This is a genomic window from Tessaracoccus sp. OS52, assembly GCF_020687685.1.
Taxonomy (GTDB): Bacteria; Actinomycetota; Actinomycetes; order Propionibacteriales; family Propionibacteriaceae; genus Arachnia.
Genome location: NZ_JAJEWM010000003.1, coordinates 57,543 through 115,213, shown reverse-complemented (window position 1 = coordinate 115,213; position 57,671 = coordinate 57,543). Strand labels below are relative to the sequence as shown.

At 68.6% G+C, this 57,671-nt stretch carries 48 protein-coding genes (2 of these 48 cut by a window edge); 21 read left to right on the top strand and 27 right to left on the bottom strand.

Going from position 1 to position 57,671, the window contains the following annotated elements; all coding sequences use genetic code 11:
* Both eccE and LKO27_RS11670 read left to right on the top strand, forming a co-directional pair.
* Positions 1-703: the 3' portion of a type VII secretion protein EccE gene (gene eccE / locus LKO27_RS11675; protein ID WP_227737684.1), read on the top strand. Its footprint begins 479 nt before the window's first position; only the last 703 of its 1,182 coding nucleotides appear in the window; its start codon lies beyond the left edge, outside the window; the stop codon is at positions 701-703.
* Entirely contained in the window at positions 700-1,347 is a 648-nt protein-coding gene (locus LKO27_RS11670; protein WP_227737683.1) for a hypothetical protein, read from the top strand. Before eccE ends, LKO27_RS11670 begins: the two co-directional genes overlap by 4 nt.
* Before the next feature lie 776 nt (positions 1,348-2,123).
* On the opposite strand, the gene scpA is transcribed toward LKO27_RS11670, so the two are convergent.
* The 5 genes from scpA to LKO27_RS11645 all read right to left on the bottom strand — a co-directional run bounded on the left by scpA (position 2,124) and on the right by LKO27_RS11645 (position 8,577).
* The gene (scpA, locus tag LKO27_RS11665; protein ID WP_227737682.1) at positions 2,124-4,331 is read right to left on the bottom strand and encodes a methylmalonyl-CoA mutase; all 2,208 of its coding nucleotides are present in this window, start codon (positions 4,329-4,331) and stop codon (positions 2,124-2,126) included.
* Positions 4,328-6,214, bottom strand: coding sequence for a methylmalonyl-CoA mutase small subunit (gene mutA / locus LKO27_RS11660; RefSeq protein ID WP_227737681.1), 1,887 nt, complete (start codon positions 6,212-6,214; stop codon positions 4,328-4,330). Before mutA ends, scpA begins: the two co-directional genes overlap by 4 nt.
* A gap of 130 nt (positions 6,215-6,344) precedes the next feature.
* Positions 6,345-7,421, bottom strand: coding sequence for an NADH:flavin oxidoreductase (locus LKO27_RS11655; RefSeq protein ID WP_227737680.1), 1,077 nt, complete (start codon positions 7,419-7,421; stop codon positions 6,345-6,347).
* A 39-nt stretch (positions 7,422-7,460) separates the two neighbouring features.
* Positions 7,461-7,919, bottom strand: a complete 459-nt coding sequence (locus LKO27_RS11650; protein WP_227737679.1) for a hypothetical protein — start codon at positions 7,917-7,919, stop codon at positions 7,461-7,463.
* A 61-nt stretch (positions 7,920-7,980) separates the two neighbouring features.
* On the bottom strand, positions 7,981-8,577 hold the full coding sequence (locus tag LKO27_RS11645; protein WP_227737678.1) for a histidine phosphatase family protein: 597 nt from the start codon (positions 8,575-8,577) through the stop codon (positions 7,981-7,983).
* Between the two features lie 106 nt (positions 8,578-8,683).
* Between LKO27_RS11645 and LKO27_RS11640 the strand changes: the two genes are divergently transcribed.
* Together LKO27_RS11640 and LKO27_RS11635 are read left to right on the top strand one after the other, a co-directional pair.
* Complete coding sequence (locus LKO27_RS11640) at positions 8,684-10,093, top strand: GH1 family beta-glucosidase (RefSeq protein ID WP_227737677.1); 1,410 nt, start codon at positions 8,684-8,686, stop codon at positions 10,091-10,093.
* A gap of 51 nt (positions 10,094-10,144) precedes the next feature.
* Positions 10,145-11,152: a LacI family DNA-binding transcriptional regulator gene (locus tag LKO27_RS11635; protein ID WP_227737676.1), complete on the top strand. Its 1,008-nt coding sequence runs from the start codon at positions 10,145-10,147 to the stop codon at positions 11,150-11,152.
* A 226-nt stretch (positions 11,153-11,378) separates the two neighbouring features.
* On the opposite strand, the gene LKO27_RS11630 is transcribed toward LKO27_RS11635, so the two are convergent.
* Positions 11,379-12,347 (bottom strand): serine hydrolase, encoded by a 969-nt coding sequence (locus tag LKO27_RS11630; protein WP_227737675.1) that lies wholly within the window; start codon positions 12,345-12,347, stop codon positions 11,379-11,381.
* 43 nt (positions 12,348-12,390) lie between these two features.
* On the bottom strand, positions 12,391-12,738 hold the full coding sequence (locus LKO27_RS11625) for an MGMT family protein (protein WP_227737674.1): 348 nt from the start codon (positions 12,736-12,738) through the stop codon (positions 12,391-12,393).
* Positions 12,739-12,845: 107 nt separating this feature from the next.
* On the opposite strand from LKO27_RS11625, the gene LKO27_RS11620 reads away from it, so the two are divergent.
* The 4 genes from LKO27_RS11620 to LKO27_RS11605 all read left to right on the top strand — a co-directional run bounded on the left by LKO27_RS11620 (position 12,846) and on the right by LKO27_RS11605 (position 18,446).
* The gene (locus LKO27_RS11620; protein ID WP_227737673.1) at positions 12,846-13,307 is read left to right on the top strand and encodes an SRPBCC family protein; all 462 of its coding nucleotides are present in this window, start codon (positions 12,846-12,848) and stop codon (positions 13,305-13,307) included.
* Positions 13,304-14,209: an N-acetylmuramic acid 6-phosphate etherase gene (gene murQ, locus LKO27_RS11615; RefSeq protein WP_227737672.1), complete on the top strand. Its 906-nt coding sequence runs from the start codon at positions 13,304-13,306 to the stop codon at positions 14,207-14,209. Before LKO27_RS11620 ends, murQ begins: the two co-directional genes overlap by 4 nt.
* Before the next feature lie 118 nt (positions 14,210-14,327).
* Positions 14,328-16,124 (top strand): beta-glucuronidase, encoded by a 1,797-nt coding sequence (uidA, locus tag LKO27_RS11610; protein WP_227737671.1) that lies wholly within the window; start codon positions 14,328-14,330, stop codon positions 16,122-16,124.
* 555 nt (positions 16,125-16,679) lie between these two features.
* On the top strand, positions 16,680-18,446 hold the full coding sequence (locus LKO27_RS11605; RefSeq protein ID WP_227737670.1) for a beta-galactosidase: 1,767 nt from the start codon (positions 16,680-16,682) through the stop codon (positions 18,444-18,446).
* A 130-nt stretch (positions 18,447-18,576) separates the two neighbouring features.
* Here the strand turns inward: LKO27_RS11605 and LKO27_RS11600 are convergent, their stop codons facing one another.
* Together LKO27_RS11600 and LKO27_RS11595 are read right to left on the bottom strand one after the other, a co-directional pair.
* Positions 18,577-22,266, bottom strand: a complete 3,690-nt coding sequence (locus LKO27_RS11600) for a glycosyl hydrolase 115 family protein (protein ID WP_227737669.1) — start codon at positions 22,264-22,266, stop codon at positions 18,577-18,579.
* Positions 22,267-22,286: 20 nt separating this feature from the next.
* Positions 22,287-23,306 carry a LacI family DNA-binding transcriptional regulator gene (locus LKO27_RS11595; protein WP_227737668.1) on the bottom strand — a complete coding sequence of 340 codons (1,020 nt, stop codon included), beginning with the start codon at positions 23,304-23,306 and terminating at the stop codon, positions 22,287-22,289.
* 107 nt (positions 23,307-23,413) lie between these two features.
* Here LKO27_RS11595 and LKO27_RS11590 point away from each other — a divergent pair, with 107 nt between their 5' ends.
* Positions 23,414-24,871, top strand: a complete 1,458-nt coding sequence (locus LKO27_RS11590; RefSeq protein ID WP_227737667.1) for a Gfo/Idh/MocA family protein — start codon at positions 23,414-23,416, stop codon at positions 24,869-24,871.
* A 26-nt stretch (positions 24,872-24,897) separates the two neighbouring features.
* On the opposite strand, the gene LKO27_RS11585 is transcribed toward LKO27_RS11590, so the two are convergent.
* Positions 24,898-25,887, bottom strand: coding sequence for a hydroxyacid dehydrogenase (locus LKO27_RS11585; protein WP_227737666.1), 990 nt, complete (start codon positions 25,885-25,887; stop codon positions 24,898-24,900).
* Entirely contained in the window at positions 25,884-26,561 is a 678-nt protein-coding gene (locus LKO27_RS11580; protein ID WP_227737665.1) for a rhamnogalacturonan acetylesterase, read from the bottom strand. Before LKO27_RS11580 ends, LKO27_RS11585 begins: the two co-directional genes overlap by 4 nt.
* 126 nt (positions 26,562-26,687) lie before the next feature.
* Between LKO27_RS11580 and LKO27_RS11575 the strand changes: the two genes are divergently transcribed.
* From LKO27_RS11575 to LKO27_RS11550, 6 genes are all read left to right on the top strand, one after another.
* Positions 26,688-27,587: a PmoA family protein gene (locus tag LKO27_RS11575; protein ID WP_227737664.1), complete on the top strand. Its 900-nt coding sequence runs from the start codon at positions 26,688-26,690 to the stop codon at positions 27,585-27,587.
* Positions 27,588-27,615: 28 nt separating this feature from the next.
* Positions 27,616-28,710 (top strand): Gfo/Idh/MocA family protein, encoded by a 1,095-nt coding sequence (locus tag LKO27_RS11570; RefSeq protein ID WP_227737663.1) that lies wholly within the window; start codon positions 27,616-27,618, stop codon positions 28,708-28,710.
* Between the two features lie 177 nt (positions 28,711-28,887).
* Positions 28,888-30,219: an ABC transporter substrate-binding protein gene (locus LKO27_RS11565; protein ID WP_227737662.1), complete on the top strand. Its 1,332-nt coding sequence runs from the start codon at positions 28,888-28,890 to the stop codon at positions 30,217-30,219.
* 68 nt (positions 30,220-30,287) lie between these two features.
* A complete protein-coding gene (locus tag LKO27_RS11560) occupies positions 30,288-31,277 on the top strand; it encodes a carbohydrate ABC transporter permease (protein WP_227737661.1) in 990 nt (329 codons plus the stop codon).
* A complete protein-coding gene (locus LKO27_RS11555) occupies positions 31,274-32,185 on the top strand; it encodes a carbohydrate ABC transporter permease (protein ID WP_227737660.1) in 912 nt (303 codons plus the stop codon). Before LKO27_RS11560 ends, LKO27_RS11555 begins: the two co-directional genes overlap by 4 nt.
* 2 nt (positions 32,186-32,187) lie before the next feature.
* Entirely contained in the window at positions 32,188-32,850 is a 663-nt protein-coding gene (locus LKO27_RS11550; protein ID WP_227737659.1) for a hypothetical protein, read from the top strand.
* A gap of 418 nt (positions 32,851-33,268) precedes the next feature.
* Here the strand turns inward: LKO27_RS11550 and LKO27_RS11545 are convergent, their stop codons facing one another.
* Together LKO27_RS11545 and LKO27_RS11540 are read right to left on the bottom strand one after the other, a co-directional pair.
* Positions 33,269-35,401, bottom strand: coding sequence for an FAD-binding protein (locus LKO27_RS11545; protein ID WP_227737658.1), 2,133 nt, complete (start codon positions 35,399-35,401; stop codon positions 33,269-33,271).
* Between the two features lie 10 nt (positions 35,402-35,411).
* Positions 35,412-36,176, bottom strand: coding sequence for a 3-ketoacyl-ACP reductase (locus LKO27_RS11540; protein ID WP_227737657.1), 765 nt, complete (start codon positions 36,174-36,176; stop codon positions 35,412-35,414).
* A 495-nt stretch (positions 36,177-36,671) separates the two neighbouring features.
* Here LKO27_RS11540 and LKO27_RS11535 point away from each other — a divergent pair, with 495 nt between their 5' ends.
* Both LKO27_RS11535 and LKO27_RS11530 read left to right on the top strand, forming a co-directional pair.
* Entirely contained in the window at positions 36,672-38,978 is a 2,307-nt protein-coding gene (locus LKO27_RS11535; RefSeq protein ID WP_227737656.1) for a putative Ig domain-containing protein, read from the top strand.
* Between the two features lie 344 nt (positions 38,979-39,322).
* A complete protein-coding gene (locus tag LKO27_RS11530) occupies positions 39,323-39,703 on the top strand; it encodes a PH domain-containing protein (protein ID WP_227737655.1) in 381 nt (126 codons plus the stop codon).
* Positions 39,704-39,770: 67 nt separating this feature from the next.
* Here LKO27_RS11530 and LKO27_RS11525 read toward each other — a convergent pair whose 3' ends face one another.
* Positions 39,771-40,784 carry a tocopherol cyclase family protein gene (locus LKO27_RS11525; RefSeq protein ID WP_227737654.1) on the bottom strand — a complete coding sequence of 338 codons (1,014 nt, stop codon included), beginning with the start codon at positions 40,782-40,784 and terminating at the stop codon, positions 39,771-39,773.
* Positions 40,785-41,280: 496 nt separating this feature from the next.
* On the opposite strand from LKO27_RS11525, the gene LKO27_RS11520 reads away from it, so the two are divergent.
* Positions 41,281-42,078 (top strand): DeoR/GlpR family DNA-binding transcription regulator, encoded by a 798-nt coding sequence (locus LKO27_RS11520; RefSeq protein WP_227737653.1) that lies wholly within the window; start codon positions 41,281-41,283, stop codon positions 42,076-42,078.
* Positions 42,079-42,173: 95 nt separating this feature from the next.
* Here LKO27_RS11520 and LKO27_RS11515 read toward each other — a convergent pair whose 3' ends face one another.
* The 6 genes from LKO27_RS11515 to LKO27_RS11490 are packed head-to-tail and all read right to left on the bottom strand — an operon-like array spanning position 42,174 to position 48,288.
* On the bottom strand, positions 42,174-43,136 hold the full coding sequence (locus tag LKO27_RS11515; protein WP_227737652.1) for a ketose-bisphosphate aldolase: 963 nt from the start codon (positions 43,134-43,136) through the stop codon (positions 42,174-42,176).
* 11 nt (positions 43,137-43,147) lie between these two features.
* The gene (locus tag LKO27_RS11510) at positions 43,148-43,786 is read right to left on the bottom strand and encodes a class II aldolase/adducin family protein (protein WP_227737651.1); all 639 of its coding nucleotides are present in this window, start codon (positions 43,784-43,786) and stop codon (positions 43,148-43,150) included.
* The gene (locus tag LKO27_RS11505) at positions 43,783-45,270 is read right to left on the bottom strand and encodes an L-fuculokinase (protein WP_227737650.1); all 1,488 of its coding nucleotides are present in this window, start codon (positions 45,268-45,270) and stop codon (positions 43,783-43,785) included. The genes LKO27_RS11510 and LKO27_RS11505 overlap by 4 nt, the downstream gene beginning before the upstream one ends.
* Positions 45,267-46,097, bottom strand: a complete 831-nt coding sequence (locus tag LKO27_RS11500) for a carbohydrate ABC transporter permease (protein WP_227737649.1) — start codon at positions 46,095-46,097, stop codon at positions 45,267-45,269. Before LKO27_RS11500 ends, LKO27_RS11505 begins: the two co-directional genes overlap by 4 nt.
* A 23-nt stretch (positions 46,098-46,120) precedes the next feature.
* Positions 46,121-47,017 (bottom strand): carbohydrate ABC transporter permease, encoded by an 897-nt coding sequence (locus LKO27_RS11495; protein ID WP_227737648.1) that lies wholly within the window; start codon positions 47,015-47,017, stop codon positions 46,121-46,123.
* A 56-nt stretch (positions 47,018-47,073) separates the two neighbouring features.
* Positions 47,074-48,288, bottom strand: a complete 1,215-nt coding sequence (locus LKO27_RS11490; protein ID WP_227737647.1) for an extracellular solute-binding protein — start codon at positions 48,286-48,288, stop codon at positions 47,074-47,076.
* A 437-nt stretch (positions 48,289-48,725) separates the two neighbouring features.
* On the opposite strand from LKO27_RS11490, the gene LKO27_RS11485 reads away from it, so the two are divergent.
* From LKO27_RS11485 to LKO27_RS11475, 3 genes are read left to right on the top strand one after another with little or no spacing between them, the layout of a single operon-like run.
* Complete coding sequence (locus LKO27_RS11485) at positions 48,726-49,931, top strand: Gfo/Idh/MocA family protein (protein ID WP_227737646.1); 1,206 nt, start codon at positions 48,726-48,728, stop codon at positions 49,929-49,931.
* A complete protein-coding gene (locus LKO27_RS11480; RefSeq protein ID WP_227737645.1) occupies positions 49,931-50,797 on the top strand; it encodes a sugar phosphate isomerase/epimerase in 867 nt (288 codons plus the stop codon). The genes LKO27_RS11485 and LKO27_RS11480 overlap by 1 nt, the downstream gene beginning before the upstream one ends.
* Positions 50,798-50,806: 9 nt before the next feature.
* Complete coding sequence (locus LKO27_RS11475; protein WP_227737644.1) at positions 50,807-51,844, top strand: LacI family DNA-binding transcriptional regulator; 1,038 nt, start codon at positions 50,807-50,809, stop codon at positions 51,842-51,844.
* Positions 51,845-51,889: 45 nt separating this feature from the next.
* Here LKO27_RS11475 and LKO27_RS11470 read toward each other — a convergent pair whose 3' ends face one another.
* The 7 genes from LKO27_RS11470 to LKO27_RS11440 all read right to left on the bottom strand — a co-directional run.
* Positions 51,890-52,543, bottom strand: a complete 654-nt coding sequence (locus tag LKO27_RS11470; protein ID WP_227737643.1) for an SIMPL domain-containing protein — start codon at positions 52,541-52,543, stop codon at positions 51,890-51,892.
* Positions 52,544-52,637: 94 nt separating this feature from the next.
* The gene (locus LKO27_RS11465) at positions 52,638-53,411 is read right to left on the bottom strand and encodes a DUF937 domain-containing protein (RefSeq protein WP_227737844.1); all 774 of its coding nucleotides are present in this window, start codon (positions 53,409-53,411) and stop codon (positions 52,638-52,640) included.
* A 147-nt stretch (positions 53,412-53,558) separates the two neighbouring features.
* Positions 53,559-54,188 (bottom strand): HAD-IA family hydrolase, encoded by a 630-nt coding sequence (locus LKO27_RS11460; protein ID WP_227737642.1) that lies wholly within the window; start codon positions 54,186-54,188, stop codon positions 53,559-53,561.
* Positions 54,185-54,913 (bottom strand): PIG-L family deacetylase, encoded by a 729-nt coding sequence (locus tag LKO27_RS11455; protein ID WP_227737641.1) that lies wholly within the window; start codon positions 54,911-54,913, stop codon positions 54,185-54,187. Before LKO27_RS11455 ends, LKO27_RS11460 begins: the two co-directional genes overlap by 4 nt.
* Before the next feature lie 35 nt (positions 54,914-54,948).
* The gene (locus LKO27_RS11450) at positions 54,949-56,157 is read right to left on the bottom strand and encodes a glycosyltransferase (RefSeq protein WP_227737640.1); all 1,209 of its coding nucleotides are present in this window, start codon (positions 56,155-56,157) and stop codon (positions 54,949-54,951) included.
* A gap of 285 nt (positions 56,158-56,442) precedes the next feature.
* Complete coding sequence (locus tag LKO27_RS11445; protein ID WP_227737639.1) at positions 56,443-57,339, bottom strand: alpha/beta fold hydrolase; 897 nt, start codon at positions 57,337-57,339, stop codon at positions 56,443-56,445.
* Positions 57,336-57,671, bottom strand: the 3' end of a protein-coding gene (locus LKO27_RS11440; RefSeq protein WP_227737638.1) for a 3-hydroxybutyrate dehydrogenase. Its footprint extends 414 nt past the window's final position; 336 of the gene's 750 nt are visible here — the last part of the coding sequence; its start codon lies beyond the right edge, outside the window — the gene reads right to left on this strand; it ends in the stop codon at positions 57,336-57,338. Before LKO27_RS11440 ends, LKO27_RS11445 begins: the two co-directional genes overlap by 4 nt.

The window sequence follows — 57,671 nt, the reverse complement described above, 5'->3', positions numbered from 1 at the left end:
CGACGTCGTGTTCGCGGGCATCCAGGTGGTCACGATGACGGTCCCCGCCCCGACCCTGGCGATGCTCACGCCGGGATCACCAGCCCAGCAGTCCTATCTGGAGATCGTCGGCGAGGACGTCACGCCGCCTGCGGTGCGGCGGACGTGGGTGGCCCTCCGGCTGGATCCGAGGCTCTGCCTGGAGGCGGTCGCACGTCGGGGGAGTGGGCAGGTCGGGGTCTTCGCGACGCTGCGCTTCGGACTCCACCGGGCGCAGGCCCAGTTGAAACGACAGGGCGTCTCGGCCCAGGCGCTGGACCCCAGCGCCATCGCCGAGGTCCTCGGCCTGACCAGCGGCGCGGGCGACGAACTACCCGGCGAGCGCACCAGGGAGACGTGGCAGCAGCTGACCTGCGACGGCCTGGTGCACGAGACCCGGACCATCCGCTCCTTCGGCCCGAACCCGACGGCCAACTACCAGGCCCTCCTGGACTCCTTGGCGCAGTCCCCGGCGATGATGGTCTTCACCTCTTTCACCGTCTCCCCGGGGCAGCCACCAGCTGGCGCCATCCGCCACGTCACCCACAACGAGGAGCAGGCGGCGGCGGCCGACGAGGAACTCGTGGCCGAGATGGGCTCCAGGTTCAGCTTCGGCCCGCTGGGTGGCACTCAGGTGCCGGGCCTGCTGGCCACCATCCCGCTCGGAAGGCAGGTTGAAGGATGACCGGTCTGGCCGTCGACGACGTCAGGGGCGGGCGGGGCCCGGTGATCACCACCGGTCCGGCCGGGCTGCTGCTCGGGAGGGGTTCGGCCGGCCCGGTCACGGTGCGGCTCTTCCGGCCTCGTCCCACCCGGGTCTTCCTCGCCGCTCCCGAGTACGTGAAGTGGTTGCTGGCGTTTCGTGCCATGTGCCTGGGTGCCCACGTTTCGGTGCTGACCAAGGAGCAGCCGTCGTGGCTTCCGCTGGCCGAGGTGATCCGGGCCTGCGGCGGCACCGTCGACATCCTGCACGCCGTCGACAACGTGCCGGGCCAGGGGCGTCCCTACCGGCCGAGCCTGGTGGTCGACGAGATCGGAGCCATGACTCCCCAGACCCCGGTAGGCGCCTGGCAGGCGGTGGTCAGCACGCATGACCCCACAGCCGCCAGGGCGGTGAACGACATGCGCAACAGCGAGATCTCCCTCGTCGCTCCCGTGGAGGGAAAGACCGCAGACCACCTGCGCCGGGCCTACGCGCTCAGCCCGACGCAGATGAAGCTGGCGGCCAACCTGGAGGGATCCGACGTCGTGCTGGCCAGCGTCCGGCGCCTGGTGCGGGTGCCGATGCCGCCGTCGCCCACCGAGTACCGGATGCTGTTCGGCGGCTGACCCGCTCGGCCGGGACCACGCTGTTGCTGTTGGTTACCAGCCGTCTTGCGCGTTTACCAGCGTTGTTGCTCGCCACCAGCGTTAGAAGGCTGGTACCGAGCGATATCGCTGGTGAACCCGGTTACCAGCCGTCTTGCGCGTTCACCAGCGTTGTTGCTCCCGACCAGCGTTAGAAGGCTGGTACCGAGCGATATCGCTGGTGAACCCGGTTGCCAGCCGTCTTGTTCGTTCACCAGCCGTCGTGCGCGTTCACCAGCCGTCATGCGCGTTGACCAGCGTTGTTGCTCGCCACCAGCGCTAGAAGGCTGGTGTCGAGTGATATCGCTGGTGAACCGGCTCACCGGCCGTGTGTTTTGCGTTGACCAGCGGTCTTGTTGTCGACAGTCTTGTGGGTTGACCAGCGTTGTTGCTCGCCACCAGCGTTAGAAGGCTGGTGCCGAGCGGTATCGCTGGTGAACCCGGTTACCAGCCGTCTTGCGCGTTCACCAGCCGTCTTGCGTGTTCGCCAGCGTTGTTGCTCGCCACCAGCGCTAGAAGGCTGGTACCGAGCGGTATCGCTGGTGAACCGGTCATCAGCCTGGTGGCTGCCAGGTACGGGAGGCGGCTACCGGTGAGGTGGGGCTCGGGCGAAGGGACGGCGCGGGGGTGAGGCGCTGAGTCCGAAACCCCAGCCGGAGTTCGGGCGGCGAGGCGCTGGGTCCGAAAACCCCAGCCGCGTTTTCGCGGCCATGCGAAAGGCCCGCCCCGGTTGGGGCGGGCCGTTCGGGTTGGTGCAGTCAGTCGGACTCGTGCAGTCGCTTGTTCAGGATCTCCAGGAGGTCGATGGCGGCCTCGGGGATGATCGTGCCGGGTGGGTAGATGGCGTCGGCACCCATCTCGCGGAGCTCGGCGAAGTCCTGGCTGGGGATCACGCCTCCGACGACGATCATCAGGTCCTCGCGCCCGAGCTTGTCGAGCTCCTGGCGCAACGCCGGCACCAGCGTCAGGTGCCCTGCTGCCAGCGAGGAGACGCCGACGACGTGGACATCGGACTCGACGGCCTGCCGCGCCACCTCCTCGGGGGTCTGGAAGAGGGGGCCGACGTCGACGTCCATGCCGAGGTCGGCGTAGGCGGTTGCGATGACCTTCTGGCCGCGGTCGTGACCGTCCTGGCCCATCTTGGCGATCAGGATTCGGGGGCGGCGCCCCTCCTCGGCCTCGAACTGCTCCACCAGCTTGCGGGCACGGCTGACGGACTCGCTGGAGCCGGTCTCCTTGTTGTACACACCAGAGATCGTACGGATCTGCGCGGTGAAGCGCCCGAACTCCTTCTCCAGGGCGTCGGAGATCTCGCCCACCGACGCCTGCGCGCGCGCCGCGTCGATGGCCAGCTTCAGCAGGTTGCGCTCCGGGTCCGTGGAGTCGGGGTTGGCGGCGGCCCAGGAGAGCTTCTGCAGCGCGGCCTGCGTGGACTCCTCGTCGCGTTCGGCGCGGAGGCGCTCCAGCTTGGCGATCTGCGACTCGCGCACCGCCTTGTTGTCCACTTTGAGGACCTCGAGCTGCTCCTGCTCGGCGAGCCGCTCCTTCTCGTCGAGGAGGAACTTGTTGACTCCGATGACGGGCTGGCGGCCCGAGTCGATCCGGGCCTGGGTGCGGGCGGCGGCCTCCTCGATGCGGAGCTTGGGGATGCCCTGCTCGATGGCCTTGGCCATGCCCCCGGCCTGCTCGACCTCCTGGATCCGCTCCCACGCCTTGCGGGCGAGCTGCTCGGTGAGCTTCTCGACGTAGGCGGATCCGGCCCAGGGGTCAACGGTCTTGGTGGTGCCGGACTCCTGCTGCAGGAACAGCTGCGTGTTGCGGGCGATGCGGGCGGAGAAGTCCGTCGGCAGGGCGATGGCCTCGTCGAGGGCGTTGGTGTGCAGCGACTGGGTGTGGCCCTGGGTCGCTGCCATCGCCTCGATGCAGGTGCGGGCGATGTTGTTGTAGACGTCCTGCGCGGTCAGGGACCAGCCGGAGGTCTGCGAGTGCGTCCGCAGGCTCATCGACTTCGGGTTCTTCGCACCGGAGTCGCGCACCAGGCGGGCCCACAGCATGCGGGCCGCGCGCAGCTTGGCGACCTCCATGTAGAAGTTCATCCCGATGGCCCAGAAGAACGACAGCCGCGGGGCGAACTGGTCGACGTTCAGGCCCACCGACTCGCCGGCGCGGATGTACTCGATGCCGTCGGCCAGCGTGTAGGCCATCTCGATGTCAGCCGTCGCCCCGGCCTCCTGCATGTGGTAGCCGGAGATGGAGATGGAGTTGAACCGCGGCATGTTCGCGCTGGTGAACGCGAAGATGTCGGCGATGATCCGCATCGACGGCAGCGGCGGGTAGATGTAGGTGTTGCGGACCATGAACTCCTTGAGGATGTCGTTCTGGATGGTCCCTGCGAGTTGCTCGGGCTTGACGCCCTGCTCCTCGGCGGCGACGACGTACAGCGCCAGGATGGGCAGCACGGCGCCGTTCATGGTCATCGAGACCGACATCTGGTCCAGTGGGATGCCGTCGAACAGCTGCCGCATGTCAAGGATGGAGTCGACGGCCACGCCGGCCATGCCGACGTCGCCGGCCACGCGCGGGTGGTCGGAGTCGTAGCCGCGGTGGGTGGCGAGGTCGAAGGCGATGGACAGGCCCTTCTGGCCGGCCGCGAGGTTGCGGCGGTAGAAGGCGTTCGACTCCTCAGCCGTCGAGAACCCCGCGTACTGGCGGACGGTCCAGGGCTGGTTGACGTACATCGTCGGGTAGGGCCCGCGCAGGAACGGCGGGACGCCGGGGACGGTCTCGAGGAAGTCGAGGCCCGCCAGGTCGTCGTCGCCGAACAGCGGCGGGACGAGGATGTGCTCGGGGGTCTGCCAGCCGGCGGTGTGGCCGACGGCGTGGGTGATGGCATCGAAGCGCGCCTTGGCGTCGGCCGGGACACCGGCGCCTTCCAGCGGGACCGAGCCGAAACGAGGGATGTTCACTTTGCTTCAGCCTCCAGCTTGTCGAGAGTGGTGGAGAGCAGCTCGACCACGTCCATGCCGTCGAAGACATTGCCGTCGATCAAACCCTCTGTGTCGTCCGCGCCGAGTTCCTTCAGCTGGCCGGCGAGCCGGACCTCCTGGGCCCCGGCCTCGCGCAGCGCCTTGGCCACGGCGTAGCCCTGCGTGGCGTAGACCTTTGCCGAGGAGCACAGCACCGCGATGGTGGTGCCGGACTCCGTGAGCTGCCGTGCGAAGTCCTCAGGTGTCTCGCCCTCGGCGAGCACCGTCTCGATCCCGGCGACGTGGTACAGGTTCGAGGTGAACCCCTCCCGGGCGCCGAAGTCGCGACGCGCGCCCAGGCAGGCGAGCAGGACCTTGGGCGGGTTCCCGGCCTTGGCCGCGGCGACGCTGCGGTCGCGCAGTGCCTCGAAGACGTGGCTGTCGCGGACGGGGACGATCCCGCCCAGCGCGGGGGCCTCCGGGCGTGGCTTGCGCTGCAGTTGTTCCTCGCCGGGGTTCGGGAACATCGATACGCCGGTGAGTGGCAGCTGACGGGTGGCAAGCAGTTTGGCGCGGGCCTGGTTGGTCTCGTGCAGCTGGCCCGCGACGGTGCCGTCGGCGACGGCGGCCGCGAAGCCCTTCTCATCGAGGGTGCCGAACAGCTCCCAGGCCTTCTCGCCGAGTTGCCGGGTCATGGACTCGACGTACCAGGAGCCGCCGGCCGGGTCATTGACGCGGCCGATGTTGGACTCCTCGGCGAGCAGCACCTGCACGTTGCGGGCGATGCGCCGGGTCAGCTCGTTCGGCAGGCCGATGGCGGCGTCGAGGGGGAGGACCGTGATCATCCCCGCCTGGCCGGCGGCCGCCGCGAAGCACGCGAGGGTGGCACGCAGCACGTTGACGTAGGCGTCGTCGCGGGTGGTCTGGCGCAGCGACGTGACCGCGTGCTGCTTGGCCCCGCGCAGCGCCGCCGACACCTCCAGCACCTCGCCGACGCGGGACCACAGGGTGCGGAGCGCGCGGAGGCGGGCGATGGTGATGAACTGCTCGGTGGTGGCCGAGACCCGGAACAGGATGGACTCGAAGGCCTGGTCGACGCTCAGCCCGGCCTCGGTCAGCGCACGGACGTACTCGACGCCCGTAGCCAGCGCGTAGGCCAGCTCCTGCACGTCGGAGGCGCCGGCGTTGTGGTACATCCCGGCGTCGACGACGATGGGCCGCACCCCGGGATAGGGCTTGGCCAGCTCGACGGCCTGGGTGATGACGCCCAGGTCCGGGGTGGTCCCGTGCTGGGCGGCGAAGCCGATGGGGTCGATCCCCAGGCTGCCGCTGAAGGTCTTGTCGTCCTTGTCGGAAGCCTGGAAGGCCGCGACGAGGGCCTTGGCGGCACCCAGCTGGTCGGTCCGGCTCGAGACGTGGACGGGGGCGAGGTCCAGCAGCACGTCGGCCAGGGCTTCGGTCAGGTCCTCGGCGGCGACGGCGTCGGGGTCGACGCGAACCCACAGCGCACTGCCACCGCGCTCCAGGTCGGCCAGGATGGCCGCGCGCGTGACAGCGACGTCGGGATCCTCGTGGAGCTGGCCGATGAGCCAGCCGCCCTCGAGGTCACCGGTGCGGATGGTGGTGCCGCGGGTGAACGGCTCGACGCCGGGGTAACCCAGCTGGTCGGGCCCGTCACTGCGGGTGTACAAGGGCTTGATCTCGAGTCCGTCGACGGTGTGGCTCGTCAGACGCTGGTAGGCCTGCTCGATTCCGAGCTCCTTGCCCTCCGGCCGACGGCGGTTCAGCACCTTCAGCACCTCGCGCTCCCAGTCCTGCCGGGAGGGGGTCTCGAAATCAGCCGCAAGGGTGAGATCAGCAGTTTCGACTGCTTCTTCTTTCATCGTTCTCCGTCCAAGATTTCCATGCGGAACTTGCGATGAAAACAACCCTAACCGAGCGGCTCCTCCCCGTTTTGGGCGGGGTGGAAGTGCTCGGGTGCGCCAGTGTGCTAGGCCCGGCCCTCGACGCGGATCAATCGGCCACCAGTTGGGGCCAGCCCTTGGCGAAGTACTCGATGAACGGCTCTCCGACGTGGTTGTCGCGCAGGTCCTGCCGCGTGACGGGGAACGACGGCCCGGGGTGGTCGGCGTCGGCCAGGATCCGTTCGGCAATGCGATGGTCCGCCACGGCCGTGCGGCCGATGTCGACGAAGTCCGCCCCGGCGGCGACCGCGGCGACGGCGCTGGGGCCGGAGGCGATCTTCCCCGCGACGCCGAGACGGGTGGTGCCCCGGGGGAGTGCGACGAACCGGCTCATGAGCGTCGGTGCGTCGTCGTCGGCACCCTCAGGGCGCACGCTGACGTCCCACAGTGACATGTCCAGGTGGTCGAGCGTGCCCTCAGCCATGAGTTCAGCGGCCAGCTGGACCATCTCCGTCGTCGCGAGTTCGAAGCGCTCGGCCGACAGGCGCAGGCCGACGTGGAAGTCGGTGCCGGTGGCGCGGCGGATGGCCGCGATCGTCTCGCGCAGGACACGGGCACGGCCGTCCAGGTCCCCGCCCCAGCCGTCGTCGCGGGTGTTGCTCCGGCTGAGGAACTGACACAGCAGGTAGCCGTGAGCGCCGTGAAGCTGCACCCCGTCGAATCCGGCCCGCTCGGCCCTTACCGCTGCGGCCGTGAAGTCTTCGATGACGGCCCAGACTTCGTCGGTGGTCAGTGCCCGCGCGCCGGTGGCCTCGTCGTCCCAGGGCGCGACGAGCGGCTCACCGGAGGCGACGGGGTTGGCGCGCAGCCCGCCGTGGTGGAGCTGGACGATGGACGCTGCGCCCGCCTCGCGAAGCCCTGTGGTGAGTGCCTCCAGCCCGGCCAGGTGCGCGTCGGAGCTGACGCCGAGCTGTCCCTGCCAGGCCTTGCCGGCCGGGGCCACATAGGCGGCGGCGGTCATGACCATCCCGAACCCGTGGCGGGCACGGGCGAGCAGCCAGTCGATCTCGAGCTGGGAGAGGCTGCCGTCGGGGTTCGACTGGGTGTTTGTCAGCGGGGCGAGCGCCAGCCGGTTCCGCCAGGAGGGGCCGCGGCTGAAGTCGAGTGGTTCGGAGAGTTGCGTCACGCCGTCGAGATTACTGCGGCCGGCGCAGGGTCCGGGTGCTCACTCCCTGGGGCTGGCCGACTGGGGCGACTCGACCGCGGTTGACCCCGTCGCATCTACGGGGGTGGTGAGGTTCACGAGCCGGTCGTTGACCTTCTCCAGGAGCCCGGTGGCCTCGGCGGTCAGCGCCCGCATGGCCTTCTTGCGGGCGGCGCCCTCGTTGGCGGACCACGCCAGTTCCCCGCGCATCCGCAGCGCCTTCGCCTGGGCCCGCCAGGTGGGCGGTTCGGTGGCGTGGGGGAAGTTCTCCTCGACTGCGTCCGCGCACGCCTCGATGGCGGCGAGCTTGCCGTCGAAGCGGATCTTGGGGTTCTCGGAGTTGGTGGCCGCCTTGAGCTTCTCGATCGTCTTGTTCAGACCGTCGGCGAGCTGCGGGTTCTCGCGGAGGGCGCCGAGGATGGTCACCGTCGTGGCGATGACTCCGGTGGCGGCTTTGATGATCGTCGATGCACTGGCCATGCCCAATAGTATGCGGCACCCCCGAGACCACGGCGCTGGTGCAGCAGTGGCGACGGTGTCCTCAGCCGACGTCGGCGACGTGGTCCCCCCAGCGCTCGATCCGCCAGCCGTCGGCCGTGCTGCCGGTCATCACTATCCACTCGGTGTTGTGCAGTGCGCGGGCGTGCTCCCGGTTCCAGTTGGGGTCCCGCGAGATGGCCCACACCCGCATCGCCGCGCCGTGGGACACCACAGCGACACTCCGGTGGCCCTGCTCCTCGATCTGCGCGATCGCCGTGTCGAAACGGTGGAGGAACTCGCGCGCACTCTCTCCGCCCTCGAGCTTCGCGTCGAGGTTGTCCGGCGACCAGGACTCCAGCAGGCCCACGTAGGTGGTCCAGTCCGGACTCATCTCCTCCACCCCCGCGGAGATCTCATGGACGCCGTCGATGACGGTGGCCTTCAGGTTCCGTCGCTGCGCGAGGGGCTCGGCGGTCTGCTGCGCCCTGGTCAGGGTGGAGACGAAAACCGCGTCGATCTCCTCGTCCGCGATGGCCTCTGCAAGGGCGTGTGCCTGCTGCACTCCCTGTTCCGTGAGGGGCGCACCGGGGTGGGCGGTGTCGAGGAGCCTGTCCACGTTGGACTGGGTCTCGCCGTGCCGGATGAGGATGAGTCGCATGGCTCCAAGCCTATCCAAGCCGGGCCGCGGGCACCCCTGTCGTGGCGTGCGTCCCGCCCCCGCTACAGTCTGCTGCAGACCCACCCGGCCGGCAGGAGCAGAATCGATGAAAACCGCGTTCGACAAGGACTTCATCTGGGGCTCGGCCACTGCCGCTGCCCAGATCGAGGGTGCCGCGCACGAGGGTGGCAAGGAGGACTCGATCTGGGACGTCTTCGCCCGGCAGCCGGGGGCAGTTGCCGGTGGCGACAACCTCGACGTCGCCGTCGACCACTACCACCGCATGCCCTCCGACGTCGCGATCATGCGCGAACTCGGCCTGGACTCCTACCGGTTCTCGACGAGCTGGGCGCGCGTGAAGCCGGGGGACCGGTTCGTCAACCCGGAAGGCCTCGACTTCTACAGCCGGCTGGTCGATGAACTCCTTGAGGCAGGGATCCTGCCGTGGCTCACGCTCTATCACTGGGACCTGCCCCAGGCGCTCCAGGACAAGGGGGGCTGGGCCAACCGCGACACCGCCTATCGGTTCGTCGACTACGCCGTCGCGGTCCACGACGTCCTCGGGGACCGGGTGAGGTACTGGACCACGTTCAACGAGCCGTTGTGCTCCTCGTTGATCGGCCACGTCTCCGGGGAACACGCGCCCGGGCTGAACGACCCCGCCGCCGGCCTCGCCGCCATCCACCACCAGCACCTCGCCCACGGCCTCGCGGTCCGACAGCTGCGGGAACTGGGCGGCGGCGAGCTGCAGCTCGGCATCACGCTCAACCTCACCAACGCCATCCCGCACGACTCCGACGACGAGGCCGACGTCGACGCCGCCCGACGCGCCGACGGCCTCTGGAACCGGATGTTCCTCGAGCCGCTGCTGCTCGGCGCCTACCCGGCCGACGTGCTGCGCGACGTCGCGGAGTACGACTTCGAAGGCCTCGTCGCCGACGGGGACCTGGAGGTCATCGCCCAGCCCATCGACTTCCTGGGCGTCAACCACTACCACGACGACGTCGTCAGCGCGCACCCGCTGCCCGCCGACGCCCCGGCCGCACCTGTCCCGACGGCGCGTCCGCAGCGCTCGATGTTCGTGGGGTCGGAGTTCATCACCTCCCCGAAGCGGGACCTGCCGCTCACCGCGATGGGCTGGGAGGTGAACCCGGACGGCCTGCGCAAGCTGCTGGTCCGACTCACCGCCGAATACCCCGACCTCCCGCCGCTCTACATCACGGAGAACGGCGCGGCCTACGACGACGAACTGGTCGACGGTCGGGTGGATGACCACCTGCGCTGGTCCTTCATCCGCGCCCACATCGAGGCCGTCGCCGCCGCCGTCGAACAGGGCGCCGACGTGCGTGGCTACTTCGTGTGGTCCCTGCTGGACAACTTCGAGTGGGCCTGGGGGTATGAGAAGCGGTTCGGGATCGTCCACGTGGACTACCAGACGCTGGAGCGCACGCCGAAGCTGAGCGCAAGGAACTACGCCGCCCTGATCGCGGAGGTGAAGGCAGGGGCCGCTGGCTGAGTGGTCCCGGCCTGCGTAGGCTGGAGCGAGAACTTCGAGAGGCCATCACCGATGATCAGGAGCAAGGCCCCGACGCTGGAAATGGTCGCGGCCCACGCCGGGGTGTCGCGCGCGACCGTCTCCCGCGTGGTCAACGGCACCCCGACGGTGGACCCGAAGGTGGCGGAGGTGGTGCGGCGCTCAGTCGAGGCGCTCAAGTACGTCCCCAACCGGGCGGCGAGGTCGCTGGCCAGCCAGCGGACCCTCTCCATAGCGCTCGTCGTCCCCGAATCCACCGCCAGGTTCTTCGCAGATCCCTTCTTCGGCGCGCTCGTGCAGGGGGCGGCGCTGGAGCTCGCTCCCAGCGACTACACCCTGAACATGATCATCGAGTCCGAGGACCAGGTGGCCAAGACCATGCGCTACCTGCTCGGGGGCAACGTCGACGGTGCCCTGGTCGTCTCGCACCAGACCGGCGACCACTCCTGGGCGAGCATCGCCGAGTCCTTGCCGGTGGTCTTCGGTGGGCGGCCGATGAAGGAGCCCGACGGGGACAGCTACTACGTCGACGTCGACAACGTGGCGGGCGCGAGGAGCGCCGTCGGCCATCTCCTTGCCAGGGGACGACGGCGGATCGCGACGATCACCGGTCCACCGGGAATGCCCGGCGGTCTTGACCGCATCCGGGGTTGGCGCGCAGAGCTGGAGGCAGCAGGGCTGGAACCCGGGCCGCTGGAGGAGGGTGCGTTCACCGCGGAGTCCGGGCGGGCGGCGACGCGCCGGCTGGTGGAGCGCGGCGAACCGTTCGACGCGGTCTTCATCGCCAGTGACGAGATGGCGGTGGCCTCCTACGGTGTGCTGCGAGAGGCCGGGCTGCGGATCCCCGAGGACGTGGCGGTGGTCGGCTACGACGACGCCACGTTCAGCGCCTCGGCGGTTCCGCCGCTGACCACCGTCCGCCAGCCGACGCTGGAGATGGGCGCGACGATGGCGCGGGTCCTGGTCGATCTGATCGAGGGCCGGCCCGCTGAGCGCGTGACCATCCTGCAAACCGAGCTGGTGGTGCGGGAGTCGACCTGAGGGGCGTGGTCTCGACACGCCGGCTCGTTCCTCGCCGGCTACTCGACCAGCGCTTTCCGCTGATCAAGTAGGAGCCCTGGAGTCGAGATCCGCGGCTGGAGGGCCGAGGTCTCGACACGTCGGCTCGTTCCTCGCGCGGCTACTCGACCAGCGCTTTCCGCTGATCGAGTAGGAGCCCGCGAGGGACGAGCGGGCGACGTGTCGAGATCCCCGGTTCAGGCGGCCGTCACAACCCGCTGGTGACCACGTTGTCCAGGGCGTCGAGGTCGAAGCCGGGGGCGAGTTCCCGGTTGGTGAGCAACACCCAGGCAATGCCCGAGTGCGGGTGGAACCACAGTTGGGTCCCGGACCAGCCGGAGTGGCCGAAAACGTCGCGCTCGATCAGCCCAGCAGCGCCGTCGCGGAGCTTCCAGGTGAACCCGTACTCCTCACCGACGGTGAGGGGGTCGGGGTCCTGCTGGGTGATGCCGACGGTGAGGGGCCGCCGCATCCACTCCAGCGTGGCAGGCCGCACGACCGCGCCGTCGCCCTTGAGCAGCGACGTCGCGAGCGCCAGCAGTGAGCCCGCGTCGGAGATCACCCCGGCGCCTGGGTGGCGCAGGGCTGCGAAGCGGGTGAAGTCGAAGTCGGGCAGATCCAGCACGGGCGTCGGGTGGCTGTCCTCCTCAAGGGTGAACGAAGCGCCGACGGCGGACCCGATGTCGGCCAACTCGGTCTCCCAGGTGCGGCCAGTGGCGTTCTCGAACAGCGCCGCGATGCCTTCGAACGCCAGGGACGAGTAGCGGCGCAGCGTGCCCGCGGGGAAGTCGCGGCCGGCCCTGACCAGGCTCGCCAGCAGCGGCTCGGGGCTGCCCAGCGGTGTCTCCGTGATTCCGGAGGTGTGGGACGCCAGGTGGCGCAGGCGCACGACGTCGTCGCGCCCGGTGCCGAACCCCGGCAGCGCGTGAGTCAGCGGGGTGGACAGCGACAGCCTGCCCTGCTCGACGGCGCGGGCGGCAACGAGGCCCACGAGGGGTTTGGTGACGGAGAACAGCCGGTAGTGGTCCTCCACGCGCATCTTCCGCCCGGCGGTCTGGCCGAACGCGTCCAGGGCGAGCACGCCGTCGGCGCTGGCGATGCCGAGAACGGCGGTTGGCAGGATCTCGGCGTCCACCAGTCTGGACACGTGGTCGAACGCAGCGGCGAACTCGGACATCTGCACACCTTCGGGTTGGGGTCAGGCACCAAGATAGTGATTCTCAGCCCGGGTCGGACATGAGGTCCGCCGTTGCCCGGGCGAAGTCGTCGGAAAGTTGTGCAAGGTCGGCATGGTGGACTGCGATCCGGCAGCCGCGGCCGCTGTTGGCGAGCGTGATCCCCTCGGCTGCCCAGTGCCGACGGGCCTCGGGCAGCAGTGCTGGTGGTAGTTCGCCTGCGACGTTGGTGACGCGCCACCAGGCCACGCCCGAACCGAACCGGGACATCACCGCCCCGACGCTGCGCGGTCCGATCCCGGCCAGGGTGGCGATGTCGCCGTAGGAGACCACTCGGCCGGACGGCACGGCTTCGACGGCGCGGAGCACCTTCTCCACAAGCGTCTCGTCCACGCCCCCAACGTAGCGCTCGCAGGCGGCGTGACGGGATCACGAATGCGGCGGATCTGGTTGCGGCACCCTTCGCGGCGGTGGAGGATTGCCTCAACCACAGGAGGAACATGTCGCCCAAGCCCTACGCCGTCGTACGCCGGATCACCGTGCACGCGGAGCCCTCCGTCGTGCACGAGCGGATCAACGACTTCCACAACTGGATGGCATGGTCCCCCTGGGAGGGTCTCGACCCGGCGAGGAAGCGCTCGTTCAGCGGTCCCGAGTCCGGCGTGGGGGCGGCCTACTCGTGGTCGGGCAACCGGAAGGCCGGCGCCGGCAGCATGACCATCACCAAGTCGTCGGAGCAGGCGATCAACATCGACCTCACCTTCGATCGACCGTTCCCGGCCGAGGACCAGTTGGAGTTCAAGTTCGCGCCCGTCCTGGGGGGCACTGAAGTCACCTGGACCCTGCACGGGGAGCTTGAGGGCTTCATGAAGATCGCCTCGCTGGTGTGGCCCATGGACAAGCTGCTGGGACCCGACTTCGAACGTGGCCTGGCCAGGCTCAAGGCGGTCGTGGAGGCGTGAGCGAACTGCCGACCGACCTGGCGACCGAGGCCGTCGACCCGAGGTTCCAGGACCTGGACACCCTCGACGTCGGTGAACTGGCGCGGCTCATGAACGACGCCGACGCCGAGGTGGCCGCCGCCGTCGGCCGCTCCCTCCCCCAGATCACGGCCGCGATCCAGGCCATCTCCGAGCGCTTCAACGACGGCGGGCGCCTGGTCTACGTGGGGGCTGGGACCTCCGGGCGCCTGGGAGTGCTTGACGCTTCCGAGTGCCCACCCACCTACAACACCCGCCCCGAGCAGGTGGTCGGTCTCATCGCAGGCGGTGACCACGCCCTGCGCAACGCCGTCGAGGGGGCCGAGGACTCGCCCGAGCAGGGAGCCGCTGACCTGGACGCGATCGGCATAAACGAGGCAGACGTCGTCGTCGGCATCGCCGCCAGTGGCCGGACCCCCTACGTGCTGGGCGCCCTGCGTCGGGCGGCCGAGGCGGGGGCGGCGACGGTGGCGCTGAGCTGCAACGAGCGGGCGGAGATCTCCGCTGCCGCCGAGTTCCCGATAGAGGTGGTGGTGGGCCCGGAGGTGGTGGCCGGGTCCACCCGGCTGCGCGCCGGGACCGCCACCAAACTCGTGCTCAACATGATCTCCACGATCACCATGGTGCGGGCCGGCAAGGTGTTCGGGAACCGGATGGTGGACATGTGCGCGAGCAACGAGAAGCTGCGGATCCGCGCCGCACGCATGGTCTGTGAACTCGCGGGCGTCGATGAGGCCGAGGCCGCTGAGGCGCTGGAGTCCAACCGCTGGAGCGTGAAGCAGACTGTGCTCGCGCTCCTCGCCGACGTGGAGCCGGAAACCGCCGCGGCACTGCTCGAGGCCAACGGCGGCCGACTGCGCGACGCCCTGCGGGCTGCCAGCTGACGCCGGGAGCCGCCGCCCCCGATGGAGCCGCGGCGCGGGGCATGGCTAGGATGCTGTCCGCGTCCAACCGGCGTGGCGTCGGCCACCGCCGGATGACCGTCTCGAAAGGAAAGCATCGATGCTCCGACCCCAGGACACCACCACCCGTGAACGCAAGTCCCTGAACGGCCTCTGGGCCTTCGTCTGCGACGTGGAGGCGGTCGGGCGGGATGCGAACTGGTTCTCCGGCCCGCTGCCGGATGCCAGGGAGATGCCAGTGCCCGCGAGCTTCAACGACATCAGCCCCGATCCGGCCATCCACGACCATGTCGGCGATGTCTGGTACCAGACTGTCGCCCGCGTGCCGCGCGGCTGGGAGGGGCAGCGGATCGTGCTCCACTTCGAGGCCGCCACGCACCGCGCCACGGTGTGGGTGGACGGCGCGGAGGTGATGAGCCACGAAGGCGGCTACACGCCGTTCGAGGCCGACATCACCGCCCTCGTCACGCCCGGCCAGGAGATCCGCGTCACCGCGGTTGTGAACAACGTCCTGACGTTCGGCTCCATCCCGCCGGGCGTGGTCCTCGACACCACCGATGGTCCGCGCCAGCGCTACTGGCACGACTTCTACAACTACGCCGGGATCCACCGCACCGTCTGGCTCTCCGCCACGCCCAAGGCCTACGTCGACGACGTCACGGTCGTGACGCGGCTCGACGGCACCACCGGCCTGGTTGACTACTCCGTCGTCGCGGCCGGTGACACCGGGGAGGGGATCGACGTCGCCGTCGTCCTCCGGGACGCGGAGGGCCGTGAGGTGGCCCGCGGACGCGGAGCAGAGGGGACCCTGGAGGTCCCGGAGGTGCACCTGTGGGCGCCGGGCGACGGCTACCTGCACGACCTGGAGGTCCAGCTCGTGGCCGGCGACGACGTCGTGGACAGCTACCACCAGAGCGTCGGCGTGCGCACCGTTGAGGTGCGCGGGACCGAGTTCCTGATCAACGGCGAGCCGTTCTACTTCACGGGTTTCGGCATGCACGAGGACCGCGGGATCATCGGCAAGGGCCACAGCGACGCGTTCACACTGCACGACTTCGAACTGCTCCACTGGATCGGGGCCAACTCGTTCAGGACCTCCCACTACCCCTACTCCCAGGACGTCCTCGACCTCGCCGACAGGCACGGCATCGTGGTCATCGACGAGACCGCGGCGGTCGGGCTGAACCAGGGACTGGGCGGTGGCATCTTCGGCTACCAGGGGTACGAGACGTTCTCCGAGGAGACCATCAACGCGGCCACGCGCGAGGTCCATGCGCAGGCCATCCGGGAACTGATGGCCCGCGACAAGAACCATCCCAGCGTCGTGCTGTGGTCCATCGCCAACGAGCCCGAGTCGCACACGGAGGCGTCGGAGGAGTACTTCGAGCCGCTGTTCGCACTGGCCAAGGAACTGGACCCGACGCGCCCCGTCGGTTTCGTGAACGTTGGGCTGGCGCCGCACGGCAAGTGCCTGCTGTCGAAGTTCGGTGACGTGCTCATGATCAACAGGTACTACGGCTGGTACATCCACACCGGTGAACTCGGCGCCGCCGAGCACGACTGGGCCGAGGAACTGGCCGGCTGGGCCACCGATGGCAAGCCCATCATCATCACCGAGTACGGCGCCGACACCTACCCCGGCCTGCACTCCATGGCACGTGAGCCGTGGTCCGAGGAGTACCAACTGGACTACCTGGAGATGAACCACCGGGTCTTCGACGCCGTCCCCGCGGTGGTGGGGGAACACGTGTGGAACTTCGCCGACTTCAAGACCACCTCCGGCATCCGCCGCGTGGGGGGCAACAAGAAGGGCGTCTTCACCCGCGAGCGCGAACCCAAGTCCGCGGCCTACGCCCTGCGGGACCGGTGGACGACGAACGGCTCGCGCAAGCCGTAGTTCCGTTGATCGAGTAGCAGCCGCGGCCCTGGTCTCGACACGCGCCTGCTCGTTCCTCGCGGGCGCTACTCGACCATCGGGGTTGGGTCCCGGGGTTCCGTTGATCGAGTAGCAGCCGCGTGAGCGGAGCGAACCGGCCGCGTGTCGAGATCTGGGGGGGGTCGCCTGGTCTCGACACGCGCCTGCTCGTTCCTCGCGGGCGCTACTCGACCATCGGGGTCGTGGTCTCGACACGCGCCTGCTCGTTCCTCGCGGGCGCTACTCGACCATCGGGGTTGGGTCGCTGTTCCGTTGATCGAGTAGCAGCCGCGTGAGCGGAGCGAACCGGCCGCGTGTCGAGATCTGGGGGGTCGCCTGGTCTCGACACGCGCCTGCTCGTGCCTCGCGGGCGCTACTCGACCATCGGGTTCCTGGTCTCGACACGCGCCTGCTCGTTCCTCGCGGGCGCTACTCGACCATCGGGTTCGTGGTCTCGACACGCGCCTGCTCGTTCCTCGCGGGCGCTACTCGACCATCGGGTGCGCCCCGGTAAGCGCTTGCCGATAGGGTGGACCCATGGCGTCCACTTCCCGTTTCCAGATCGGCGAGACCGACTTCCTCCTCGACGGCTCGCCGCACCGGATCATCTCCGGCGCGATGCACTACCCCCGGGTCCACCCCGACCTGTGGCGGGACCGGATCCGCAAGGCCCGGCTCATGGGCCTCAATGCGATCGAGACCTACGTCGCCTGGAACGCCCACGAGCCGGTGCGCGGGCAGTGGAACGCCACGGGCAACAATGACCTGGGCCGGTTCCTCGACCTGATCGCCGAGGAGGGGATGCACGCCATCGTGCGCCCAGGCCCGTACGTCTGTGCCGAGTGGCACAACGGCGGCCTGCCCACGTGGCTCACCGCGGACCCGGAGATGAAGCTGCGCTCGTCGGATCCCCGCTACCTCGAGGCGGTCACCGGCTACCTGGAGAAGGTCAACGACATCATCGCGCCGCGCCAGATTGACCGCGGCGGCAGCGTCATCCTCGTCCAGATCGAGAACGAGTACGGCGCCTACGGCTCCGACAAGGCCTATCTCGCCGAGCTCATCCGCCTCACCCGCGAGGCCGGCATCACCGTACCGCTCACCCAGGTGGACCAGCCGATCCCCCACATGCTCGAGAACGGGGCGCACGAGGGTCTCCACAAGACCGGTTCCTTCGGGTCCCGCATCGCCGAGCGCCTCGCCACGCTGCGGGAGCACCAGCCCGCTGGCCCGCTGATGTGCATGGAGTTCTGGTGCGGCTGGTTCGACCACTGGGGCGAGAAGCACCACACGACGGCGTTCGCCGACTCCGCCCGGGACCTCGACGAGTTGCTCGCGGCGGGTGCGTCGGTGAACATCTACATGGTCCACGGCGGGACCAACTTCGGTCTCACCGCCGGTGCCAACGACTCCGGCCGCTACCTGCCCCTGGTCACCAGCTACGACTACGACTCTCCGATCAGCGAGTCCGGTGACATCACCGACAAGTTCCGTGCCTTCCGCGAGGTCATCGCCCGGCACGCCCCCGTGCCCGACGAGCCCCTCCCCGAGCCGGTGGACGCCCCCGTGCTGACCGCCGGGTTCGACGCCGTCGCATCACCCCTCGAGCTGGTCGCGGCCGACCGAGGCGAGTTCGCCGAGCCTCCGACGATGGACGCGCTCGGTGCCGACGTCGTCCTCGTCGAGTACGCGTCGTCGGTGCCGACCGAGCGTCCCGCCGTGCTGGAGGCCGACGTCCGCGACTACGCCTGGGTGCGGCGGGACGACCAGCCCGTCGGCATCCTCCAGCGCACCATCGGCGACCTCAGCCTCCCGCTCGCGCCGGGAGAGCGGCTCCGGCTCCTCGTAGAGGAGACCGGCCGGGTCAACTACGACCACAAGATCGGCGAAGCGAAGGGGCTCATCGGTCAGCCCCAACTCGACGGCGTCGCGCTGGCGGGCCCGTGGCAGGTGCGGACTTTCGACGTCGCCGCCCTGGGCGACGCGGTGGCGGCGGCCCCCGTGGCCGGGGAGTTGCTGGTGGGCGGCAGGGCTGTCGGCCCCGTGGGGCTGCGGGCGAGCTTCAACCTCGACCAGCCGGCCGACCTGTTCCTGGACACCGCTGGCTGGGGCAAGGGCTACGCCTGGGTCAACGGCTTCTTCCTGGGGCGCTACTGGCGCCGCGGTCCGCAGCGCACCCTCTACGTGCCCGGACCGGTCACGCGCGCCGGGGAGAACCTGGTGGTGATCGTGGAGCTTGAGGCGGTCACGGACGCGACCGCGCGATTCGTCGCCCGCCCCGATCTCAGGCACGAAGTGGAGTGAGGGTCGGCCCCCGGGCCGAGGGCGGTGGTCGCCGACCCGGGATTCCCTGACGCGAGGAAACGCCTGCTGGGCTCGCCGGAGCAAAGACAGCGCGTTCTCTGTCCGATCCTCCACACCCCTGGATTCGCTCCTACCCGGCGCGGGGGCTGGGATGCCAGTCCGCGTCGACGGGCGGCAGCTCGTCGCCGATCGTGAGGTAGAGCCGGTCCACCCGCAGTCCTGATTTGCGGGCCAGCGCCGAGAAGGTGTGGTTGCCTGCGGGGATGGCGAGGTCGCTCAGCGCCGCCCACACCCATGCCTGGCGGGTGCCGTAGGTGGCCAGGTTGCCGCCGCAGAACTGCTCCGAGCCCGGTTGCACACGCCCGTCCAGGGCGATCACGCACGCGTCGTCGAACGCGTCGTCGTACTTGACCAGCAGCCAGACCCGGTAGGTCCCGGCGGCGCTGGTCCCGACGGCGAAGTGCAGGCCCGGTGCGGTCGTCGGGTCCTCCCACAGCAGGCCGCGCGGGGTGACGTGCATGGCAAGCCCGGTGCCGTCGTCGGTCTCCGCCTGGGTGTGGGTCCAGTCCGGGGGCACCGCGCCCGGCAGGGGCCAGGTGGGCCGGCAGGGCCGGGTGGTCGATGCCGGACCGGTGGCGGGGGTGGTCCAGGCGAATTCGTCCCCGACGAGCGTGTACTCGGCCTCGAAGGCGAGCACGCCGTCGGCCTCGATGATCCTTCCGGTGCCGAGCTCTGTCACGACGTCCTTGCTGCCATCGGCGCGGCGGGCGAACCTGGGTGCCCCGAGAGCCGGCTGCGGGACCACCAGGTTGGGCCGGAACGTGGTCGCGCCCTCCCAGAACTGCGGGCCTGCGTAGATCTGGCCGCGCGGGGGAACGGTGCTGGGGTCGGTGCGGTAGACCATCCGTGCGACGTCGGCCAGAGCCGCGAGGTCGAGCGCGCCCGGGTCCGGCTCGGGCATCTCCGGGGCCGGCCGGTGGGTGTGGCTGGAAAAGGGTGGGCCGAGATTCGACGGCACCGGTGCCGACGTGTGGACGACCAGCTTGGAGACGGTGAAACCCGCGTCGACGGCGTGGAGACGCAGCACGTGATGACCGGCCCCGAGCGGTGGGAGGGTGAGCGTGAGCCGCTCGACGTTGTCCTGGACGGCGCAGGCCCAGTTGCCGCGGTGCTCGTCGGTGGTGGGGCTCTCAAGCACCATGGGCGGGAGGTCGTCGACGCTGATGCCGACGCGCATGCGTCCCGTGGAGTTCAGCGTCGGGAGCCGGTGGACCTCGAGCAGGTGGGCGCCGGGGGTGACGAGGTGGAGCCCGAACCCCAGCGCGGCCCCGTCCGACGGATCCCCGGAGGCACCGTCCACGACCATGGCGGGGTTGCCGTAGCGCCCGAGGGCCGGGACGCTGCGCCACGACGTCGAAGGTCCGGGGAGCTCGGAGTCGGGGAGGGAGGGGTCGATGCTGAGGTATCCGTCTGCCTCCATGACGCCCTCCGGCAAGCTCAGGGCATCATCCCCCCGGTGCCCTGAGCTGTCCCAAGGGTGCAGGGCCACCCGGACCGTCTGAGCCTCGCCCGTGTCGGCATCGGTGATCCGGATGACGCCCCCGCGCACCGAGGGCCAGTCGTCCCCGACCTCCACCGTGATGCGCATCTCCGTCGCCACCGTGCCGGCCGTCGTCGAGAGCCGCAGCCAGGGGTCCGCCTCGATGGTGTAGCCGACGGCACGCGCACCCCTCGCGAAGACCTCGATCCACTTGCGTCGCGTGCCGTGGCGGTGGAACTCGAGGCGCGGCTCCGACATCGGGTCCGTCTGGCCCCAGACGACGACGCCCAGCCCGCCGCCGTCGATCCGCAACGCGGGCTTCCCGGCCGGATGCAGCGGCATCACCGGCGGCGGGAAGTCCTCGGGAGTGAAGATGCCCTCCCACTTGCCGTCGGAGATGACGCGGTTGAAGGAGTGGATCAGGGCGCGCTTGTTGGCGTCGAATGCGCGCGAGCAGTCGAGATGGTGATCGGCCGCTGAGAGCTTGCCCTGCTGGTGGGCGAGTTGACTGCGGTCCGCGTGGTAGAACTGCGCGGCGGTCAGGTAGGCAAGATGGATCTTCACCGCGAACAGCTGCAGGAACGCGTCGCGTTCGGCCTCGGGGAGAGCCGCATGGATCTCATTGGTCTGGTCGTGGAGCACGCGCAGTAGCTCCAGGCGTCGGCCAGCCTCGTCGCCGTGGCCCACCTGCCCGAAGACGCCGCTGGTCAGGTGCTCGAGCTTTCGCTGATTGTTGAGCTGGTAGTAGGTCGCGTAGATCCGCCCGCAGAGCGCACCGTGCCCGCCGCTGAACTGGCGGTCGATCCAGTCGGCGGTGAACGTCTCGACGTCGGCGGTCCCAGTCTCCTTGCCGGCGTCCCACGCGAGCCGCAGGAAGAACTCCATCTCAGCCTCCAATGGCTTGATGCCGCCGATGTTGTCCACCCACAGTTGACGGATGCCACCGTCCCACGCCTTGCCCAGCTCCGACTTCATCAGCGCCAGCGGCGTGGACGACGTCGCCAGGTAGCTGGTGGTCAGGTTGGACCAGTACGAGGAGTGGTAATAGAGCCCGTGTCCGCCGGAGCGTCCCAGCTCGGAACCGGCGGGGAGGCGCCGGATGTGGCCGAAGTTGTCATCTGCCCACACGATCGTGACGTCGTCGGGCACCTCCAGGCCGGCGTCGTAGAGCGGGAGGACCTCCTTGTAGGGGACGAACAGTTGCGGCGCCGTCGACGCGTCCGCCCCGAGTTGCTCGGCCATGAGGTTGCGCTGGTCGGCAATCACCTCTCCCAGCAGCCGCACCTTCGCCCGGAACTTCGCATCCTCTTCCAGGTCGGGATCGGTGTCGATCACGGTGGTCTGGAACCCGTAGTCGTGGATGCCGCGCATCCCCACGGTCCAGGTCACCTCGTAGTCGCGGTTCGCAATGATGCTTCCCCGCCAGTACTCCTGCAGGAGTTCGCGGTTGCGGCCGGGAATTGAGTAGTCGTACTCCACCGGCTCGCCCTGAGCCGTCGCCCAGGGTCGGAACTCGTGCTCGTTGCTGCGCAGCAGCATGTCGCAGTGGCTGGTGCCGACGACCACGCCCAGCTCGTGCGCCAGCCGACCGTTGGCCGGGTCATGGTTGAAGGCGCCCACGTGCATGGCGGGCCAGATGTAGTTGCCCCTGAGGCGGAGGATCAGCTCGAAGACCCGCGCGTAGGTCTCGGGACCGATCGTGCCGTCGGCGGTGTGGATCCGCGCCCAGGCGTCGAGTTCCTCCTCGTCGTTGATGAAGATCCCCCGGTACTTCACCGCCGGCCAGTCCGCCACGACCGCGTCGCCCCGGATGGTGACGTGTGCTCGCGAGCGGACCGGGACGTCGCCCCACCAGTGCCAGGGTGAGACGCCAGCGGCCTCCGACAGGTCGTAGACGGCGTAGATGGTGCCCCTGCGGTCGGCGCCGACGAGGTAGAGCACGTCGTCGACGACCGTGCTGAGGAATGCCTCCCAGCGGGGCTGCCCGTCCGCGTCGAGGATGGGGGAGAGGTCCAGCCTCGCAGCGGCGACGGCGGCGTCGACCTCGGCAGAGCAACCCAGCGTCCCCACCACGATCCGGGCAGTGCCACCTTCCTGCCGCGAGCCGACGCCGCACACGCGGCGGAGGTCGTCGGCCAGGTTTGCTGCTGCGATCCGAACGGCCGCCGACTCGTCGTCGGCCACCGAGATCGGCGCCACGCCACTGGCATCGGCGATGGTCAGCCCGCGCGGGCCTGGGTCGGCCAGCGCGGATCTCATCCTGAGGAAGGGGACTGGCACTGTCTCTCCTGAGGACTCGGTCAGGGCCTTGGGCCGGTGGATTCGCGCCACACCACCCGCATCACCGGTTCCCCGGCGGCAGGCACAGGCTCGTCGTGCAGGGCGGCGAGCAGGGTCGCGACCGCGCGTCTCCCCAGTTCCGGATGGTCGATCTGCACGCTGGTCAACGACGGTGTCACCCAGGCCGCCAGCTCGCTGGTGTCGAAGCCCGTCACACTCAGGTCGCCCGGGACATGCCAGCCCCGCTCCAGCGCGCCCCGGATGACGGCCAGCGCGAGAGTGTCGTTCGCGGCGACGACGGCGGTCACGCCCGAATCCTCCGGGAGCGCGAGGATCGCCTGCCGCGCCGCCTCCGGTGACCACCCCGACTCGACGATTCCGTGGTCGGCCAGGCCCAGGCGGCTGATGGCGTCGAGGTAGGCGTCGCGCCGGCGCAGCGCGGATTCGTGGCCCCACGACCCGGCGACGTGCAGGAACCGACGGTGGCCCGCCGCTGCGAGGCGCTCCACCAGTTCACCAACGGGGGCGCCGTCGGCGAGCAGCCCGATGCCGTGCAACTCGGCGTCGTACAGGGGGAACTCGACGGTCGTCGGCCAGGAGCCCCCGGACTCCTCCGGCAGCCCCAGGTGGGTCAGCGCCAGCACCCCCTCGAACAGCCCCGAGCCGATGAGTTCCATCGCCCGCAGGCTCCGGTCCTCGGGGTCCCCGCCGAGCGAGACGACGTCGAGGCCGAAGCCTGCTACGCGTGCGGTCTCGGCGGCACCGTCGAGGACCTCCACCGAGCTGTGCGCCGCGCCTTCCGGCAGCAGCACCGCCAGTCTGCCGGTTCGCCGGGTGCGCATGGCGCGAGCCGCGAGGTTTGGCCGGTAACCCAGTTCGGCGACGGCAGCGCGGATGCGCTCCCGGTAGGACTCACGCACCCCCGAGCCGCCGAAACGCAGGTACCGCGACACCGTCTGGTGGGAGACGCCCGCCCGCCTGGCCACGTCCCGCATCGTGACGGTGCCGCCGTCGCGGGGCACGCCTCCTGATTCGTCCACCAGAGCATCTTGACATAGATAGTGAACGATCACTACCGTCGGCGATGCCCGCATGGTGAACGATCACTCCTGCCGACGACCACTCGCACGCGAAGCCTGAGGACCCAATGACCGACGTGACCCGGACAGACCAGAACCCCACCGCACCCAGGCCGGCATCCGCGGCCTCCACGGCCGGTGATGAGCGGGTGGTGCCGAGGTTCTCCCCGGTCCCGGCCGACCGCCCGCGGACCCGCTACGCCATCGTCGGCTCCGGGCACCGCGCCGGCATGTACGTCACAGCCATCACGGGGGACCACGCCGACGTCGCCGAGCTCGTCGCCTGGTGCGACACCAACCCAGGCCGCATGGCCTACCACGACGCCGACGCGGGGCAGCGGCTGGGACTGGCGGGCCCCGCGGGCCTGCCCCAGTACGGCCCTGCCGACCTCGAGCGGATGCTCGCCGAACAGCGAGTCGACGCCGTCGTCGTCACCAGCCCGGACTTCACCCACGCCGAACTCGTCGCGCGGGCGCAGGCCGCAGGCGTCGACGTCGTGGTGGAGAAGCCGCTGGCCACCACGGCCGAGGGGTGCCGCACCATCATCGACTCGGTGGCCGCAACCGGCCGTGACCTCACGATGACCTTCAACTACCGCTACTCGCCGCGGAACTCGACGCTGCGGGAGGTGATCGCCTCCGGCGCCATCGGCACCCCGACGAGCGTGCACTTCGAGTGGGTGCTGGACACCGTCCACGGGGCCGACTACTTCCGGCGCTGGCACCGCGAGCAGCGCAACTCTGGCAGCCTGCTGGTGCACAAGGCCGCCCACCACTTCGACCTGGTCAACTGGTGGCTCCACGACGCTCCCGCGCGCGTCTTCGCCTCGGCCGGGCTGCAGTTCTACGGCGACGCCAACGCCACCGCCCGCGGGATGGGCGAACGCCCCGAACGCGGGACCGGCACCAAAGGCGACCCGTGGTCCCTCGACCTCACACGCGACCCCCGCCTCAAGGCGCTCTACCTGGACTCAGAGCATCACGACGGCTACCTGCGCGACCGCGACGTCTTCGCCCCCGGCATCACCATCCACGACAACATGGCGTTGGTGGTGGACTACCGCTCCGGGGTGCGCATGTCCTACTCGCTGAACGCGCACTCGCCGTGGGAGGGCTACAACGTCGCCGTGAACGGCACCGAAGGCCGGGCGGAACTGACGGTGGTGGAACGGGGACAGGTCACGCTCGGGCCGTCGGGCGACGTCGTCCTCGACGCCTCCGCCACACCCGAGGCGACGGGCGCCACACGCTCCCGGCCGGAGGGTGAGCGCCTCGTCGTGCAGCGCCACTGGGGTCCGGCCGAAGAGGTCGAGATCCCTGCCGGCATCGGCGGCCACGGCGGCGGCGACGTCATCATGCTGATGGATGTCTTCCGGCGCGACCTGCGCACGGACCCCGACCCCCTGGGCCGCGCGGCGGGCTACCTCGAGGGTGTCCGCGCGGTCGCCGTCGGAATCGCGGCCAACCGGTCGCTGGAGACCGGGCGGGCAGTGACCATGGACGAACTGGGTCTCGACCACCTCTGAGCGCCGCCGGCGTTCCCCGCGTGGTGTCAGGCGGTGATGCGCAGCCGGGTGCGGTCCACGGGGTAGCGGGGTGGCTCACCGGCGCCGAGCCGCCGTAGCTCCTCCAGCGCGAAGTCGCCGAGCCGGTGGAGCTCGTTTCCCTGGGATCCCGCGATGTGGGGCGTGATGGTGACGGTCTCGACGTCCCAGATGGGGTCATCTGCGGCGAGGTCGTCGTGTACGTCGAGCACGGCGCTGATCCTGCCGCTCACCACCTCAGCCCGCAGCGCGTCCAGGTCCACGAGGGCCGGCCGGGCGGTGTTGATGAACGTGGTGCCGTCCCGCATCAGGGCCAGCAACCCGGCGCTCACCATTCCCTTGGTGGCCGGCAGGTCGGGCGCGTGGAGGCTGACGACGTCGCTGCGGGAAAACAGCTCCGGCAGCTCCACCTTCGCGGCCCCGAGGGCGGCGATCTCCTCCTCGCCCACGTACGGGTCGCTGATGAGCACCTCGACGTCGAAGTGGCGCAGGTGCTCGGCCACCAGCTGGCCGATCCGGGAGGCCCCGATCAGGCCGACCACGGAGCCGTAGTTGCCTCCCCGACCCTGGGCCCAGGGATTGTGCACCGCCCTGCGCTGGCGGTGGATGGACTCCAGTTCCAGGGTGCGTTTTCCCGCCAGCAGCACCTGGGCGAGCGTGTACTCGGCCACCGGGATGGCGTTGGCCTCGGTGGTGCTGGTCACGACGATGCCGTCGCGGTCCCAGACCTCGGGCGAGATCAGGGAGCGCACCGTCCCGGCCGTGTGGACCACGGCGCGCAACCTGGGCATCCTGGCCAGCGCGCTCGCGTCCACGCGTGGCGAGCCCCAGCCGGTCACCAGGACCTCCACCTCCGCCAGCAGGGCGTCGTCACAGTCGTCGAAGTCCTCGACGGGCGCCTGCGTGGCCAGCTCGGTCAACTCCGCGAGCCTCCCGAGTTGCGGCTGGGTGAACAACTTCGCAGGCAGACCCGAGGGCATGGCCAGTAGCGTCCTCATCCTCTTCCCGCCGCCGGGGCCAGCGGGGGCAGGTCGCCGTCGCGCCGCTCGATGGCGCGCAGGGACCTGGCGACGAACGCCGCGATACGGCGCGCGCCCTCGATCCGGAAGTGCGTGTTGTCCGTCAGGCCGTCGGGCCAGGCGGCCACCTCGCCGGGGGCGTAGTGGGACAGCAGGCCGCGCGACGCAGCGTCGCCCAGATCCTCGTAGAGCCAGGTGGTGAAGACGGTCAGGTCCACCAGTGGGGCGTCCAGTTCGTGGGCGAGGTCGCGCACGGCGTTGGGGTAGTCGCCGTGCGTGGGGGTCACGCGTTCGCCGTCGAACCAGCGGCGCTCGCACGAGGTGCAGAGAACGGCCGTGGCACCGCGCTCCCGGGTCTCGCCGACGAAGCGCCGCAGCCTGTCGGTGTAGCCGCCGCGCGAGGCCAGCAGGTCGGGCTCCTTCTGGTCGTTGTGCCCGAACTGGATCACGACGGTGTCGCCCCGCTCCACCTCCCCGATCAGTTCCGCCCACCTCCCCGATGCCAGGAAGCTCTCGGTGGTGGCACCGCCGAAGGCCAGGTTTCGCACCGGGGCCTCGGTGAACTCGGCCAGGAATTGGCCCCAGCCGCTCATCGGCTCCTCGCCGGCTTTCATGGGTGCGACGGTGGAGTCGCCGGCCAGGTGATACGCCATCAGTTCCTCCGGTGGATGCGTGGTGCAGGGGCAGGCTACAGGTCTACCATTCACGATTGTGTCACGGATAGCGCTTTCCCTGTGTTAGGCCCTAGGCTTGGTTCCAGTTCCTCACAGGGAGATGCCATGGAGTTCGAACTCGACGAGGCCGGTCGCGTGTTGTTCCGGCGCGGTGACCAGGTGCTGGCGGAGTACGTCTTCCAGCCCACGGAACCGCAACTGGAGTCCCCGCGCCCGTACGCCCTGCTGCGCACGCCCGGCGGCGTCGACGTCACCGCCTACCGCCCGGACGACCACGTCTGGCACAAGGGGCTCTCGCTCGCCCTGCCCAGCGTTGGTCCCCACAACTTCTGGGGCGGACCCACCTACGTCCACGACCAGGGCTACGTCCAGGTCCCCAACAACGGGGCCCAGGTCCACCGTTCCTTCGAGCGCGCGATGGCGGCCCCCGGATCGCAGAGCTGCCGGATCGAGGAGGGCCTGGACTGGATCGCGGAGGACGGCACCCCGGTCCTCGACGAGCGGCGCATCCTGATCGCGCAGACCCTCGACGATGACACGTGGGCGCTCAGCTGGCACAGCGCACTGCGAAACGTCACCGACCAGACGCTGGGCTTCGGCTCGCCCACCTCCAAGGGCCGCCCCAACGCCGGCTACGCGGGCATCTTCTGGCGAGGCCCCGTCGGGTTCACTGGCGGACGGATCTTCGCCCCCGAGGGCTTGGTGGGCGATGCGGCGCGCGGGGAGCCCGGCCCCTGGCTCGCCTACGTCGCACCCGACCGCTCCGCCGGGGTCCTCATGTTCGACGGTTCCGAGACCCAGAACCCCTGGTTCGCCCGCAGCGAGGAGTACGCCGGGCTCAATCCGGCTCCCTTCTTCTTCGAGGAGACGTCCCTGCCGCCGGAGGAGACCCTCGTGCTCTCCGCCGCCCTGGTGATCGGGACGGCCGACGTCGCCGACGTCGCTGCTGACGTCGAAGAACAGCTGCTCTCCGAGCTCCGTGCGCTCAGCCACGAAGCCCTCTGAAACCACCAGCCCGAAAGGCCTCCGAAAAATGAGCCAGACCCTACGCTGCGCGATAGTCGGCACCGGCGCCGTCGCGCACCTGCACGCCCGCGCCATCGAGGCACACCCGAATGCTGAGCTCGTCGCCGTCACCAACCAGACCCGCTCCAAGGCCGACGCGTTCGCCGCCGAATGGGGCAACCCCCGGGTCTTCGACGACATCGACGATCTGCTGGCCGCCGAGCACCCCGACGTCGTGCTGATCTGCACACCTCCCGGCGTGCACCGGGACCAGACCATCGCCTCCTTCGCGGCCGGGGCTCACGTCATCGTGGAGAAGCCCCCGGCGCCCTCGCTGGCGGAACTCGACGAGATGCGCGCCGCCGCAGCGGCGGCCGGCAGGCAGCTCGCAGTCGTGTTCCAGCAGCGCACCGGCACAGCCGCGGCCCACTTCCGCCGGCTCCTCAGCGAGGGCGCGCTCGGGCGGCCGCTGATCGCCGTGTGCCAGACGCTGTGGTACCGGGACGCCGACTACTTCGCCGTTCCCTGGCGCGGCAAGTGGGAGACCGAGGGCGGCGGCACCACGCTCGGCCACGGCATCCACCAACTTGACCTGCTCGGGTTCCTGCTGGGCGACTGGGCCACCGTTGAGGGTCGCCTCTGGCGACTCGACCGGGAGACCCAGACCGAGGACGCCTCCACCGCCACCGTCACGTTCGCCAACGGCGCCGTCGCGCAGGTGGTCAACAGCGCGGTGTCGCCGCGCCAGGTCAGCTCCATCAGGATCGACACCCAGAAGGCGACCGTCACCGTCGACCACGTCTACGGCCACGGCCATGAGAACTGGAAGATCACTCCCGCCACCGGATTCGAGGACGAGGCGCCCGCTTGGGAGCTGACGGGCGTGGAGGAGCGCAGTGACCACGGACCACTGCTCCGGGACGTCTTCGACGCCCTGCTGGCCGGTGAGCCGCTGCCTCCGACCGCGGACGAGCCCGCCCGCTCCTTCGAACTGGTTGCCGCCATCTACGCCTCCGCGGCGGCCGACGGCGCCGTCGTGACCCACGCGGACCTCGCGAAGCATCCGACGCACCGCCACGGTTTCGCCAGCCCGGTCAGTGACATGCGGGGCACCAAGCCCTGACCGTAACGATTGGGCAACAAGGTCCGAACTGAGTTCGGACCCTCTTGCAAAACGTTTCAAGTTTGTGTAGCTTGATGGGCAAGCGCTTTCCGGACCTCCGGTGCGCACACCGTCGATCCATTCGTGAACGTTAACAATGGACGACGTGGACACTGACGTTCATACGAAAGGACAAAGATGTTCAGCAACAAGCGGGTACTGGGACTCGTCGCCCTCGCGACGAGCGCGACCCTTGCGCTGGTCGGATGCGGTGGCGATGCCGATCCGGCAGAGACGACGGCCCCCAGCGGGGAGGCTTCGGCCTCGCAGGAGGCCACCTTCAACCCCGACGAGGAGGTGACGCTCAACCTCGCCTTCTGGGGCAACGACGTGCGCGCCGAGCTCTACAACGAGGTGATCGCTGCGTTCAACGAGGAGTACCCGAACATCACGGTCAACTCCACCTTCCTCGGCTTCCCGGAGTTCTGGGAGAAGCGCCAGACGGAAGCCGCCGGCGGCGGTCTTCCCGACGTGATGCAGTTCGACTACTCCTACCTGCGCCAGTACTCGGAGAACGAGCTGCTGCTGGACCTCGGCCCCTACTTGGGCAACATCATCGAGACCGAGCCGCTCACCGAGCAGATCCTGGGAATCGGCGTCGTCAACGACACCACCTACGCCATCCCCACCTCCACCAACGCCTGGGGCCTGTTCACCAACCCCGTCCTGCTCGAGAAGGCCGGCGTCGAGGACTTCCCCGGCGGCACCTGGACCGAGTACACCGAATGGATGGGTGAGGTCACCGAGGGCGCCGGCGGCGAGTTCTGGGGCGGAGGCGACTACACCGGACGCATCCAGAACTTCGAACTGCAGCTTCGCGCCGAGGGTTCCTACCTGTTCTCCGACGAGGGTGAGCCCGGCTTCGACGAGGCTCGCCTCAAGCAGTTCTGGGAAGAGGGCCAGCCCATCCGCGACGGCATCGGCGTGCCGCAGCAGCGAGTCGAGGAAGTGGCGCCCAAGGGTGCCTTCGACTCCGCTCTGACCGCCAGCGAGCTGACGTGGGACAACTTCGGAGCCGGCTACCTTGCCGGTCTGGGCGAGGGCTACACCGAGCTCAACCTGCTCGCACCCCCGATCCAGGAGGAAGGCGCCAAGGACCTGTACCTGAAGCCCTCCATGCTCCACGCCATTTCAGCCAACACCGAGCACCCGGAAGCGGCAGCGACGCTGGTAAACTTCCTGATCAACTCGGAGCAGTCCGGTGAGATCTTCGGCACCAACCGTGGCCTGCCGGCCTCGTCGACCGCCCTCGAGGCTGCGGAACTGGATCCGCTGAGCGAGCAGATCAAGGCGCACGAAGAGGCGATCGCTGATCGTCTCGGCGACGCCCCGCCGGTCCCGATCGTCGGGTTCGGCACCCTGGAGGAGAAGTTCCGCGTGCTGGGCACCGAGCTCAGCTTCGGAACCACCACCGTCGATGACGCCGTTGCAGAGTTCTTCAACGAGATGGACATCGTCCTCAACCAGTGACTGACGTCGGGGTCCGGGCGAGGCCGCCCGGACCCCGAAGCGGTCCCTCCAGAAACAGGGGAGAGCAAGTGAGCACCACCGTCGACAGGGTCACCGAAGCAGTTGATCCGTCCATCACCAAGCCGCGCAGCAACAAGCGGGGCATCGAGCACCGGCCGGGACAGCGTCGGGAAGCGCGCAAGGAGAGCTTCGCGGGCTACGCGTTCCTCCTGCCGTGGCTGATCGGGTTCTTCGGCCTGACCCTCCTGCCGATGGGGTACTCCCTGTACCTCTCGTTCACGAGCTACAACATCTTCTCGCCGCCCAAGTGGATCGGCCTGGACAACTACATCCGGCTGTTCACCAACGACCCGACGTTCGTCCAGTCGGCCCAGATCACGCTGTTCTACGTGCTGGTCGGCACGCCCATCACGTTGGGTGCCGCACTGGCCGTCGCGCTTCTGCTCAACTACCGCGACCGTGGGGCTTCGTTCTTCCGGTCGGCGTTCTACGCTCCCTCACTGATCGGCGGCTCCGTCTCCGTCGCGATCGTCTGGCGCGCCATGTTCTCCTCGGGTGGCCCAATCGACAACGGCCTGAGCCGGTTCGGCATCAACATCGGCGGCTGGATCGGTATCCCCGACCTCATCCTGCCCATGATGATCCTGCTCGCCGTCTGGCAGTTCGGCAGCACGATGGTCATATTCCTGGCGGGGCTGAAGCAGGTTCCGAAAGAGCTGTACGAGGCCGCCGAGATGGATGGCGCCAGCGCTTGGGGCCGGTTCCGCGCCGTGACGGTGCCGATGCTCTCGCCGGTCATCTTCTTCAACCTGCTGCTGGGCCTGATCCACGCCTTCCAGGTGTTCGGATCGGCCTACATCATCTCCAACGGCACCGGCGGGCCCGCGGGCATGACCAACTTCATCACCGTTTACCTCTACAAGACCGGCTTCGCCGATGGACGAATGGGCTACGCCGCGGCGATCGCCTGGACTCTCCTGGTCGTCGTCGCCGTCATCGCCTCCATCCTCTTCCGCACCCAGAAGAACTGGGTGCACTACTCGGGAGACAACCGATGACCACGTCCGCCATGCCCGAGACCGCTCCCCAGCACCTGATGGCCGGTGCCCCGCAGCGTCGCCCGAAGATGAAGCGCAAGACCTGGCAGACCATCATCTGGTTCGCCGTCCTCACCGTCATCGCGCTCATCGTGCTCTACCCATTGGTCTGGCTGGTGTTCTCGACGTTCAAGCCCAACGGCGAGTTCGGCGTCAACATGGGCCTGCTGCCGAACAACCCGACCGTCGAGAACTACATCAAGGTGTCCGAGGGCATCGCAGGTGTGCCGATGTGGAAGTTCTTCCTGAACTCCTTCATCATCGCGGGCTCGTCGGTGGTCGGTGTGCTGCTGTCGGCGTCGATGGCCGCCTACGCCTTCGCCAGGGTGAACTTCAAGGGCGTCGGCATCTTCTTCACCGCGATGATCGGCACGCTGCTGCTGCCGTTCCACGTCGTGATCATCCCGCAGTACATCATGTTCAACCAGTTGGGCATGGTGGATACCTACTGGCCGCTGATCCTGCCCAAGTTCCTCGCCACCGACGCGTTCTTCGTCTTCCTGATGGTGCAGTTCATCAAGCAGATGCCACGTGAGATGGACGAGGCCGCGAAGATCGACGGCGCCGGGCACATGCGGATCTTCTTCTCGATCATCCTGCCCCTGATCAAGCCGGCGCTGATCACCTGCGCGATCTTCGCTTTCATCTGGGCGTGGAACGACTTCCTGGCACCGCTGATCTACCTCACCAGCCCGGAGAACTACCCGCTGCCCATCGCGCTGCGCCTCTACAACGACCAGACCTCGACGAGCGACTACGGCGCCACCGTCACGGCCTCGTTCGTGGCCCTGATCCCGATCCTGATCTTCTTCATCGTGTTCCAGCGCTTCCTGGTCGACGGTGTGGCCACGCAGGGTCTGAAGGGTTAGCGATGTCCGCCGCAACCGAGCGTCGCGCGCGCCGGGCGGCCCGTCGGGCAGAACTCGACGGGTCCGGCCCGGTCCGCGAAGAACGGGCGCCGGAGCAGAATCCCGGGGCCGTGGGGAAGTTCGGACTCTTCGCTGAGGTCCTGCAGGTGGGGCTCCTGGTGAGCCTCGTCGGCCTGCTGGTGGTCACCCTCCCCGCGGGGCTCGCCGCCGGCGTGCGGCACCTGCGCCGCTTCGTCGCGGCGGAGGACAGTTCGATGAGCCTGTTCTGGGACGACGTGAAGCGGGCCCTTCTGCCCGGTGCTGCGGTGGGGGCCGTCTTCTTGGCCCTTGTCGGAGTCTTGTTGCTTGACATCAACCTCGCCCGCTCCGGCCTGCTGCCCGGCGGTGTCATGGTGGAGGTCGTGGGCTGGGTCGGTCTGGCTGTCCTGGCCGTCGCACTTCTGGCTGCGGCTGGCGCCTGGAACCCCGCAGATGGTTGGAGAGGTGCGCTCCGACGCGTGCCCGGACTCGTCGTCGCCGACGTCCCCGGCGCGCTCTACCTGCTCGCCACTGCGGGCTTCGTCGTCATCGTCACCTGGGCCCTGTTCCCGCTGCTGCTGCCCGCACTGGGTTGCGCCGCCCTGGCCGTCGTCGCCATCCCCGGACGCCCGCGCCGCCAGCGGTGACGAGGTGGTGTGGGAATCGTTGATCGAGTAGCAGCCGCGTGAGCGTCAGCGAGCCGGCCGCGTGTCGAGATCAGTGGTCACGCGGGGGCTTGGTCTCGACACGCCGGGCTTCGCCGCGGCTACTCGACCAGCGGATCCTTCGGTGATCTGGCGTCAGCGAGCCGGCCGCCCACCCGGTGATCGAGTAGCAGCCGCGTGAGCGTCAGCGAGCCGGTCGCCCACCCCGTTGATCGAGTAGCAGCCGCGTGAGCGTCAGCGAGCCGGCCGCGTGTCGAGATCAGTGGTCACGCGGGGGCTTGGTCTCGACACGCCGGGCTTCGCCGCGGCTACTCGACCAGCGGGTGTCCGTGTCTCGCCTCGCCGCGGCTACTCGACCAGCGGGTCTCCGTCGATCGAGTAGCAGCGAGGTGCGGTTCCCCTACCTCACGCCGTCGCGCGACGGCACGCCGCGATCCGTGCGGAAGTTGCGCCACACGTTCTCGAAGAAGTCGTCGTCGCTGGGGATCGGGCGGACGTCGCGCCAGGTGAACGAGGGCTCGCCGTCACCGTCCCAGTCGACCTCCTGCGTGACGCCGTCGAGCGCGCCGCCGTCGAGGACGAACCGGAACTCCTCGGGGAGGCCGAGATCCTGGTCGGGCCAGGGGAGGTCGCCCTCGGCGTCGGTGTAGAGGACCGATCCGCGGGAGCGCCCGCCGTGGTCCAGGTAGTCCTTCATGGCGTGGAGGTACACGTACTGGCTGGTGAGGATGTCGTGGATCAGGAACAGCCGGTTGACGCTGCGGCGCGAGGCGTCGTCGACGACGATCAGTTGCTCGTAGTCGGCCAGCCACTGGGTTACCTGCTTGAGTGCCTCCAGGACGGAGGCGCGGGACCGGACCAGCCCGGCGTTGCGGCTCATGAGCGTGGTCACGTCCGTCAGCAGGGTGCCGGTGTTGTCCTCGGCGCCGGCGGTGAACCGCGCGACGGCGTCGGCCAGCATCCGCCCGGCGCGCTCGAGGCTGGGGGCGGCGACGGCGTCGAAATCCTCAGCCCTGGGCTCCTGCGCCCGATGGGCGGTGATGTACTGGGCCGCGCGGGTGGCGCCCACCTGCCCGGAGTTGAGGGCCGCGCCGCCGGGGCGGTAGACGCCGTGCGCGCCGGCCGCCTCGCCGACGGGGAACAGGCCGTCGATCACGCTGGAGTGCCACCAGTGGTCGACGGCGACGCCGCCGTTGTTGTGCTGGGCGCACACGGCGATCTCCAGCATGTCGGTCTCCAGGTCCACGCCCGGGTTGCGGCCCAGGTAGAACTGGTAGGAGGGCTCGTTCATGTGCCGCAGCCGCTGGATGGGCGTCGTGTTGGCCAGGTCGGCCACCTCGGCGCGCTCAAGGTAGACGCGCGCCTGCTCGTCGAGCTGGGCAGGGTCGAGGTCGCCGACGGGGTTGCTCCGGAAGTCGAGGAAGACCCGCCGCCCGCGCATCACGGTCTCGCGGTACACGAGCAGGTCGATCAGGCTGGACCCGTCGCGGGCCTTGCGGATGTCGAAGGGCCACTGGTAGCCCTTCAGGAACACGAGGCTGGCGAGCTGGTTGGGGTCGGCGACGACGTCGGCCAGGAACTCGCGCTCGTCGCCGCCGTCGACGTCTGTGGACACGAACCGTGGCACCACCTGCATGTAGGTGCCCGACACGTTCCAGCGCGGCTTGATGGAGGCCATGCCGAACTGCCACTCGGTGAGGTTGTGGCCCCGGGCGCCGTTGCGCAGGGCAGCCCCGGCGCCGCCCCACTGGCCGTGGGGGTAGACCGAGTCGGCATACATCCCGGCCGGGCCGCCGGTGGCCTGGACGACGTTGGTGGCGCGCACCAGCAGGAACCGTGAGGTCTCCTGGGCTAGCTGCTCGATGAGGGTGCCCTTGGGTTCGGGCGCGGGGACCTCGCCGACGTTGGTCTCGACGGGCTCCTCCTCGTGGGCAGGGTTCCGGCTGGCGCCGACGTCGGTGCGCAGGAACAGGGCGCCACGGATCTCGCCGTCGTCAACGATCAGGTCCAACAGGCGGCAGTTTCCGATCACCGGGATGCCGAGGGTCCGGACGCGCGATTCCAGCGACTCCACCATCGACTTGCTCGTGAAGGGGCCGACGGAAGTGGCCCGCTGGCGCGGGTCATGGTCGGTCTTGTAGCCGACGAACTCACCGGAGTGGTTGGCCGGGAAGGGGACCCCGGCCTCGATCAGATGGTAGAAGCAGCGCGCGCTGAGCGCGGCCTCTGCCAGGGCGTTGTCGCCGTCCATGGAGCCGCCGCTGAACAACGTCTCGGCCATCGAACGCACCGAGTCCGGCTCGCTGCCCGAGAGGGTGAGCTTGTAGTAGGTCTGCTTGTCCGAGCCTGCGTTGCGGGAGGCGCCAGCCCGGATCTTGTCGGCGACCATCACGACGTCGGGGGCGCCGAACCCGGCGAGCCGCTCGGCGGCGCAGTAGCCGGCGGAGCCCGTGCCGATCACGAGGCTGGTGGTGGTGACGACGGGGACGCGCTCGTCACCGATGGTCACGTGGTCGAGGTTTGCTTCGGCCATTTCAGTGTCCTCAGAGTCGGGGGAGGTGCATGCCGCCGTCGACGTGGATGACGTCGCCGGTGCTGTAGGGCATCGCGCCGGAGGCGAGCGCTGCGACGGCGCCGCCGACGTCGGAGGGCTGGCCCCAGCGTGGCATCGGGGAGATTCCCTGCGCGAAGAGGGAGTCGTAGCGTTCCTTGACGCCGGCGGTCATGTCGGTTGCGATGACGCCGGGCCTGACTTCGTAGACCAGGACGCCCTCGGGTGCCAGCCGCGCCGCCCAGAGCCGGGTGGCCATGGACACGCCCGCCTTGGACAGGCAGTACTCCCCGCGGTTGATGGACACGGTCGTCGCGGAGATCGAGGAGACGTTGACGATGACGCCGCGGACGTTGGCGGCGTCGTCGCCCTGCTGCTGCAGCATCTGGCGGGCGACGGCCTGGGTGAGGAAGTACGGGCCGCGCAGATTGATGCCCATGACCCGGTCATAGCTCTCGGGGGTGGCCTCCAGCAGGTCGCGGCGCTCCTCGGGTGCGACGCCGGCGTTGTTCACCAGCACGTCGATGCGGCCGAAGTGGGCGACGATGTCGGCGACGAGCCCTGCGTGGGAGTCGACGTCGTCGACGCGGCCCTGGAAGTAGGCGGCCTTCTCCGGCCCGCCGAGCCCCTCGATGAGGCCCTCCGGTTCGGGGCGGGTGGCCACGACGGCGACCCGGAGACCTTGGGCGATGAGGGCCTGCGAGATGCCGAGACCGATACCTCGGCTGCCTCCCGTGACCACGGCGACACGATTCATGCTGCCATTCTTGCCGTCTTCCCGGAGTTTGGCAAGCGCTTTCCGAGGCGGCCGACCTGGCTGGGTTGCCACGCCGCGACGTCGCCGCGACGTCGCCACGACGTCGCCACGACGTCGCCACGACGTCGCCGGCCGACCTGCTGGGCCCGCGCCACCGCTCTCGGCCCGTGCCACCGCTCCCGGCCCGCGCCACCGCTCCCGGCCCGCGCCACCGCTCCCGACCCGCGCCACCGCTCCCGGCCGGCGCCACCCTTCGCCCGGCGCGCTGCGGGTAGTCGGTCCCACTACCGGTGCAGCGGTAGCGCGGCCGTGAAAGGGCAGCATCTGGCGGAAACGGTGGCGCGGCCGTGACGGGGCAGCATCTGGCGGGAACGTTTCGTTCGGCCGACGACGGAGGGTTCGACTGAACCCCTGATGCGTTAACGTGCTTGAGAGAAGCTTTTCTAGAGTCGCGGCAGAGGCGCTGCGACAGCACCAGAAGGAAGGTTGCACCCGATGAAATTGTTCCGTTTCCTAGCCGCCGGAGCCGCCGGTGCGGTGCTCGCGGGCGTGGGTCTCGTCCAGCCCGCGACCGCAGATTCCGTGCCCGCCCCAGAACCCGTGATCGAGGACCTCGGCGCCCCCATCACGACGACGCGCAACACCCAGTCCACCGCCGGCTACTGGACCGACGGCAGGCCCGTGGTCTACGCGGTGTCCAGCCAGGCCGAGCAGACCCTGCAGTTCTCCGTCATCGACATTGCCACGGGTGAGCAGCTCGAACAGATCGTCGTTGAGGGCGTCGCCCAGTCCCATCACGTGCTGCTCGGCGCCGACGGCAACGTCTACATCGCCGCCTGGAGCCCGTCGGGCGATCTGCTTCGTTACGTGCCCGGCAGCGGCGTCGTGGAGAATCTGGGTATCGCGGTCCCCGGAGACCTGGTGATCACGCGGCTCATCAATGGTGAGGACGGCCTGATCTACGGGGGCGGCTATCCCTCGGGCGAGGTGTTCAGCTTCGACACCGAGACCGGTGAGGTCGTGGACATGGGCGTGGCCGTCGAGGGACAGCAGTACGCCAGGAGCCTGGCCTACGCCCCCGAGACCGACACCCTGTTCGTCGGCACCGAGGGCAGCCGCATGCACCTTGTGGCCATCGACGTGAACACAGGCGCCAAGACCACGATCACCTCCGCCGAGGCGTCCGCCACCGATGCGCGGCACTACCACCTCCACTACGCCAACGGTCTGCTCTTCTCCTACTCCAGCCCGTCGCTGGACTGGAACGTCTACGACGTCGCCGCGGGGGAGTGGATCCAGAACATCGACAGAAACGCCCAAGGCGGCATGGCGGGGCCTGACGCTGACGGCAAGACCTACTTCGTGAAGCTCTCCGATGGGCTCATGGAGTATGACACAAGTACCAAGGAGCTGGCGCACACCGGCTGGAGCCAGCCTCTCTCCTCGGCGCAGGGGTCGGCGGGAATCTCGCTGATCGACCTCAACGACCCGGCGTGGCCGGGAGAGAGTGTCGTCGGCCTCAGCTCGCGCGACGAGCTTTGGGTCTGGAACCCCACGACCGGGACGGGCGAGGTCCGGAAGGCGGAGGTTCCCGAATTCGGGGTCACCATCAGGTCGCTCGGTTACGCTGACGGTCGTGTCTACGTCGGTGGCAGCTCCGGCGCCGTGACCGTCGACGCCTACGACACCGCCACCGGGCAGTACGCGAACTTCACCGCCGGCCCGTCGGCACGGGTGGACGCGTGGGCCAGCGTCAACGACAACGTCTACTTCACGACCTACCCCCAGGCTGCGGTCTGGGAGTACGACCCGGCCCAGCCCTACGTGTGGGGCCGCAACCCCGATGACCTGTTCGGCTACCTCTCGGACCAGCAGCAGGAACGGATCTACGCACTGGAGGTCGTGGACGAGACCTCGATGGTCGCGGGCACCATCGGCGGCCGCGACATCGACACCGGGATCCTGGTGCACTACGACACCGCCACCCGGGTCCGCACAGACCTGGGTGCACCGATCGAAGGGATGAGCATCGCGTCGCTCACGCATTCCGGTGACCAGCTCATTGGTGGCACCAGCGTCCAAGTCCTCGGTGGCGAATCCCCTCATTCGCAGGCAGAGGTCTTCATCCTGGACTTGACGACCAACGAGCTGGTGTGGCGAGGCGCCCCCATCGAGGGTGCCCGTGACTACGTCGAGCTCACGATGGACGACGAGGGGCACCTCTGGGGTCTCACTTCGCAGGGCATCGCCTTCGAGTTCGACCTCGAGACCAAAGAAGTCCTCGAGCAAGCAACAGTCGGCGCGGCCGGTGGGCAGTGGGGCATGGGGACGCTGCAGTTCGGTCCCGACGGCCTCCTCTATGGGGCCACCGCCCCGGGCGAGGTCTTCGTCCTCGACCCGGAGACGTTCGAGACCAAGAAGCTCGCCGACGGTGAGCACGCGGTCTTCGACGACGACGGCTACCTCTACTTCGGCCGCGACGGGCACCTCTTCCGTCTCACGCCAGCAGTGAACCCGTTCCCCGACACCGAGACGCCCGTGGTCGCGGAGCTGGACCGGGTCCAGGAAGCCTCGGGCGACGAGGTGGAGATCCAGGTGGTGGCGACGGACAACCGTCGCGTCACCTACAGCGCTACCGGCCTGCCCGAGGGACTCGCCATAGACCCCGAGACCGGTCTCATCTCCGGGCGACTGAGCGGCGTCGGTGCTTCGCAGGTGAGCGTCACGGTGAGTGATGCTGCAGGCAACACGGCAGGGACGGAGTTCCTGTTCGTGGTCACAGGGCCACCTGCGGGTAGCTGATCACTGGTGGATCAAGCGGGGCCGGGGGCGACTCCCGGTCCCGCTTCTGCTTTCGGCGAGACCACGCGCTGCGGACGCGGACGACCGTCCGACGCGCTTGGCCAGCGGTGTGGGCCGGCCGGCCTTCTTTTCGACGCTGCCCCCCTGAGCTCGCGCCACCGTTCGCCGACCGCGCCACCGTTGGCCGACCGCGCCACCGTTCGCCGACCGCGCCACCGCCACAGCGGTGGCGAACCCCCGAAGCTGCAGCGTCCCCGCTCGTGGCCCCACTGGTTGGTGAACTGGAGTTGTCGGGGCCGACATCTATGGTTCCTACCAACACGACGTCTCTCTAAGGAGTTCCCATGAGCGCAGAACTGACACCAATCACAGCCTGGACGTTCCACGCAGAAGTCCCAATCCCGAGGGACATCGGGTCGATCCTCATCCCTGGTGAACAGCCCATCGCGGCCTACAAGACCTTCCGCGACGCCGCGGTGTTCACCGACCGGCGAATCGTCGTTCGAGACTCGCAAGGAATCACCGGCAAGAAGGTGGAGATGTACTCCGTGCCCTACTCCTCCATCAACATGTGGTCCTCTGAGAACGCGGGCACGTTCGACTTCAATTCGGAGATCGAACTGTGGACCCGTGCTGGCCACATCAAGATCACCTTGGGCAAGGGTGTCGACGTTCGACGGCTTGACCATCTCATCGCGCAGGTGGTGCTGGGCTCGGCTCGGTGATTCGCCGTCAGCCACAGACGGTCGGCTTCGAGCACCGGTAGGGCGTCCCGCGCCGGCGGTCGAAGGGTCACCCCAGCACGTTGCTCCTCGATGCTGCGAGCGCGGCGGCGCGGTCCAGTCCGCCGTGCTCCAGGCCGGCGACGTGGGACTCTCCGGCCCAGACGGTTCGGCCGTGACGGGTCACCTCGACGCGGAGCCGCCCGCTGAGGTGCTCGATCGCGCCGGGAACGGCGCGGCGCTGTCCCACCAGCGGCACGGGCAGGACGTGCGCGGCATTGAGCGGCGCGTCGGCGTCGACGCTGATCCTCCAGCCGTGGGAGCGTCCCTCCAGGCGCCAGTGTTCGTCCCCGACGTCAGCGCGGACCGGTGAGGTGACGGGGTTCCCCAGTCGGAGGACCCGCCCATCGGGCAGTCGGACGACGAGCGCGGTCACCTCGGTGCGCAGGGGACCGGCCACGACGTCGCCACCGGCGAAGGCGACGCACGCGCCGTCGTCGGCAAAGCCGTGCGCCTGACCCCACCACCACGAGTCGGGGAAGCCGGCCCTGCCCCAGTTCTTCTCCCCGTAGACCTGCGCCCCGTCGAACTCCCAGCGCACGCCGTCGACGTCCACCGTCCCGGATGCCCGACCCCCTAGCAGCCAAGGGTGCCAGTACTGGTTGAGCCCCGGGATCAGCTGGAACCAGCTGGACCCGCCGAACGGTCGCCTGGCCGGCCAGCGGGACAGCCCGTCGAGCCTGATGTCGAGGTGGGCGCCGACGCCAATGTCGACGACGACTCGCTCGTCGGTCCCGCGAAAAGACCCCTCCGGCCCAGCGGCACGTGCCCCCAGCCCGTGGTTGCGGGCTTCGGCCATGGGGATGATCGCCTGGCGCCATGCCCCGCCGGACGTGCCCACGCCCGCGAGCGCCCAGCGGCCGGTGCGGTCGCTCTGGACCCCGATCAGCGCTATGACGACGCGTCCGGTGCCCGGATCCGTGAGCCGCCAGAAGTAGCCCTCCATCGCGACGCCGTGGGCCCACTCGGGGTGGCCGAACGGCCAGTCCGCCCCGGAGGCCCGGTAGCCTGCAGCCCTGCTCACCGTGACGCCGTCGCGGCCAGACTGGCCTGCGCCGGAAGGGTGCGGCGTCCGCGTTGCAGCTCGGTCTTCCTCATACCCGATCTTCCCATTGTGAAGCGGGCAGTGGCGTGCCTACGATGCGCGCATGAGTGCCTCAGCGGATTCTTTCAACAGTTCTGCGTTCGGCGTCTGGATCAACAGCCCCGGGGGCCGGGCGCTCCGTGCGGTGGTTGGGACCGGCTTCCTGGTGGCCGGACTTGCTGCTCGCCGCACGGCCGGCGGCAAGGCGTCCTTGGCGTGGGGTGTGTTGCCGTTCACCGCCGGCCTTCTCGACGTGTGTTACATCAGTGCGACGCTGGGTGGGCCCTTTCGTGGTGAGGACTGCCGCGCGTCAACGCAATGACCCGCACAGGAGTTGGTCGCTGGTCTGCCGTGGATGACTGCCGACTCTGAGTCCCGAGCACCATCCGCAATGGCTGAGCGGCGTCTCGCCCGGACACAGGGATAGAGTTCACCCATGCTCGGCAACATGGGGGGTCTTCCAGCGGAGGCACGCCGTTCCAGGATGCGCTCTCTCGTCTACAAGCGGGGTTTCGCGCTGGTGACCGACCTCGCGAAGCTATTCGAAATCTCCGAGGTGACGGTGCGAGCAGACTTGGACGCCTTGGCCGAGGAGGGTTCAGTCCGACGAGTCCACGGTGGAGCTATGACCGTGGGGGACGTGCAGGGTCATCAGACCAGCTTTGATGAAGCGGCTCAGGAACGCGCTTACGAGAAGGAACTGATCGGACGTGCGGCCGCCGGCTTGGTCGAGAGTCACCAGGTAGTGGCCGTCGATGCAGGGACCACCTCAATGGCGATCGCCCGCGCATTGGTCAAGCGCACCGAACTGCGTGACATCACGGTGGTGACGAATGCCCTCAACATCGCTCTGGAACTCGAGCAGGCCATCCCCCGAGTCACCGTCATCGTGACCGGCGGCACGCTCCGCCCGGCCCTGCACTGTCTGGTCGACCCCCTCGCGGGCACAGTCTTGAACCGGATCCGGGCCGACATCGCCTTCGTCGGCTGTAACGGCGTTGACGTAACCGCCGGGGTGACGAACATCTCTCTCGCCGAGGCGGACGTCAAGCGCCAGATCATCCAGAACGCGACCCGCACGGTCCTGGTTGCTGACTCCTCGAAGTTGGGACTGGTGCGCGCGAGTCGGATTTGCCCCCTGAGTGCAGTGACTGTCCTCGTGACGGATGACTCGGCGGACCCTGCTGCCATCAGTGCAGTACGGGACGTCGGGGTGGAGGTCGTGGTCGCCTAGTTTCTTCTCACACCGGTCAGCCAGCGGGGAGTGGGCAGTGCGCTAGTGTCCTGCGGAGGCTGCCCACTCGGCCTAGGTGCGTGAGGTGACCGCGGCTACGCACTCTGGCCGCTGGAGCCGAATTCTCTCATTCGGAGGGAGACGATGGCTCGCATGGAGCTCATCGCGCAGGCGATTGCCTCACTGGGCTCCATGACCGACGGGTGGGTGGTCAGGAATTCCCGAAGTGCCGCCGTCCAGGCAAGATGGGAGTCTGTGCCTTGGTTGATCTTGCGGATTCCGTGGGCGATACCCTCCTGCTTCTGTTCCGAGCTGACTCCGTAGGACTCAGGGAGTTTGCCACCATGGGCGTTGATGGTGCGAACGTGTTCGGGAGGGATGGAGGAACTGCCGTGGAGGACCAGGAAGGTGTCCGGGAGCCGTTCCTTGATGGCCGAGATGAGTGAGAGGCGCAGCGTCTGGCCGCCCTCCGCAGTTGTGAACTTGACTGCCCCGTGGCTGGTGCCCACCGCGACGGCGAGCGCGTCGACGCCAGTTGCCTCAACGAAATGGGCCGCCGTGTCGGGGTCTGCGAAGATGATGTCCTCGGCGCTGGCCCCGATACCCGCCTCGGCGCCCCCGACGGTGCCGAGTTCGCCCTCGGTGCTGACCCCACACCTACGCGCCAACGCGACAACCTCGGCAGTGCGGGCGATGTTGTCCTCCAGGGAGGCCGGGCGGTCGTCCTCGACGCGGCGGCTCGCGTCGATCATCACGCTGGTGAATCCGGTGTCCATGGCTCGAGTGCAGTCGGCCAGCGTACGGCCGTGGTCGAGATGGAGGGCGACCGAGACATCGCTGTAACTGTCAACCAAGGCCCTCAGTTGCTTCCACCACCTGATTTCATCCTGGTACGGGTGCATGCCGGCAATGGCCTGCACGATCACCGGTGATGCCTCGGCTCGTGCTGCATCGAGCACGGCCACGGCCTGGTTGAGGTCGGACACGTTGAACGCGCCGACGCCATACCGGCCTGCCTCTGCCTCGCCGAGGAGGTGTCTGAGGGTCTTGGTTGTCATTGCTGTGCTCCTTAGAGGGCTGAGGTGATGCCCAGCTTGTTGTAGTCGAGGACGATGGGCTTGTCCGTGACCGTGCGGGCGTAGAGCAGCACCTTGGCGGCAGACTCCACAGCCACGGACGTCTTGAATGCGTCGCGCAGGTTGTCGCCTACGGTCAGGAGGCCGTGGTTGCCCCACACGACGGCGTTGAGATCGCCCATGACGTCGCACATTGAGTCCCCGAAGGCCGTGTTGTTGGAGAGTTCGAACGGCATGATCGGCACGTCACCCTTGGTGTAGATGACCATGTTCACGAGAGTGCCGGTGATGGGCTCGCCGATGGCTCCCCAGACGTTGGCGAAGATCGGCTCCGTATGAACGATGGCGTTCACGTCAGGCCGACGACGGTAGACGGCCATGTGCACGGTCACCTCGGAGGAGGGTTGGTGCCTTCCCTCGATCAGGTTGGAGTTCGAGTCGACCAGGACGATGTCGTCAGCCGTCATCCGGTCGTACTCCAAGTCCGTCGGTGTGATCAGGAAACGGTCCTCCTGATCAGGAACCCGCAGGCTGATATTGCCCTGGGTGTTGAAGTTCAGGCCATACTGCATGGAACGCAGGCAGTAATCGAGGATGTCCTGCTTGGCGGCATCGATGTCGAAGGCGGTCATGAGCTTTCTTCTCCTTGTGTTGGATCTTGTTGGAAGGTCTGTAGGGACAGGGGACGGGTAGCGGTGTACAGGTCTCGGTAGGTGGTTCTGCGCTGGCTGAACCAGCCCGGGTACCGCGGCTCTCCGGTGCCCTGGCCGGTCACCGGCGGGACGACGTCCACCACTCCGATGCCTATGCCTGCGAGCATCGCGGCTCCTCGCAGCGAGGCATGACCGGGATACCCGGTGAGCCCCACGCCAGCCGCATCGGCACGCGCGGTCAGGGCTGCGTGGTTGCTGGCACCTCCGCCGGTGGCAACGATCCGTCCGGCTCGCAGACCTCGCTCCTGAAGTTCCCGGAGGATCTTGCCGAGTTCGAATCCGGCTGCCTCGACCAGCGCGAGCGCGACATCCTGGCGGGTCGCGCCGAGAGTCAGGCCGGCGATCACCCCGGTGGCGGCGGGATCGTTGTCCAGAGTGCCGGAGCCCGCAAGGTAGGGGAGCACCATAAGGGAGGACGGTTCATTCGGCAGGTCAGCGAAGAGCTCCGGGACAGGCGTGCCCGTGAGCCTCGCGAACCATTCCAGTGCCCACCCCCCGGCAGCTGTCCCGGCCAGGGTCACCCATTGCCCCGCTCGCAGGGGATAAGTCGCGAGGCCGGTGCCGATGAGTTGTGAGGGGCGTCCGTCGTGGCCGAAGGTCAGACAGTCCGAACTCCCGAGGGAGAAGGCCGAAAGGATGCCAGGTTCGCCACCGACCCCCACCCAACTCGCGGCCTGATCGTGGGCGCCGGCGATGATCGGCAGACCAATTGGGAGAGAGAACTTGTCAGCGGCCCTATCGCTGACCACGCCGATCACGGTCCCGGATTCCACCGCTTCGGGTAGTTGGCGCGAACTCACGGCTACCCCGCTGGTACGGGAGATGCCGTCCAGCACTTCCTCTGACCAAGACCTGTTCTCCACGTCGTATGCGCCGGTCCTTGCAGCCATCGAGAGATCGGTCGCGAAGTGGGCTCCCATCTCGGATGCCACCCAGGTGTCGATTGTTGCGTAACGGATCTTCCGGCCTGACCATGCACCGTCAAGGTTTGCCGCGATCTTGAAGATCGAGAACATCGGGTGCAGCGGTTGTCCGGTGATCTCCTGGAAGCGTTCATCGCCGAGCGTGTCACGGATTGCCTGGGCTGCGGCCAGCCCCCGGGGATCCATGCTCACTGGTGCGTCGGCGAGTGGTTGCAGAGAGGAATCGAGGGGAACCACAGCCTCGCCCAGTACGCTGAATGAGAGAGCCTGGGGCGGGTCAGCCTTGATAACGGGAGAAGCGATCACTGACCTGAGTGAGTCCGCGACTGCCGCAAGGACTGCGTCCATGTCCAGTTCGACTCGTTGACCGGAGTTCCTCAACTCCACTCCGACGGCGCTGCTGACGAGCTCCTGACCGTCGCTGCTGTAGGCACCGGCACGGACGCCACTCGTGCCGAGGTCAACGCCGATGAGACTCATTTGACTGCTCCCGCCAGGCCGTGGACCAGGTACCGCTGGACCGAGATGAACACGATCACCACCGGGATGGAGATCAGCACAAGTACTGCGAACAACGCGCCTGGCTGGCTGAGGAAAACACCCCGGTAGGCGAGCGGCACCAGGGTCAATGGCTTGAGGTTGTTGTCGCTCAGGGATACGAGTGGAAGCAGGAAGTCGTTCCAACTCATCATGACTTGCCAGATGACGACTACGGAGAGAGCGGGTCTCCCGAGTGGGAAGTACAGGCGCCAGAAGATCGTCCAGGCACTGGCTCCATCGACGCGTCCCGCCTCATATGTCTCGTCGGGAATGGCCAGGTAGGCCGTCCTCAGGATGATCACGGCGAACGGCATCCCGAGAGCTGAGTAGACGAGCACCACTCCGATGATCGAGTTGTAAAGTCCGATGGCTTGCAGAATCTTGAACGCGGCGACGACGATACCCGGCATTGGCAGAACGAGTCCCAGTATCAGCAGGCTGAAGACCACCGCCTTGAATGGCACGTGCAGTCTTGCCAGTGCGAAGGCAGCCATGGAGCCTGCCATGACGACGATCACGACGGAGGGGACTGTGATCAGAAGACTGTTGGCCAAGTGGGTGAGGATCGGGTTCTGCTCAAAAACCAGTGAGTAATTCGACAGAGCCGGCGCCTCGGGGAGCATGCCGAAGAACGTCGTCTTCGGGTTGTTGGCGGGCATCAAGGACAGGCCCACGACCATGATCACAGGGATCATCCACACCGCAGCGAGGGGGCCGAGCACCAGGTGCAGCCAACGCCTGTTGTCGGGTCTGCGGCGAATGGGCATGGACTGAGTGTCTGCTCGTTGCGTCACTTCGCCTTCTCCTCTCCTGTGATGAAGCCCGCGCCGAAGACGCGCACCATTGACAGTGAAGCTGCGACGGCGACGACGATCAGCACGACACTGATGGCTGAGGCGTAGCCGACGCTCTGGAGCTGGAAGGCCTCCTGGAACGCGAATGTCGGCAGCATCTCCGAGGCGTGATTGGGGCCACCCTCGGTCAGGACGTACACAAGCTCGAAGGTCTTAAGGGAACCGATGATGCCCAACATGAGCAGCGACAGGTGGGTGTGCTTGAGCAGAGGGAACACGATCCGGGTGATGGACTGCCACCAGCTGGCGCCGTCGACCTTGGCGGCCTCCAGCAACGACGAGTCGATGAGTTGGAGTCCCGCGAGGTAGAACAGCATCGAGAACCCGGTCCACATCCATACGTTCACGAAGATCACGGCAAAGATCGCCGTGTCGGGGTTTGCGAGGAAGTTTCCGCCCAGCCATTCGATCCCAGATGCGTTTCCCACGGAGACCAACACCCCATTGAACGGGTCCATGATGCGCTGCCAGACGATACCCACGACGATCGGTGAGAGGATCGCCGGAATGAAGAAGAGCGCGCGATAGATCGTGGACCCGGCGATCTTGGAGTTGAGTGCGAGAGCCAGAAGGAGGCCAATCGCGGCCTGCGGGACGATCGTCAGGGGGATCCAGAGCGCAGAGTTGCGGATGGTTGTGTGAAACACAGGGTCCTGGAACAGCTGAGCGTAGTTGTCCAGACCAACGAAGAGGCCTGCGTTGACTCCGTCCCACTCCAGCAGTGAGGACTGGATGTTGTAGACGATCGGGTAGACGACGAACAGTGCGAAGAGGACGATCGCAGGAGCGAGGAACAGCATCCCTGGGATCGACGATCTGATACGGGAGTTCATGTGTGGTCTGTCCTGCCAAGCGCCCCGGGCTGAGGCTCCCGGGGCGCACAAGGCGGCTAGTTGTTGAGGGTGTCAGACACGGACTGGACGGCTGCGGCAGCTTCTTCCGCTGTCTGCTCGCCGGTGGCCACAGCGGCCAGGGCGTCGGAAACGGCCTGGTCCAGCTTGGGGTCATCGAAGTAGCGGGAGTACTTCACCTCTGGCAGCCAGTCGTTGACGAAGGTGTCCCAGATGGCTTCCTGCTTCTCCGAGGTGAACTCGCTGGGATTCAGGCCCTTGACCGCAGGGATGTCATTCATGGTGTCGATGAGCTTCTGCCCTCCGTCCCCCGCAATCCAATCGGTCAGGACTGCGCAGGCCAGTTCAGGGTTTTCGCTGTTGGCGGAGATCCCCAGCGAGACGTCGATGCCGCCCACGAACTGGGATTCCGCGGCACCTCCCGGGAGCGTCGGGAAGAGGAAAGGCTCATATCCCTCCATGCCCACGGACAAAGCAGGGATGGTGGACTGGTCCTTGGTCGGGTCCGACTGCTGGATCCACCAGGCTCCCAGGGGGATCATGGCGGCGTTGCCGGCCTCGAACTGGTTGGCACCGGACGGGTACGCATCAAGACCTATGGCGCCATCCTGGGCAATCCCTTCGCTGAAGAGCCTGCCGAAGTAGTCAAAGGCCTCGATGAGTTCCGGACTCGTCCAGTCCGCCTCGCCGTCCTCGGCCTGGTACACCAGTCCCGGCTCGACGTTGTTGGCGATCTGGAGGAACACGGCGTTGCGCAACCAGCCATCCTTCGCCGGCAGCATGAACGGGGCGTAACCGTTACCTTCCATCGCTTCGACGACTGCCTTGAGTTCGTCCCATGTTTGGGGGATCTCCTGGCCTGCCTCCTCGAAGAGCTGGGTGTTCGCCCACAGGTTCACCGTTTGGACCAAGATGGGCAGGGAGTAGAAATTCTCGTCGCCCTCCGGGTTTCCGGCGCGAGCCTGCTCAATACCGATGGGGTAGAACATCTCCTGCCAGTCCTCGCCCCAGGTGGAGGCGGCGCAGTCCTGCAGCGGCATCAGGTTGGAGCGGTACTGCTGGGTGAGGGCGCCCGGCTGGAGGCCGACGATGTCGGGGAAGGTGTTGGAACTGGCGCGCGTCTGGAGATCCACCAGGTACTCCGGGTAATTGAAGATCGTGGCGTCGATGGTGGTGCCGGGGTTGGCGTCCTGGAATGCGGCCACCATCTGCTCAGTCGTCTGGGCGATGGGGCTCCATGAACGGAACGACACCGTCCCTTCAAGAGCGCCGGACTCCTCCGGGGTGGAAGCGCCTGTCTCTTCTGCGGAGGGCGTGGGCGATTCATCGGTGGTTGCTGCACCGGCACAGCCAGTGAGGGCGAGTCCACTCACTGTGAGGGCTACAAGAGTGGCTCTGGTGTGGCGAGAAAACATCATCGTTTCTCCTCCTTTGACTTCGATGTCCTTGGGGCCGCTGGGTAGCCGCCCGCGAGGAACCTACGAGAGTGATCGGCCCCGTGGGAAGCAGGTCGGTGTTACTTGTCGACTCTTTTCCCCTGCTTGTGCAAACGAAAGTCGCGGTTTGCGCTTTGCGGCGGCCGACGAAGCAGCCCCTTCGTACGGCTCGTTCCCCTTGCGGAAGCGGGTGAGGCATGACAGTATTGTGGAAAGCGCTTACCCGACGATGGGTTCGAGAGAAGGAATCTGTAGTGACGACGACAACCAATGCCTCCCAGGCTCCAGCCGAGTCCGCAGCTCGCAACGTCCGCGAGATCGGCATCATCATGAACGGCGTCTCGGGACGCATGGGCTACCGCCAGCACCTGGTGCGTTCCATCCTCGCTATCCGCGAGCAGGGTGGCGTCGAACTGCCCGACGGGTCGAAGGTGACCGTCCGCCCGCTGCTCGTCGGTCGCAGCGAGGGCAAGCTCGCCGAGATCGCAGCGCGTCACGGCATCGACGACTACACCACCGACCTCGACGCCGCCCTCGCCGACCCCCGCTGGGAGATCTACGCCGACTTCCTGGTCACCAAGGCCCGCGCGAAGGCCCTGCGCAAGGCGATCGCCGCCGGCAAGACCATCTACACCGAGAAGCCCACGGCTGAGACGGTGGACGAGGCCGTGGAACTCGCGCGCCTGGCAGCGGCCGCCGGAGTCAAGACCGGCGTCGTGCACGACAAGCTCTACCTGCCCGGTCTCCAGAAGCTCAAGCTGCTGATCGACTCCGGCTTCTTCGGCCGCATCCTGTCTGTCCGCGGCGAGTTCGGTTACTGGGTCTTCGAGGGCGACTGGCAGCCGGCCCAGCGGCCCAGCTGGAACTACCGTGCCGAGGACGGCGGCGGCATCATCGTCGACATGTTCCCGCACTGGAACTACGTCCTGGAGAACCTCTTCGGCGAGGTCAAGAGCGTCTACGCCACCGCAGCCATCCACATCCCGGACCGCTGGGACGAGAAGGGCGAGCACTACGACGCCACCGCCGAGGACGCCGCCTACGGCACCTTCGAACTGGAGGGCGGCATCGTCGCCCAGATCAACTCGAGCTGGACCGTGCGCGTGAACCGCGACGAACTCGTGGAGTTCCAGGTGGACGGCACCCACGGCTCGGCCGTCGTCGGGCTGTTCGGCGCCAAGATCCAGCACCGCAACTCGACCCCGAAGCCGGTCTGGAACCCTGACCTCGCCGACTCCCACGACTACTCCGCCGACTGGGCCGAGATCCCCGCCAACCGGACCTTCGACAACGGCTTCAAGCAGCAGTGGGAGGAGTTCCTCACCTCTTACGTCGAGGGCACCGACTACGAGTTCGACCTCCTTGCCGGCGCGCGTGGCGTGCTGCTCGCGGAGGCCGGGCTGCAGTCGGCTCGCGAGGGCCGCAAGGTCGAGCTGCCGCGGCTGGGCCTGGAGGGCTGATGTCCGTCGACCCGCGGCTGTCAATCAATCAGGCGACGATCAAGTACGCGGACCTCGCCACCGCCCTGCGCGTCACGGCCGACGCCGGGGTGCAGGCCATCGGGCTCTGGCGCGAACCGGTGCAGGAGGTCGGACTCGCCACCGCCGCGCAGATGCTGGCCGACTCCGGGCTGCGGTTCTCGTCGCACTGCCGGGGCGGGTTCTTCACGCTCCCGGAGGGGCCGGCGCGGCGGTCGTCGCTGGATGACAACCGCGTCGCCATCGAGGAGACCGCGACGCTGGCGGCCGCCGGCGCGCCCGGGTCAGCTGCGGTCCTGGTGCTCGTCGCCGGGGGACTGCCCGAGGGTTCCCGTGACCTCGCCGGGGCCCGCGAGCGGGTGCGCGACGCCATCGGGGAACTCGCCCCCGAGGCCGAGGCCGCAGGGGTCACGCTCGCCATCGAGCCGCTCCATCCGATGTACGCATCGGACCGCTGCGTCGTGTCCACGCTCGGCCAGGCACTGGACATCGCGGCGGACTTCGACGGCGCGGTCGTCGGCGCCGCCGTCGACACCTTCCACATCTGGTGGGACCCCGACGTCATCGCCCAGGTCGAGCGCGCCGGCCGTGAGGGGCGGATCGCCACCTACCAGGTCTGCGACTGGGCCACCCCGCTGCCGCAGGACGTCCTGCTGGCGCGTCACTACCCGGGCGACGGCGTGATCGACTTCGGCCCCATCACCCGGGCGGTGATGGCCTCCGGCTACGACCGCGACATCGAGGTGGAGATCTTCAACGCCGACATCTGGGCCACAGACCCGTCGGAGGCCGTCCGCCTCACCGCCGCGGGCTTCTCCGCTGCGGTCTCACCGCATCTGAACCCCTAGAATCCAGCCATGCCGACACCCACACACGCCCGACGCCCGGGCTCGGCGACCCTGCACGACGTCGCGCACGCGGCCGGTGTCTCACTCGCCACCGCGTCCAGGGTCCTGAACGGTTCCACCCGGAAGGTGGCCGAGTCCTACCGAGAGCGGGTCGAGGCAGCCGCGGCCGAGCTCGGATACACCGCCAACCTCTCGGCGCAGGCGACGGCGCGCGGCACCTCCGCAGTGGTCGCGCTGCTGGTGGCCGACATCGCCGACCCATACTTCGGTGAACTCGCCTCCGGCGTGGCGCAGGGCGCCGACGAGTCGGGTCTGGTGGTGACCGTCGCAATGACCGATCGCGACACCCAGCGCGAGGTGCGCCTCGTCCGCGCCCTCCGCGGTCAACGGCCCCGAGGCCTGATCCTGGCCGCGTCGCGAATGTCGCGGGAGCTGGCGCCCGAACTGCAGCGCGAACTGGACCTGGTCGAGGCGGCCGGCGGCCGCGTCGTCGCCCTCGGCGAGGGAGCCGGCAGCGTCAGGACTGTCCTGGTCGACAACCGTGGCGGTGGGGAAGCGCTCGGCGCTGCCCTCGCCGAACGTGGCTATCGCAGCGCCGTCGTCCTGGCCGCGGCGGACGGCATGGTCACCAGCGACGCCCGAGTCGAGGGCTTCACCGCCGGGTTCACCGCCGGGGGCGGCGAGGAACCCCGGGTCTACCGCGGTGGGTTCAGCCGCGAATCGGGCATGGAGCTGATGACCCAGGCGCTCGCCGACGGCGTCGAGCCGGGCACCGTCGTCTTCGGCATCTCCGACGCCGTGGCCATCGGCGCCCTCAACGTCGTGCGGGCCGCGGGACGCGAGGTGGGCACCGACGTGGCCCTGGCCGGTTTCGACGACATCCCCACCGGCCGCGACGTCAGCCCCACGCTGACAACCGTGCACGTACCGCTGCACCAGGTCGGCTACCAGGCCTTCCATGCCGCTCTCGACGACGACTGGGAGCAGGACAACGAGGCCCTCGGCCTCGAGGTCCTCCTGCGCGACAGCACCCCGCCGCGCAGCTGAGCGAGCTTCCTGCCGATGCGGGCCGGAGCCGCCGCATCGTCGCGTTCAGTCGGTGGTGAAGCGGGCGTGCACCCGGGCCTGGAGCCGGATGTCCTCGGGCGTCAGGTCGACGCCGTCGCCGCCGCCCCGCATCATCGCGGAGTCCGCGCCGCCGGCCGCGAACAATCCGGGTGGGGCGCCGCCGTCGAGCGGGGAATCCGACAACTCCAAGAAGCGGACCTCCCCCTGCCCGGCGGCGATCGCCAGGATCCCAGCCCGCTCGTGGGCGTCGGCGACGGCCTCGGCAAGGATCCTGGACTTCTCCGCGCGCTCGCGCTGCTCGGTGAGCCTCCACTCGACATGATCGACGACGACGCCAGCCTCCCGCGCCCACCCGTTGATGAACGCGCTCATCGCCCGGAAGTTGCTGAAGGTCAGCCTGGCGCGGCTCTGGGCCTGGTGACGCAACGGCAGCTGGCTGCCGTCCTGGGCCCACGGTCGCCAACTTCGGGTTGCCAGGGGGAGCAGCACGGTTTCCGTGACAGGGCAGGGGTCCGCATCCTTGAGCGCGCGGAACTCGGCGTTCATGGCTTGGGCCAATTGGGTGGCCTGGCTCACGGCCTTGTCGAGGTCGCCGGACTCATGGCCCAGAGTGAGGTGCAGGACCGCCAGTTCAGGCGGAAGCTCGGCGCGGGCGTCGCCGATGACTGTAATTCTCATGCGCGCTCCTTGCGTGGGGCCGACCGGACGGGCTGCGGACGTCCGGCCGACCCAACAACATAGTAATGAGAATGGTTCTCAGATGGCAATGGTTTCAGCGCTTGCCGAAGATGTCGCCCAGGATGTCCCCGAGGCCCCCGCCGCCCTCCTTGCGCCTGATCTCGTCGGCTTCCTGGGCCTCGCGCGCGTCGTCGGGCATCTGGTCATGGTCGCCGGTGCCCTGCGGGACCTCGTTGCTGGTGGGGAACCGGTCGGTGCCTGGGCTGGCGGGGCCGGGGTCGCCGGTGCGCGGAGTGTTGAACGGGCTGTCGCCGGTCTGCTGGACGGACTCGGGCTGGGTGGCGCCGCCACCCCCGCCGAGCACCTGACCGAGGATGTCACCGAGGCCACCGCCGCCCTGGCGACGGGGTTCGGGCGCGGACTGGCGCTGCTGACCGCCGCCGAGGATGCCGCCGAGGATGTCGCCGAAACCGCCGCTGGTCACCTTGCCGGCCAGGTAGCCGATCACGATCGGCGCGAGCATCTTCAGCAACTTCTGCACCTGCGCGTTGCCGAGCATGCCGCCGAGCTGGGCCGGCTGCGCGTCGGGTGAGCCGAACACGTGGGACACGATCTTCTCACCGTCGGCGGTATCCACCTGGTTGAGGTCGACCCGCGACTGGGTGAAGAACTGCGATGAACTGTGCTGGTTCAGGGCGTTGGCCAGAGAGGCCTCGCCGGCCGGATCGGTGGCGTTGCTCTGCATCCCGCCGACGAGCGACGCGACGGCCTGACGAGCCGCCGCTTCGGCGGTGGCCTGGTCGGTGCCCAGTTGGTCGGCCAACTGATCCATGGGAATGCGGTTGAGGATGTCGTTTACTGCGTTCATCACAAGCCCTTCCTGTTGGGAGACCTTCAATAAAGCACAAGCGGGGTCCGCCGTTGGGTCTTCAGTGTGGGTTCTTTGTTCCAGGCATGGGCCAACTTCCGACACTCTGGCTCAGGCAACCGATCTGCGTCGGTGATCGGGCGCCGGTCAGGCGAGGTGGGGGAGCAGGTCGGTGAGGTGCTCGATCATCAGGTCGCCGGCCTCGCGGACCTCCACCCCCGGTGTCGTGAGCATCACGGTCGCCATCCCCGCGGCCGCGGCGGCCTCGGAGTCGATCGGCCGGTCGCCCACTCCCACGCAGTCATCGACTTCGAGCCCGTGCCTCCGGACCAACTCCAGGTACATCGCGGGGTCCGGCTTTCGGGGGAAGCCGTCATCGGTGCAGATGAGGTCGTCCACCTCCACTCCGAGCCCGTCCAGCAGCGACGACGCGCTGCGGCGGTCGCGGTGCGTGACCACCAGATTCAGCCCCGAGACCTGTGCCATCACCTGATCCAGCCCCGGCATGGCCGGCGGTGGGTCGCTTCGCCAGCGCTCCTTCAGGGCGTCCTCGGCCCGCTCGAACTCCTCGACCGGGATACCGAACCGCTCGGAGAGCACCTCGACGGCGTGGCCCGTCGAGATCCTGGTGGCGGCGGCGACGTCGGCCTGGGCGACGTCGTGCCCGGCGGCCCGGACGACGTCGGCCAGTGCGGCGTCGAGGGCGGGGTAGGTGTTGACGATCGTCCCGCCCATGTCCCAGAAGACGTGCCGGAACCGCTTGCCCGCCGCACTCACCGCGAGATCACTGCCGTGCTGCCGCGCAGCCCCACGGAGGTGGTGACGGGTTCGCTCTGCCCTCCGCTGTGGGTCAGGGTGGAACCGTCCACGCTCACCTGCGACGCGTGGTGGCGCAGGGCCTCGACCACCACGGGTTCGAGTTCCGTCAGGTCGAACCACACCACGCCGTCGCCGGGTTCCGGCACCACGACGGCGAAGTCGAGTCCAAGCACATCCGCCGCGGTGCGGGTGACCTCGTGGCAGCGGACGTGGTCGGGGTGGCCGTAGCCGCCGTCGGCGTCGTAGGTGATCACGAGATCGGCGTGCACGTGCCGCAGCCAGGCGATGAGGTCGGCGAGGATGTCGGCCTCCTCCGCCGCGCAGAAGGAACGCTCGTCCGGGTCCTCGACCGGGCCCACCACGCCCTCGCTGAGCCAGACCATTCCGGAGTCGCGGTAGTTGCGGGACCCGACGGCGTCCCGCGCCGGCGGCGTCCCGAGGTAGGCGTGCTCGGCAACGCCCAGGACCGCGAGGGCTCCCGCCAGTTCCTGTTGGCGGTGGGACTCGAGTTCGGGCGTCCCGGCAAGGTGCGACAGCGGGCCGGGGACGACGTCGCCCAGCTCGCCACGAGTGGCGGTCAGGACGGTGACGGTGTGCCCGGCGTCCACGAGGTGCCGGATCAGGGCACCGGTAGCGATGGTCTCGTCATCGGGGTGGGCGTGGACGAAGGTGATGTGGCTCATGATGCCTCCGATTCGGTTAGTGGGGCTGAGTGGTCTCAGTGGGCGCGGAGCACCCGGTGATAGGCCGCGAGAGTGCGCTCGGCCACCGTCGACCAGGTCATGTCCAGCGCGCGCCTACGACCAGTCGCACCGAGCGCGGCGCGGCGTTCGTCGTCGCGGAGGAGGGCGGTGAGTTCGCGGGACCAGTCGGCGGCGTCGTGGCCAGGCACCAGGATCCCGGTGTGGGTGTTGCAGATGGCCTCGGTCAGGCCGCCCGCGGCGGCGGCAAGCACCGGCACCCCGGAGGCCGACGCCTCAAGCGCGATCAGCCCGAACGTCTCGGAGTGCGATGGCACCAGCATCACCGACGCGTGGCGGATGATCTGCGCCAGCGACTCCCGGTCCTGGCCGGGCAGGAAGACCACGTTGCCGGTCAGACCCAAGTCGTCGACGAGCTGGTGCAGCTCGGCCTCGTATCCGGCGAAGTCCGCTGAGGTCTGCCCGATGATCACCAGGTCGGGCCGGATCTCGGCCGGTACGCCGGCGAGGGCGCGGAGCGCGACGTCGGGGCCCTTCAGCGGCTGCAGCCGGGCGGCGAAGACGAGGTAGCCTGGCCGGACGCCGGGCTCCGGGGTCCAGCCCTGAGGATCCGAGTCCCCAACGGGATGGAACAGGTCGACGTCGACGCCGGGGCGGACGATGGCGACGCGCTCCGGGTCGGCGTTGCAGCGTCCGATCACGACGGCCGCCTCGTGGTGCGAGACGGCGATCACCAGGTCCGACTGCTCGGCGCACAGCACCTCTCCGGCCAGCCGGTCAGGGGTCTCGGGCGGCTCGCCGTCGCGGAGGGAGGAGTTCGGGTGTGCGGCCACGGAGTGGAAGGTCATGACGTGCGGGATGCCCCACTCCCGCGCGAGTGGAATGGCGGCCACCCCGGACATCCAGTGGTGGGAGTGGATGAGGTCGAAGGGGCCGAGTTCCGACATCCCCGCGCGGAACTCGTCGATGTGGTGGTGGATCTCGCTCTTGGGAAGCGGCTTGGTTGGCCCCGCGGTCACGTGGCGCAGGACTACCCCCTCGGCGAAGTCGACGACGTCGGGCTGGTCCGGGCCCCCGCGACGGGTGATGAACTCGACGTGCACGTCGAGTTGGCCCATTGCGTCGGCCAGCGCGTGGATCAGCACGTTCATCCCGCCGGCGTCGGCGGTGCCGGGCCGCTCCGCCGGCGACGTGTGCATGGAGACGAACGCAACCCGCAAGGTCATGGGGCGACGCTACACGGTCTCGTCGGGGCTCGTTTCCGACCCCCGATGATCGAGTAGGCGCCGGCGAGGGACGAGCGGCGCCGTGTCGAGATCCGGCTGTCGCCAGCTCCCGATGATCGAGTAGGCGCCCGCGAGGGACGAGCGGCGCCGTGTCGAGATCCGGCTGGAGTTGGTGTTGGGCCGTGGCGAGTGGTCTCGACACGCCGGCTCGTTCCTCGCCGACTACTCGACCAGCGGAGCCCTGCTACTCGACCAGCGGAGCCGGCTACTCGACCAGCAGGCCCGCTACTCGACCACCGGAGCACTGGTTACCGTGACACCCTCGCGGACGGCGTCGGCCACGACCCGCGCTCCCTGAGGCAGCATGGCGATCGTGTAGTGGTTGACACCCTCGACGTCGCGGACCTCCAGCGTGGGGACCCGATCCTTCCAGCCGTCGAGCCAGCCGGGCGGGTAGAGTCCCTCGGGCTGGTCGAACATGCCACGCTCGGCGCGCAGCAGGAGGATCGGCAGCGTCAGCGCGTCCAGGGCGCGGGTGAGGTCGGTGCCGTCGCCGGTGACGTCGACGGTGTCGGCCGCCATCGCCTCGTACCGGGTGGCGGGGTGCATCGACGGCGGCTCGCCGTGGAGGTCGTAGGCGACGTAGTCCGACATGTCGTCGTTCCACTCCTTCATCGCCGGGTGCTGGCGCCAGCCGGCCTCGTAGTCCGCCAGCGACGGGAAGGTCCGCGACAACCGCTCCGCCGCCGGTCCCAGCACTGCCTCGATCCCCTCGCGGGCGTCCATCCCGTCGGGGATGCGCAGCGGGATGCCGCCGTCGACGAGGACCAGCCGGTCCATGAGGTGCGGGTAGCGGTGCGCCAGCACGACCGAGACGAACGCCCCCATCGAGTGCCCGACTGGCAGCACGTGCTCAACCCCGAGGTGTGCCAGCAGGGCGGCGACGTCGTCTGCGTGGCGGACCATGCCGTAGGGGCCCTCGAGGTGGTTGCTCAGGCCGCGTCCACGCAGGTCGGGGGCGATGATCCGCCATTCGGGCAGCTCCCGGGCGAACGCCAGCCACGCCTTGTGCGAGGACGTGATGCCGTGGATGGCGACGATCGTGCCGGCGGGTTCGCAGTCGGGGTCCCAGATGCCGGCGTGCAACAGCCCGGGTGAGTCGAAGGTGGAGTAGGTGCTCATCTGGCCGTCCACCCGCCGTCCATCACGTAGCTCGCGCCGCTGGCCATGTGGCCGTGCGGTCCGGCCAGGAACGACGCGAGTGCGGCGATGTCGGCGGGTTCGACGAACTCCTTGACCGCTGGCATCTGGAGGAACACCTTCTCGGTGACCTCGGCCTCGGACAGGCCGTGGACCGCCATCTGGTCGGCCACCTGCTTCTCCACCAGCGGGGTGCGCACGTATCCGGGGTTGATGCAGACGGATGTCACCCCGTGGGCGCCGCCCTCCAGCGCGGTCACCTTGCTGAGGCCCTCCAGCCCGTGCTTGGCGGAGACGTAGGCCGCCTTGAACGG

Excerpts from the sequence above, each read along its gene's own strand:
- LKO27_RS11670 (WP_227737683.1), top strand. The coding sequence starts at position 700 with ATGACCGGTCTGGCCGTCGACGACGTCAGGGGCGGGCGGGGCCCGGTG.
- mutA (WP_227737681.1), bottom strand. The coding sequence starts at position 6,214 with ATGAAAGAAGAAGCAGTCGAAACTGCTGATCTCACCCTTGCGGCTGAT.
- LKO27_RS11650 (WP_227737679.1), bottom strand. The coding sequence starts at position 7,919 with ATGGCCAGTGCATCGACGATCATCAAAGCCGCCACCGGAGTCATCGCC.
- LKO27_RS11645 (WP_227737678.1), bottom strand. The coding sequence starts at position 8,577 with ATGCGACTCATCCTCATCCGGCACGGCGAGACCCAGTCCAACGTGGAC.
- LKO27_RS11640 (WP_227737677.1), top strand. The coding sequence starts at position 8,684 with ATGAAAACCGCGTTCGACAAGGACTTCATCTGGGGCTCGGCCACTGCC.
- LKO27_RS11635 (WP_227737676.1), top strand. The coding sequence starts at position 10,145 with ATGATCAGGAGCAAGGCCCCGACGCTGGAAATGGTCGCGGCCCACGCC.
- LKO27_RS11630 (WP_227737675.1), bottom strand. The coding sequence starts at position 12,347 with ATGTCCGAGTTCGCCGCTGCGTTCGACCACGTGTCCAGACTGGTGGAC.
- LKO27_RS11620 (WP_227737673.1), top strand. The coding sequence starts at position 12,846 with ATGTCGCCCAAGCCCTACGCCGTCGTACGCCGGATCACCGTGCACGCG.
- uidA (WP_227737671.1), top strand. The coding sequence starts at position 14,328 with ATGCTCCGACCCCAGGACACCACCACCCGTGAACGCAAGTCCCTGAAC.
- LKO27_RS11605 (WP_227737670.1), top strand. The coding sequence starts at position 16,680 with ATGGCGTCCACTTCCCGTTTCCAGATCGGCGAGACCGACTTCCTCCTC.
- LKO27_RS11590 (WP_227737667.1), top strand. The coding sequence starts at position 23,414 with ATGACCGACGTGACCCGGACAGACCAGAACCCCACCGCACCCAGGCCG.
- LKO27_RS11585 (WP_227737666.1), bottom strand. The coding sequence starts at position 25,887 with ATGAGGACGCTACTGGCCATGCCCTCGGGTCTGCCTGCGAAGTTGTTC.
- LKO27_RS11580 (WP_227737665.1), bottom strand. The coding sequence starts at position 26,561 with ATGGCGTATCACCTGGCCGGCGACTCCACCGTCGCACCCATGAAAGCC.
- LKO27_RS11575 (WP_227737664.1), top strand. The coding sequence starts at position 26,688 with ATGGAGTTCGAACTCGACGAGGCCGGTCGCGTGTTGTTCCGGCGCGGT.
- LKO27_RS11570 (WP_227737663.1), top strand. The coding sequence starts at position 27,616 with ATGAGCCAGACCCTACGCTGCGCGATAGTCGGCACCGGCGCCGTCGCG.
- LKO27_RS11565 (WP_227737662.1), top strand. The coding sequence starts at position 28,888 with ATGTTCAGCAACAAGCGGGTACTGGGACTCGTCGCCCTCGCGACGAGC.
- LKO27_RS11555 (WP_227737660.1), top strand. The coding sequence starts at position 31,274 with ATGACCACGTCCGCCATGCCCGAGACCGCTCCCCAGCACCTGATGGCC.
- LKO27_RS11550 (WP_227737659.1), top strand. The coding sequence starts at position 32,188 with ATGTCCGCCGCAACCGAGCGTCGCGCGCGCCGGGCGGCCCGTCGGGCA.
- LKO27_RS11545 (WP_227737658.1), bottom strand. The coding sequence starts at position 35,401 with ATGGCCGAAGCAAACCTCGACCACGTGACCATCGGTGACGAGCGCGTC.
- LKO27_RS11540 (WP_227737657.1), bottom strand. The coding sequence starts at position 36,176 with ATGAATCGTGTCGCCGTGGTCACGGGAGGCAGCCGAGGTATCGGTCTC.
- LKO27_RS11535 (WP_227737656.1), top strand. The coding sequence starts at position 36,672 with ATGAAATTGTTCCGTTTCCTAGCCGCCGGAGCCGCCGGTGCGGTGCTC.
- LKO27_RS11530 (WP_227737655.1), top strand. The coding sequence starts at position 39,323 with ATGAGCGCAGAACTGACACCAATCACAGCCTGGACGTTCCACGCAGAA.
- LKO27_RS11520 (WP_227737653.1), top strand. The coding sequence starts at position 41,281 with ATGCTCGGCAACATGGGGGGTCTTCCAGCGGAGGCACGCCGTTCCAGG.
- LKO27_RS11515 (WP_227737652.1), bottom strand. The coding sequence starts at position 43,136 with ATGACAACCAAGACCCTCAGACACCTCCTCGGCGAGGCAGAGGCAGGC.
- LKO27_RS11510 (WP_227737651.1), bottom strand. The coding sequence starts at position 43,786 with ATGACCGCCTTCGACATCGATGCCGCCAAGCAGGACATCCTCGATTAC.
- LKO27_RS11505 (WP_227737650.1), bottom strand. The coding sequence starts at position 45,270 with ATGAGTCTCATCGGCGTTGACCTCGGCACGAGTGGCGTCCGTGCCGGT.
- LKO27_RS11500 (WP_227737649.1), bottom strand. The coding sequence starts at position 46,097 with ATGCCCATTCGCCGCAGACCCGACAACAGGCGTTGGCTGCACCTGGTG.
- LKO27_RS11495 (WP_227737648.1), bottom strand. The coding sequence starts at position 47,017 with ATGAACTCCCGTATCAGATCGTCGATCCCAGGGATGCTGTTCCTCGCT.
- LKO27_RS11480 (WP_227737645.1), top strand. The coding sequence starts at position 49,931 with ATGTCCGTCGACCCGCGGCTGTCAATCAATCAGGCGACGATCAAGTAC.
- LKO27_RS11475 (WP_227737644.1), top strand. The coding sequence starts at position 50,807 with ATGCCGACACCCACACACGCCCGACGCCCGGGCTCGGCGACCCTGCAC.
- LKO27_RS11470 (WP_227737643.1), bottom strand. The coding sequence starts at position 52,543 with ATGAGAATTACAGTCATCGGCGACGCCCGCGCCGAGCTTCCGCCTGAA.
- LKO27_RS11465 (WP_227737844.1), bottom strand. The coding sequence starts at position 53,411 with ATGAACGCAGTAAACGACATCCTCAACCGCATTCCCATGGATCAGTTG.
- LKO27_RS11455 (WP_227737641.1), bottom strand. The coding sequence starts at position 54,913 with ATGAGCCACATCACCTTCGTCCACGCCCACCCCGATGACGAGACCATC.
- LKO27_RS11450 (WP_227737640.1), bottom strand. The coding sequence starts at position 56,157 with ATGACCTTGCGGGTTGCGTTCGTCTCCATGCACACGTCGCCGGCGGAG.
- LKO27_RS11445 (WP_227737639.1), bottom strand. The coding sequence starts at position 57,339 with ATGAGCACCTACTCCACCTTCGACTCACCCGGGCTGTTGCACGCCGGC.